The 53,683-nt window shown below is 35.4% G+C and carries 65 protein-coding genes, 6 tRNA genes and 1 pseudogene; 43 read left to right on the top strand and 29 right to left on the bottom strand.

The features are described from left to right. Positions 1 to 147, top strand: a pseudogene (locus tag Q0W04_RS05895) (pyridine nucleotide-disulfide oxidoreductase); the annotation flags it as partial. A 24-nt stretch (positions 148 to 171) separates the two neighbouring features. Continuing rightward, on the top strand, positions 172 to 1,152 hold the full coding sequence (locus Q0W04_RS05890; RefSeq protein WP_298501205.1) for an Mrp/NBP35 family ATP-binding protein: 981 nt from the start codon (positions 172 to 174) through the stop codon (positions 1,150 to 1,152). Here Q0W04_RS05890 and Q0W04_RS05885 read toward each other — a convergent pair. After that, entirely contained in the window at positions 1,139 to 1,534 is a 396-nt protein-coding gene (locus Q0W04_RS05885; protein WP_298501204.1) for a hypothetical protein, read from the bottom strand. The two genes, Q0W04_RS05890 and Q0W04_RS05885, sit on opposite strands and share 14 nt — an antisense overlap. A gap of 5 nt (positions 1,535 to 1,539) precedes the next feature. Further along, positions 1,540 to 2,436, bottom strand: coding sequence for a peptide-methionine (S)-S-oxide reductase MsrA (gene msrA / locus Q0W04_RS05880; RefSeq protein ID WP_298501203.1), 897 nt, complete (start codon positions 2,434 to 2,436; stop codon positions 1,540 to 1,542). 118 nt (positions 2,437 to 2,554) lie between these two features. On the opposite strand from msrA, the gene Q0W04_RS05875 reads away from it, so the two are divergent. Together Q0W04_RS05875 and Q0W04_RS05870 are read left to right on the top strand one after the other, a co-directional pair. Continuing rightward, entirely contained in the window at positions 2,555 to 2,749 is a 195-nt protein-coding gene (locus Q0W04_RS05875) for a hypothetical protein (protein WP_295609994.1), read from the top strand. Positions 2,750 to 2,758: 9 nt separating this feature from the next. Beyond that, on the top strand, positions 2,759 to 3,028 hold the full coding sequence (locus Q0W04_RS05870) for a hypothetical protein (RefSeq protein ID WP_298501202.1): 270 nt from the start codon (positions 2,759 to 2,761) through the stop codon (positions 3,026 to 3,028). Between the two features lie 10 nt (positions 3,029 to 3,038). Here the strand turns inward: Q0W04_RS05870 and Q0W04_RS05865 are convergent, their stop codons facing one another. The 5 genes from Q0W04_RS05865 to Q0W04_RS05845 all read right to left on the bottom strand — a co-directional run bounded on the left by Q0W04_RS05865 (position 3,039) and on the right by Q0W04_RS05845 (position 6,536). After that, the gene (locus Q0W04_RS05865; protein WP_298501201.1) at positions 3,039 to 4,133 is read right to left on the bottom strand and encodes an acyltransferase; all 1,095 of its coding nucleotides are present in this window, start codon (positions 4,131 to 4,133) and stop codon (positions 3,039 to 3,041) included. 45 nt (positions 4,134 to 4,178) lie between these two features. After that, positions 4,179 to 4,454, bottom strand: coding sequence for a hypothetical protein (locus Q0W04_RS05860; protein WP_298501200.1), 276 nt, complete (start codon positions 4,452 to 4,454; stop codon positions 4,179 to 4,181). After that, positions 4,454 to 4,897 carry a hypothetical protein gene (locus tag Q0W04_RS05855; RefSeq protein WP_298501199.1) on the bottom strand — a complete coding sequence of 148 codons (444 nt, stop codon included), beginning with the start codon at positions 4,895 to 4,897 and terminating at the stop codon, positions 4,454 to 4,456. The genes Q0W04_RS05860 and Q0W04_RS05855 overlap by 1 nt, the downstream gene beginning before the upstream one ends. 1 nt (position 4,898) lies before the next feature. Continuing rightward, complete coding sequence (locus Q0W04_RS05850; protein WP_298501198.1) at positions 4,899 to 5,384, bottom strand: hypothetical protein; 486 nt, start codon at positions 5,382 to 5,384, stop codon at positions 4,899 to 4,901. A 201-nt stretch (positions 5,385 to 5,585) separates the two neighbouring features. After that, positions 5,586 to 6,536 carry a ketopantoate reductase family protein gene (locus Q0W04_RS05845; protein ID WP_298501197.1) on the bottom strand — a complete coding sequence of 317 codons (951 nt, stop codon included), beginning with the start codon at positions 6,534 to 6,536 and terminating at the stop codon, positions 5,586 to 5,588. 257 nt (positions 6,537 to 6,793) lie between these two features. Here Q0W04_RS05845 and Q0W04_RS05840 point away from each other — a divergent pair, with 257 nt between their 5' ends. Continuing rightward, positions 6,794 to 8,227 carry a hypothetical protein gene (locus tag Q0W04_RS05840; RefSeq protein ID WP_298501196.1) on the top strand — a complete coding sequence of 478 codons (1,434 nt, stop codon included), beginning with the start codon at positions 6,794 to 6,796 and terminating at the stop codon, positions 8,225 to 8,227. 6 nt (positions 8,228 to 8,233) lie between these two features. Here the strand turns inward: Q0W04_RS05840 and Q0W04_RS05835 are convergent, their stop codons facing one another. After that, positions 8,234 to 8,755 carry a hypothetical protein gene (locus Q0W04_RS05835; protein WP_298501195.1) on the bottom strand — a complete coding sequence of 174 codons (522 nt, stop codon included), beginning with the start codon at positions 8,753 to 8,755 and terminating at the stop codon, positions 8,234 to 8,236. Positions 8,756 to 9,024: 269 nt separating this feature from the next. Here Q0W04_RS05835 and Q0W04_RS05830 point away from each other — a divergent pair, with 269 nt between their 5' ends. Beyond that, a complete protein-coding gene (locus Q0W04_RS05830) occupies positions 9,025 to 10,758 on the top strand; it encodes a Na+/H+ antiporter NhaC family protein (RefSeq protein WP_298501194.1) in 1,734 nt (577 codons plus the stop codon). Between the two features lie 13 nt (positions 10,759 to 10,771). Here Q0W04_RS05830 and Q0W04_RS05825 read toward each other — a convergent pair whose 3' ends face one another. Further along, positions 10,772 to 11,317 carry a ribonuclease H gene (locus Q0W04_RS05825; RefSeq protein WP_298501193.1) on the bottom strand — a complete coding sequence of 182 codons (546 nt, stop codon included), beginning with the start codon at positions 11,315 to 11,317 and terminating at the stop codon, positions 10,772 to 10,774. A gap of 160 nt (positions 11,318 to 11,477) precedes the next feature. Between Q0W04_RS05825 and Q0W04_RS05820 the strand changes: the two genes are divergently transcribed. After that, positions 11,478 to 12,173 (top strand): class I SAM-dependent methyltransferase, encoded by a 696-nt coding sequence (locus Q0W04_RS05820; protein ID WP_298501192.1) that lies wholly within the window; start codon positions 11,478 to 11,480, stop codon positions 12,171 to 12,173. Between the two features lie 66 nt (positions 12,174 to 12,239). Here the strand turns inward: Q0W04_RS05820 and Q0W04_RS05815 are convergent, their stop codons facing one another. Together Q0W04_RS05815 and Q0W04_RS05810 are read right to left on the bottom strand one after the other, a co-directional pair. Then, positions 12,240 to 13,022, bottom strand: a complete 783-nt coding sequence (locus Q0W04_RS05815; RefSeq protein WP_298501191.1) for a class I SAM-dependent methyltransferase — start codon at positions 13,020 to 13,022, stop codon at positions 12,240 to 12,242. Positions 13,023 to 13,134: 112 nt separating this feature from the next. After that, entirely contained in the window at positions 13,135 to 13,857 is a 723-nt protein-coding gene (locus tag Q0W04_RS05810) for a PD-(D/E)XK nuclease family protein (RefSeq protein WP_298501190.1), read from the bottom strand. A gap of 76 nt (positions 13,858 to 13,933) precedes the next feature. Between Q0W04_RS05810 and Q0W04_RS05805 the strand changes: the two genes are divergently transcribed. The 4 genes from Q0W04_RS05805 to Q0W04_RS05790 all read left to right on the top strand — a co-directional run bounded on the left by Q0W04_RS05805 (position 13,934) and on the right by Q0W04_RS05790 (position 16,040). Then, positions 13,934 to 14,476, top strand: coding sequence for a flavodoxin family protein (locus Q0W04_RS05805; RefSeq protein ID WP_298501189.1), 543 nt, complete (start codon positions 13,934 to 13,936; stop codon positions 14,474 to 14,476). 247 nt (positions 14,477 to 14,723) lie between these two features. Continuing rightward, positions 14,724 to 15,047, top strand: coding sequence for a hypothetical protein (locus tag Q0W04_RS05800; RefSeq protein WP_298501188.1), 324 nt, complete (start codon positions 14,724 to 14,726; stop codon positions 15,045 to 15,047). 330 nt (positions 15,048 to 15,377) lie between these two features. Further along, positions 15,378 to 15,743, top strand: a complete 366-nt coding sequence (locus tag Q0W04_RS05795; protein WP_298501187.1) for a hypothetical protein — start codon at positions 15,378 to 15,380, stop codon at positions 15,741 to 15,743. 60 nt (positions 15,744 to 15,803) lie between these two features. Then, positions 15,804 to 16,040, top strand: coding sequence for a 4Fe-4S binding protein (locus Q0W04_RS05790; RefSeq protein ID WP_298501186.1), 237 nt, complete (start codon positions 15,804 to 15,806; stop codon positions 16,038 to 16,040). Here Q0W04_RS05790 and Q0W04_RS05785 read toward each other — a convergent pair. Then, a complete protein-coding gene (locus tag Q0W04_RS05785) occupies positions 16,033 to 16,815 on the bottom strand; it encodes an NAD(+)/NADH kinase (protein ID WP_298501185.1) in 783 nt (260 codons plus the stop codon). The two genes, Q0W04_RS05790 and Q0W04_RS05785, sit on opposite strands and share 8 nt — an antisense overlap. An 84-nt stretch (positions 16,816 to 16,899) precedes the next feature. Further along, on the bottom strand, positions 16,900 to 17,196 hold the full coding sequence (locus Q0W04_RS05780) for a putative quinol monooxygenase (protein ID WP_298501184.1): 297 nt from the start codon (positions 17,194 to 17,196) through the stop codon (positions 16,900 to 16,902). A gap of 131 nt (positions 17,197 to 17,327) precedes the next feature. On the opposite strand from Q0W04_RS05780, the gene Q0W04_RS05775 reads away from it, so the two are divergent. From Q0W04_RS05775 to Q0W04_RS05765, 3 genes are read left to right on the top strand one after another with little or no spacing between them, the layout of a single operon-like run. Next, the gene (locus tag Q0W04_RS05775; protein ID WP_298501183.1) at positions 17,328 to 18,020 is read left to right on the top strand and encodes an iron-sulfur cluster assembly scaffold protein; all 693 of its coding nucleotides are present in this window, start codon (positions 17,328 to 17,330) and stop codon (positions 18,018 to 18,020) included. Positions 18,021 to 18,024: 4 nt separating this feature from the next. Next, positions 18,025 to 19,026, top strand: coding sequence for a GGGtGRT protein (locus tag Q0W04_RS05770; RefSeq protein WP_298501182.1), 1,002 nt, complete (start codon positions 18,025 to 18,027; stop codon positions 19,024 to 19,026). 40 nt (positions 19,027 to 19,066) lie between these two features. Continuing rightward, positions 19,067 to 19,483 carry an NUDIX domain-containing protein gene (locus tag Q0W04_RS05765; RefSeq protein WP_298501181.1) on the top strand — a complete coding sequence of 139 codons (417 nt, stop codon included), beginning with the start codon at positions 19,067 to 19,069 and terminating at the stop codon, positions 19,481 to 19,483. 5 nt (positions 19,484 to 19,488) lie between these two features. On the opposite strand, the gene Q0W04_RS05760 is transcribed toward Q0W04_RS05765, so the two are convergent. Next, positions 19,489 to 20,286 (bottom strand): amidohydrolase family protein, encoded by a 798-nt coding sequence (locus Q0W04_RS05760; RefSeq protein WP_298501180.1) that lies wholly within the window; start codon positions 20,284 to 20,286, stop codon positions 19,489 to 19,491. A 110-nt stretch (positions 20,287 to 20,396) separates the two neighbouring features. On the opposite strand from Q0W04_RS05760, the gene Q0W04_RS05755 reads away from it, so the two are divergent. Beyond that, positions 20,397 to 20,774 (top strand): zinc-ribbon domain-containing protein, encoded by a 378-nt coding sequence (locus tag Q0W04_RS05755; RefSeq protein ID WP_298501179.1) that lies wholly within the window; start codon positions 20,397 to 20,399, stop codon positions 20,772 to 20,774. Between the two features lie 14 nt (positions 20,775 to 20,788). Here Q0W04_RS05755 and Q0W04_RS05750 read toward each other — a convergent pair whose 3' ends face one another. Next, the gene (locus tag Q0W04_RS05750; protein WP_298501178.1) at positions 20,789 to 21,439 is read right to left on the bottom strand and encodes a hypothetical protein; all 651 of its coding nucleotides are present in this window, start codon (positions 21,437 to 21,439) and stop codon (positions 20,789 to 20,791) included. Positions 21,440 to 21,533: 94 nt separating this feature from the next. Here Q0W04_RS05750 and Q0W04_RS05745 point away from each other — a divergent pair, with 94 nt between their 5' ends. The 11 genes from Q0W04_RS05745 to Q0W04_RS05695 all read left to right on the top strand — a co-directional run bounded on the left by Q0W04_RS05745 (position 21,534) and on the right by Q0W04_RS05695 (position 30,726). Next, a complete protein-coding gene (locus Q0W04_RS05745) occupies positions 21,534 to 22,487 on the top strand; it encodes a malate dehydrogenase (RefSeq protein ID WP_298501177.1) in 954 nt (317 codons plus the stop codon). 21 nt (positions 22,488 to 22,508) lie between these two features. Beyond that, positions 22,509 to 23,753, top strand: a complete 1,245-nt coding sequence (gene sstT, locus Q0W04_RS05740; protein WP_298501176.1) for a serine/threonine transporter SstT — start codon at positions 22,509 to 22,511, stop codon at positions 23,751 to 23,753. Positions 23,754 to 23,823: 70 nt separating this feature from the next. Continuing rightward, complete coding sequence (gene dtd, locus Q0W04_RS05735; RefSeq protein WP_298501175.1) at positions 23,824 to 24,267, top strand: D-aminoacyl-tRNA deacylase; 444 nt, start codon at positions 23,824 to 23,826, stop codon at positions 24,265 to 24,267. Positions 24,268 to 24,339: 72 nt separating this feature from the next. After that, a complete protein-coding gene (locus tag Q0W04_RS05730) occupies positions 24,340 to 25,254 on the top strand; it encodes a hypothetical protein (protein ID WP_298501174.1) in 915 nt (304 codons plus the stop codon). Between the two features lie 9 nt (positions 25,255 to 25,263). Next, positions 25,264 to 25,869 carry a zinc ribbon domain-containing protein gene (locus tag Q0W04_RS05725; protein WP_298501173.1) on the top strand — a complete coding sequence of 202 codons (606 nt, stop codon included), beginning with the start codon at positions 25,264 to 25,266 and terminating at the stop codon, positions 25,867 to 25,869. Between the two features lie 9 nt (positions 25,870 to 25,878). Continuing rightward, positions 25,879 to 27,021: a toxic anion resistance protein gene (locus tag Q0W04_RS05720; protein ID WP_298501172.1), complete on the top strand. Its 1,143-nt coding sequence runs from the start codon at positions 25,879 to 25,881 to the stop codon at positions 27,019 to 27,021. Positions 27,022 to 27,023: 2 nt separating this feature from the next. Then, positions 27,024 to 27,458 (top strand): hypothetical protein, encoded by a 435-nt coding sequence (locus Q0W04_RS05715; RefSeq protein WP_298501171.1) that lies wholly within the window; start codon positions 27,024 to 27,026, stop codon positions 27,456 to 27,458. Positions 27,459 to 27,465: 7 nt separating this feature from the next. Then, a complete protein-coding gene (locus Q0W04_RS05710; protein WP_298501170.1) occupies positions 27,466 to 28,173 on the top strand; it encodes an alpha/beta hydrolase in 708 nt (235 codons plus the stop codon). Between the two features lie 31 nt (positions 28,174 to 28,204). After that, a complete protein-coding gene (locus Q0W04_RS05705) occupies positions 28,205 to 28,636 on the top strand; it encodes a tetratricopeptide repeat protein (RefSeq protein WP_298501169.1) in 432 nt (143 codons plus the stop codon). 52 nt (positions 28,637 to 28,688) lie between these two features. Further along, complete coding sequence (locus Q0W04_RS05700) at positions 28,689 to 30,026, top strand: Gfo/Idh/MocA family oxidoreductase (protein ID WP_298501168.1); 1,338 nt, start codon at positions 28,689 to 28,691, stop codon at positions 30,024 to 30,026. Positions 30,027 to 30,066: 40 nt separating this feature from the next. Beyond that, positions 30,067 to 30,726 (top strand): uracil-DNA glycosylase, encoded by a 660-nt coding sequence (locus Q0W04_RS05695; RefSeq protein WP_298501167.1) that lies wholly within the window; start codon positions 30,067 to 30,069, stop codon positions 30,724 to 30,726. Here Q0W04_RS05695 and Q0W04_RS05690 read toward each other — a convergent pair whose 3' ends face one another. From Q0W04_RS05690 to Q0W04_RS05675, 4 genes are read right to left on the bottom strand one after another with little or no spacing between them, the layout of a single operon-like run. Beyond that, on the bottom strand, positions 30,727 to 31,326 hold the full coding sequence (locus tag Q0W04_RS05690; RefSeq protein ID WP_298501166.1) for a hypothetical protein: 600 nt from the start codon (positions 31,324 to 31,326) through the stop codon (positions 30,727 to 30,729). It lies immediately after the preceding gene. Continuing rightward, positions 31,323 to 31,889 carry a hypothetical protein gene (locus Q0W04_RS05685; RefSeq protein ID WP_298501165.1) on the bottom strand — a complete coding sequence of 189 codons (567 nt, stop codon included), beginning with the start codon at positions 31,887 to 31,889 and terminating at the stop codon, positions 31,323 to 31,325. Before Q0W04_RS05685 ends, Q0W04_RS05690 begins: the two co-directional genes overlap by 4 nt. 5 nt (positions 31,890 to 31,894) lie before the next feature. Further along, positions 31,895 to 32,980 (bottom strand): acyltransferase, encoded by a 1,086-nt coding sequence (locus Q0W04_RS05680; RefSeq protein WP_298501164.1) that lies wholly within the window; start codon positions 32,978 to 32,980, stop codon positions 31,895 to 31,897. A 6-nt stretch (positions 32,981 to 32,986) separates the two neighbouring features. Further along, entirely contained in the window at positions 32,987 to 33,463 is a 477-nt protein-coding gene (locus Q0W04_RS05675) for a GNAT family N-acetyltransferase (protein ID WP_298501163.1), read from the bottom strand. A gap of 35 nt (positions 33,464 to 33,498) precedes the next feature. Between Q0W04_RS05675 and Q0W04_RS05670 the strand changes: the two genes are divergently transcribed. The 7 genes from Q0W04_RS05670 (at position 33,499) to Q0W04_RS05640 (ending at position 35,724) form a co-directional block, all read left to right on the top strand. Then, entirely contained in the window at positions 33,499 to 33,969 is a 471-nt protein-coding gene (locus Q0W04_RS05670; RefSeq protein ID WP_298501162.1) for a pyridoxamine 5'-phosphate oxidase family protein, read from the top strand. Positions 33,970 to 34,431: 462 nt separating this feature from the next. Then, positions 34,432 to 34,505, top strand: a tRNA-Phe gene (locus Q0W04_RS05665). 278 nt (positions 34,506 to 34,783) lie between these two features. Further along, a tRNA-Asn gene (locus Q0W04_RS05660) sits at positions 34,784 to 34,855 on the top strand. 107 nt (positions 34,856 to 34,962) lie between these two features. Further along, positions 34,963 to 35,034: transfer RNA gene (locus tag Q0W04_RS05655), tRNA-Ile, on the top strand. 7 nt (positions 35,035 to 35,041) lie between these two features. Further along, positions 35,042 to 35,114: transfer RNA gene (locus Q0W04_RS05650), tRNA-Val, on the top strand. 219 nt (positions 35,115 to 35,333) lie between these two features. Further along, a tRNA-Trp gene (locus Q0W04_RS05645) sits at positions 35,334 to 35,405 on the top strand. Between the two features lie 234 nt (positions 35,406 to 35,639). Then, positions 35,640 to 35,724, top strand: a tRNA-Ser gene (locus Q0W04_RS05640). 303 nt (positions 35,725 to 36,027) lie between these two features. Here the strand turns inward: Q0W04_RS05640 and Q0W04_RS05635 are convergent. The 5 genes from Q0W04_RS05635 to Q0W04_RS05615 all read right to left on the bottom strand — a co-directional run bounded on the left by Q0W04_RS05635 (position 36,028) and on the right by Q0W04_RS05615 (position 40,766). After that, positions 36,028 to 37,419: an MFS transporter gene (locus Q0W04_RS05635; RefSeq protein WP_298501161.1), complete on the bottom strand. Its 1,392-nt coding sequence runs from the start codon at positions 37,417 to 37,419 to the stop codon at positions 36,028 to 36,030. Between the two features lie 15 nt (positions 37,420 to 37,434). Next, the gene (locus tag Q0W04_RS05630; RefSeq protein WP_298501160.1) at positions 37,435 to 38,814 is read right to left on the bottom strand and encodes an MFS transporter; all 1,380 of its coding nucleotides are present in this window, start codon (positions 38,812 to 38,814) and stop codon (positions 37,435 to 37,437) included. A gap of 4 nt (positions 38,815 to 38,818) precedes the next feature. After that, a complete protein-coding gene (locus tag Q0W04_RS05625; RefSeq protein ID WP_298501159.1) occupies positions 38,819 to 39,262 on the bottom strand; it encodes a MarR family winged helix-turn-helix transcriptional regulator in 444 nt (147 codons plus the stop codon). Between the two features lie 108 nt (positions 39,263 to 39,370). After that, on the bottom strand, positions 39,371 to 40,027 hold the full coding sequence (locus Q0W04_RS05620; RefSeq protein ID WP_298501158.1) for a vWA domain-containing protein: 657 nt from the start codon (positions 40,025 to 40,027) through the stop codon (positions 39,371 to 39,373). A gap of 118 nt (positions 40,028 to 40,145) precedes the next feature. Beyond that, positions 40,146 to 40,766, bottom strand: coding sequence for a CatB-related O-acetyltransferase (locus Q0W04_RS05615; protein ID WP_298501157.1), 621 nt, complete (start codon positions 40,764 to 40,766; stop codon positions 40,146 to 40,148). 217 nt (positions 40,767 to 40,983) lie between these two features. Between Q0W04_RS05615 and Q0W04_RS05610 the strand changes: the two genes are divergently transcribed. Further along, a complete protein-coding gene (locus Q0W04_RS05610) occupies positions 40,984 to 44,094 on the top strand; it encodes a hypothetical protein (protein WP_298501156.1) in 3,111 nt (1,036 codons plus the stop codon). A gap of 143 nt (positions 44,095 to 44,237) precedes the next feature. Here Q0W04_RS05610 and Q0W04_RS05605 read toward each other — a convergent pair whose 3' ends face one another. Further along, positions 44,238 to 44,420, bottom strand: coding sequence for a MarR family transcriptional regulator (locus tag Q0W04_RS05605; RefSeq protein ID WP_298501155.1), 183 nt, complete (start codon positions 44,418 to 44,420; stop codon positions 44,238 to 44,240). 57 nt (positions 44,421 to 44,477) lie between these two features. On the opposite strand from Q0W04_RS05605, the gene Q0W04_RS05600 reads away from it, so the two are divergent. Further along, entirely contained in the window at positions 44,478 to 44,744 is a 267-nt protein-coding gene (locus Q0W04_RS05600) for a hypothetical protein (protein WP_298501154.1), read from the top strand. A 25-nt stretch (positions 44,745 to 44,769) separates the two neighbouring features. Here the strand turns inward: Q0W04_RS05600 and Q0W04_RS05595 are convergent, their stop codons facing one another. Continuing rightward, on the bottom strand, positions 44,770 to 45,273 hold the full coding sequence (locus Q0W04_RS05595; protein ID WP_298501153.1) for a hypothetical protein: 504 nt from the start codon (positions 45,271 to 45,273) through the stop codon (positions 44,770 to 44,772). A 226-nt stretch (positions 45,274 to 45,499) separates the two neighbouring features. Here Q0W04_RS05595 and Q0W04_RS05590 point away from each other — a divergent pair, with 226 nt between their 5' ends. From Q0W04_RS05590 to Q0W04_RS05570, 5 genes are all read left to right on the top strand, one after another. Beyond that, positions 45,500 to 46,219, top strand: a complete 720-nt coding sequence (locus tag Q0W04_RS05590; RefSeq protein ID WP_298501152.1) for a hypothetical protein — start codon at positions 45,500 to 45,502, stop codon at positions 46,217 to 46,219. Positions 46,220 to 46,388: 169 nt separating this feature from the next. Then, positions 46,389 to 46,841, top strand: coding sequence for a hypothetical protein (locus Q0W04_RS05585; protein WP_298501151.1), 453 nt, complete (start codon positions 46,389 to 46,391; stop codon positions 46,839 to 46,841). Position 46,842: 1 nt separating this feature from the next. Next, positions 46,843 to 47,664, top strand: coding sequence for a toll/interleukin-1 receptor domain-containing protein (locus Q0W04_RS05580; protein ID WP_298501150.1), 822 nt, complete (start codon positions 46,843 to 46,845; stop codon positions 47,662 to 47,664). An 11-nt stretch (positions 47,665 to 47,675) separates the two neighbouring features. After that, a complete protein-coding gene (locus tag Q0W04_RS05575; protein ID WP_298501149.1) occupies positions 47,676 to 48,347 on the top strand; it encodes a toll/interleukin-1 receptor domain-containing protein in 672 nt (223 codons plus the stop codon). Beyond that, the gene (locus Q0W04_RS05570; protein ID WP_298501148.1) at positions 48,337 to 49,026 is read left to right on the top strand and encodes a toll/interleukin-1 receptor domain-containing protein; all 690 of its coding nucleotides are present in this window, start codon (positions 48,337 to 48,339) and stop codon (positions 49,024 to 49,026) included. The genes Q0W04_RS05575 and Q0W04_RS05570 overlap by 11 nt, the downstream gene beginning before the upstream one ends. A gap of 31 nt (positions 49,027 to 49,057) precedes the next feature. Here the strand turns inward: Q0W04_RS05570 and Q0W04_RS05565 are convergent, their stop codons facing one another. Beyond that, a complete protein-coding gene (locus Q0W04_RS05565) occupies positions 49,058 to 49,543 on the bottom strand; it encodes a hypothetical protein (protein WP_298501147.1) in 486 nt (161 codons plus the stop codon). A gap of 150 nt (positions 49,544 to 49,693) precedes the next feature. On the opposite strand from Q0W04_RS05565, the gene Q0W04_RS05560 reads away from it, so the two are divergent. The 3 genes from Q0W04_RS05560 to Q0W04_RS05550 are packed head-to-tail and all read left to right on the top strand — an operon-like array spanning position 49,694 to position 51,817. Then, positions 49,694 to 51,142: an NAD(P)/FAD-dependent oxidoreductase gene (locus Q0W04_RS05560; protein ID WP_298501146.1), complete on the top strand. Its 1,449-nt coding sequence runs from the start codon at positions 49,694 to 49,696 to the stop codon at positions 51,140 to 51,142. Between the two features lie 56 nt (positions 51,143 to 51,198). Beyond that, positions 51,199 to 51,531, top strand: coding sequence for a hypothetical protein (locus Q0W04_RS05555; protein WP_298501145.1), 333 nt, complete (start codon positions 51,199 to 51,201; stop codon positions 51,529 to 51,531). A 10-nt stretch (positions 51,532 to 51,541) separates the two neighbouring features. After that, the gene (locus tag Q0W04_RS05550) at positions 51,542 to 51,817 is read left to right on the top strand and encodes a zinc ribbon domain-containing protein (protein ID WP_298501144.1); all 276 of its coding nucleotides are present in this window, start codon (positions 51,542 to 51,544) and stop codon (positions 51,815 to 51,817) included. Here the strand turns inward: Q0W04_RS05550 and Q0W04_RS05545 are convergent. Both Q0W04_RS05545 and Q0W04_RS05540 read right to left on the bottom strand, forming a co-directional pair. Continuing rightward, entirely contained in the window at positions 51,814 to 52,596 is a 783-nt protein-coding gene (locus Q0W04_RS05545) for a TlyA family RNA methyltransferase (protein WP_298501143.1), read from the bottom strand. The genes Q0W04_RS05550 and Q0W04_RS05545 overlap by 4 nt on opposite strands. Beyond that, positions 52,596 to 53,555, bottom strand: a complete 960-nt coding sequence (locus tag Q0W04_RS05540; protein ID WP_298501142.1) for a PLP-dependent cysteine synthase family protein — start codon at positions 53,553 to 53,555, stop codon at positions 52,596 to 52,598. The genes Q0W04_RS05545 and Q0W04_RS05540 overlap by 1 nt, the downstream gene beginning before the upstream one ends. Positions 53,556 to 53,683 lie beyond the last annotated feature (128 nt).

Here is a 53,683-nt window from a genome sequence, read left to right as displayed (position 1 = left end):
AGAATTGATACAATGACATTGGCCATTACCGAAGGTTTGACCTGCTTTGATTTAAGCAATATGGAATTTGCATATGCTCCTCCTGTATCAATGGTTACAGATCCGCTAATCCTTGCTGTAGAGGAAGTAAGTAAAAAGTTCAATTAATTACATTATTTTGGAGATGATAAAATGGCAGAACATGGACACGGTCATCATGGTCACGGAGGCCAAATGACCCCTGAACAACAAAGGCAAATGATAGAACAAGAAATCAGACTCGCTAAAAACCTTGGACAAATCAAACACAAAATTGTGGTCATGAGCGGAAAAGGCGGAGTAGGTAAATCTACCGTAGCGGCAAATCTTGCTGAAACATTACAGAAACTTGGTTTCAAAACCGGTATTTTGGATGCTGATATTCACGGACCGAATATTCCTAAAATGTTGGGTTTGGAGTTATATGGTGAAAACTTCAGCAATTACCAGTTTGAAGTATTTAAAGAACTTACCGAAGGAGCTATGGCAAAAGAAACATTCGAAAACGATGAAGAGAAAGCTGAATTCATCAAAGCAAAACAGGAAGAATACAAACACTCAATGTTTCCGGTAACCATTGAAAGCGGCCTTAAGGTAATGTCAATGGCATTTTTACTGGACAGTATCGATACACCAATCATTTGGAGAGGACCTCAAAAAACAGGAGCTATCAAACAGCTGATTTCAGATGCCCATTGGGGAGAACTTGATTATCTAATCATCGACAATCCGCCGGGCACAGGAGATGAACCTCTGACTGTACTGCAAACAATTCCTGATGCTGATGCTGTGATTATGGTAACTACACCAAATGTAGTGTCTCAGGAGGATGTTTTGAAATGTGTCAAGATGGTTGGAATGATGAATATAGATAAGATTGGTCTTATTGAAAACATGGCCTATTATATCTGTCCTCATTGTGATGAGAAACTCTACATATTCGGTGAAGGCAATGGAAAGGCTTTTGCTGATGAAATGGAAATCACATATTTGGGTGACCTTCCAATCGAAGAGCAGGTGGCACAATCCCCTAATAGGGAAGGTGTTATCTCAACACTTGACCCAAGCGATGAGGTTTCAAAAAGATTTGTGGAAATCGTTTCACAAATCCAAAAAGAGTTTATAAAAGAGTAGGGTTAATTATATAACTTACTCTTGCTATATTAACGATGTATCCTAAGAAATTAGGATCTTCTTTTAATTTTTTAAAGTAATCCAGTTTTTCAATTATATATTCCTTGTTTTCATCCATTACGTTAAGTGAAAAGTACTGCATTCCATTGATGTATTCGGCTTCATCGGTAAAGATGGGCACCAGATATTCACCATCATTGGCATATGGAATTTTAACCGGTTTCTCATCTTCGATTGATATGATGAAATCCTGGTCTTTGATGTATTCCCTTATTTCACTTTCAGTTTTCTCAATGGCTTTTTGGTTTTCGTTTTCACCGTGCATATAAATCATGTTGATATGATTTTTAAGCTCCGGATGTTTAATCTCTTCCAGTTTCATTGTATCTACTTTTTGTTTTTCTTGTTAATATATTCTTCAATTTCATCCTTTGGTATGAATTTCAATGCTGCGGAATTGATGCAGTATCTTTGAGAGCCTCCCTGTCCGTCATGAAACAGGTGGCCAAGGTGTGAGTTTGACTTTGCGCTTCTAACTTCGATGCGTGTTGTTCCATAGGAAAAATCCCTGTTTTTTGTAATCACATCCTCTGAAACGGGCCTTGAAAATGCAGGCCATCCGCATCCTGAGTCAAACTTGTCATCGGAACTGAATAGAATTTCACCATCTACTACGTCTACATATATACCCTCCTCAAAAAAGTCATCATATTTTCCGCTAAAGGGAGGTTCTGTTAAAGACAGCTGTGTTATTTTATACTCTTCATCATTTAAATGTTCGAATCCTTTCACGTCTATTGAATTTAAATCAACATGACAATAGCCCTGCGGGTTTTTCTCAAGATACTTCTGATGATATTCTTCAGCGGGATAGAAATTGAGTATGGCTCTTGCTTCAACAACTATCTTTTTAGGAGCTTCAAGACGCTTTTTTGAAAGGAATTTCAAAACAGTCTCTGCCTGTGATTCCTCCTGCCAGTAAATTCCTGTCCTGTACTGTGTTCCAATGTCATTTGCCTGACGGTTTTTGGTGTATGGATCGATAATCTTAAAGAATTCCTCTAAAATTTCTTCCAGAGAAATGAATCTGGGATTATATGTGACCTTGACTGTTTCGGCATGTCCGGTCTTTCCTGTGCAAACCTTTTCATATGTGGGTGCAAGGTCTCGGCCATTGGCGTATCCCACTTCCGTCTGATTGACACCGAATAGCCTTGAAATATAGGCTTCAACACCCCAGAAGCAGCCTCCCGCCAAATAGATTACCTGCAATTTTTCAAACATAATTAAATATTCCTCCTCAAGATTAATTAACTTAGCTATTGGAAAACATCATTTTGTCAAAAACATTTTTTAATATGAAATTCATATTATATATTAAGTTTATCAGGAGACAGTTAGGATGTTTTACAGTACTATAATGAAAATTGATTCAATTGATAGATTGAGAGATATCAGAGATGCTTTGCTTGTTGAACAGGGTATTAACCCTACCCGTCAAGGAGAACAAGCTATCAAAGTTGTAGTTGAAAGGATTGATGAAATCCAGGCCACATTAGATAAATCTGCAACCAAAAACAAAAACAGAAACAGATAAGTGATTTTTGTGATTAGACGTGTTACTAGTAAAAGGCGGCTTTTAAGAAAAAGGATGTATAAGGCACCTCATACTAGACATAAGAATTCCACATACTACCGTGAAAACAAAAATCTGGCCAAACCGTTTCAGGATTCTTTTAAAGATATGAACGGTCCAAACATCAAACGTAAAAGAAGACCTAAAAGGGAAGTTGATGCAGGATTTAAAATGGCTTACAGATACAGGTATTATGGGGATGATGATATTATTGAAGAAGACGAAGAAGAATTGGAGTAGTTCTTCAATATCATACTCTTTTTTTAATTTTTAAATTTTTAATGCTGATTGTTTTTCCCGCTTTTTTTGATGAAAAGATTCTAAGTACTGGAATCATGTTCATAATATCAATGACTGCTGCGCTGACGATAATAACCAAAACGGTTGAAATGATGATGCTCAGCAGTGTGAAACTATCAAGATTTATGATATGAATCTTTTCCAAAACCTTGATTACCAGAATGTTGGCGAGATATATTCCATAGCTTGACTCGCTTAATTTCATGACAATGTTATTTATTCTGCTGTTGAAATTATCGAAATTGGTGTTGAATATGACTATGAACAGTCCTATTCCCTGCAGACATGCTCCTGGAGTGATGTCTCCAAGTTTAATGAAAAACAGGGACTGGTCAAAACTTACCATGGAAAATGATATTGTTCCGAAAAACGTTATTGCAGTTCCCACTAAAAACAGCATCATACCGAAGGTTCTGTTCCGGTATAAATCATCATCCTTGACTGTCAGATAATATCCGAAAATGAAATATCCTATAGCACCTGTAAAATATCTGGAATAGTCAAGAATGAGTGAATTCACGTTGAAAAATTGCAATATGCTTACGATAATCCAAATCCATAAGGCGTATTCTATTTCCTTGATTGGTGCATTCTGAATCCATCTGCTGAGGATTGGTGAAAAGATGTATAATCCCAAAATCATGTAAACGAACCAGAACTGAATGGAAATGACTGTAGGGTCCAGAAATCCTCTGTAAATGAAACCCAAAAGGTCGCCTAAATTCCAGGTTGGACCCAATACATTTTGAAAAACAACTTTAATGATGCAGTATAATATTAGCCAGAATGCAAACGGCACAAAAATTCTTTTGAAACGTTTGGGAATTTCATAAATCGTCTGCTGTCTTCTTAATGTCAGATATCCTGAAGCCATAATGAACAGTATCACACCGAAACGGAATGCCGATGCTGCAAAAACCCCCTGATACCATTTAAGGGAAAATAAAAAGTCAGGATTAAGCAGTTGGGATGAAACATGAATGCCGATTATGCCGAAAATGGCTACAGTCTTCATCCAGTCTATCCACAACAGCCTTTTGTCCATGATAATAAGTATATGATTTCTTGGTATAAAAATGTTAATAGAATATTATAATTTTTCCAAAATTTCATTTTTGGAAATGAATCTGTTTTCACTGGCCAAATTTAAAATGATGCCTGCAAATTCATCATCCTTTTTTGACAGTTCCTCAAACAGTTCCATTGAGACTTCACAAGGCTTATAATCAGTTACTTCCAGATGTCTTATGCCCTTTTCATATTCATCCATACTTGAAAAGACAATAATTTTAAAGTCATCCAATGTGCCTGTAACCAGAAAGTCCCTTTCCTCGTCTTCACCGATTGTCGGACAAATGAGTTTCATCAAAAATCACCGTTCCTGTCCATATTGAAGTTCTGTGAGTGGGGATTTATTACAAAACCCTGAAACAGCTCATCCTCTTCGGCTATTTTTGAAATGTCCTCTGGAGTTATTTCCTTCATTTCGAGCTTGTCCAAAAATAATTTGGAGATTTTGGCACTTCCAAGGGCATATTCCCTGATGTCTGTAAAGACTGGGATGATATACTGTTTAGTGGTTTCTGTCAGTGTTAACTTGACGAAATCCTCCTTCTCGTCAACCAAAGTGAAATAAATCTCTTCAGGGTATGCCTTTCTGATGTTGTCCTTTACGGCTTCAAGTTCAATTGCATCTTCGCTTTTAAGCTTTTTGGCCATTTCAGCATATACCTGAATGTATTCCTTAATTTGACTTTTTGAAGCTTTTACATTATTTTTCTGGTAGTCTTCATAATCTTTAGGATTCATACTATTCACAGCAGTCATGAACGTCTTCGGTTGCAATAACGAAGTCCAGTTGTGGTGCATTGATTGCAAGACCAATGAAGTCTTCATCGTCATGGTGGTCTGCTACGATTTCGTTTCCGGTTTTTTTATCGCAGATAAATTCAATGTCTCCGAACTGTTGTTTGAACTCTTCAATTGCAGTTTCAGCTTCTTTTTCATCAGTAAATACTGGAATGACAAACTCTTCCTCTTCATCGTTTTCATCGCTGATGATTAGTGCAACAACCTCTTTTTCATCGCTTGAGTTGTTGGAGACGATTATGAACTCCTCATGAAATACCATGTGTTCGATTTCGTGGTAGGTTTCATTCAATTCATTGATCTGGTCAATATGTTCTGCTTCAAATTGTTCGAAGGCCTCTTCAGTTTGGTCCAGTTGTTCTGCTTTTTCATTTAAACTGTCATCAAGTTCTATAAATTTTTCTATTAATTGTTTAAGTTCACTCATGATATCACTATAATAATTATGTAAAAATAAGCTTTTTAAAAACAAATGAACATTCTCTTCCTAAACACCACTAAAGGAATACAAACGAATGCTCATTTCAACCATCACCATTGTTCATATTATAAAAAAATAGTATATAACAATATGAACAATACTATATAGATTTTCAACATATATAAAGTTTTAGTATCCATTGGGTTATCAAAAGTTACTTTCGATAGCTTTTATCAGTTTGTAGATAATTTTATTGGTGCTGACATCAACATCATAGGCCTCACCCAAACTAATTACCTTGCCGTTAAGTGAATCTATTTCAGTTCTTATTTTTCTTTTAATGTCCTGATGGGTTGAGGAAAAGTGTTCATAAGTGTCGGGAACCAGTTTTGAGTAGAATAGCTTTTTATATTCCTCTGATGAATCCCAAAGAGTTTCATATTCGCTGGCATTGATGACTTCAAATATTTCATCTATGATGCTGTCCATCAAATCTTTTGTATATTGGTTTTCGGTTAGCTTTCCATAGTTGACATCAAGTATTGCTCCCAAAGGATTAAGTGCACAGTTGTAAAGCATTTTTGCCCACAGATATTTGTCGACTTCATCTGTAAGTTCGCACTTGATTCCTGATGATGTTATCATGTCTGCTATGATTTGCAGAGGTGCGGGATCCTGATTTTGTAGTGATCCTATCAGTATTGGTTCTGTGTAGACGGTAATTTCGCTGATGTGTCTTTCGGGGCGTGCAAATCCTGTAATCACCCGTGCTGAGAATACCTCCTTGGGTGAAAAGAACCTCAGGAACGGCTCATCATTGCCGAAACCGTTTTGGAAAATAATTATCTTGAAGTTATCCTTCAGGATGTCTCTTGATTCATTCAGCCTTTTGGATATGTCGTCATTGGCTGTTGTCTTTGATGTGATGAATACATAGTCGAATGAATCTTTTGGCATTTCCGCGTAGCTTTCATATACATCCAATTCATCATTTCTAAATGAATAATGTGTAAACAGTCCTGTCCTTTCAATTCCGTTTTGTTTTATGGCTTTTGCAGTTTCGCCTCTTGCATATATGGAAACGTTTGCATTTTGACTTAAAAGGGAACTTGCAAGTCCGATTCCGACCGCTCCGGCACCTATAACTAAAATATTCATGATAAATCCTCATTTTAATTATGTTTTTGTTTGTTAATATTTGTTTTCTTCCCTTAACTATATAAGTGATGAAATTTTAAATAAGTATAGTAAAATTTAGGTATGTCTAAATTTTTAATTTATTTGTTATTTCTCGATTTTTGATTTAACTAAATATTATTATTAGTTTTACCTAAAAAATAATTTAAACCAATTGGTTTAAATATTAAAAAAGTATTATATTAATTTAATCAATTTTTTAAATTCAGAGGCAGAATATGGATTATTTGATAAGGGACGGTAACACTCAAAAGGTTTTCCTAACCGAATCCACATTGGACGTATGCGATATCTTAAAAACCCATTATAGGTATATATACGATGCAATAAGAGATGAAGGAATCCTATTGAAGGCAAATGAATGCAATCTATTCAAGGAACTTGTTTTTGAAAATAAGGTTGTGGGATTCTGCTCATATGACTTTTCACGTGAATTCATTACTGCTGCCCTGAACAATATCTATGTTCTTCCCGAGTTTAGGGGAAACAATCTCTTTTTTGAGGAACTTGAAAGGACAATGGTTGAATACAACAAGCCAAGCATAGTCGAGCCGACAAGACTTGTGGTTGAACTTCTCATTAAACATGGTCTTGCAGAAAGGATAACCGATAATCTGGTTGCAAGTTCACTGGAATTTATCGTACCCGGCGATCATGTAATGTCAAACAGACAGTATGAAACCTCCGAAGAGCTTTCTACTCATTTCTATGATTTGAACATGGCTGCAAGCATTCATTTTCTCGATGTCGATGAGGGTATAATTGCCTACAGCAGTCCTCTCAACTATGATATAATCCATTACGGATGCATGGAGAATCGAGACAAACTTGATGAGAATTACTTTGATGAGCTGAAAGAATATTTCATTGAACATGATGTTGAAATAATGAATGTCCTTATGGATTTGGAGGAAAAGCTTCCGGTAAAATCATACACTCTTGAGGAAGTCGTAGGTGGTGAAAATGAATTTTCACACTACATAGAATCTTTAATTGACGATGCCCATGTAACGTATGACAGGGCGTTTCAGATTAAACAGCAGATGATTGAAGAGTATGAAGCCGGAATGATAGTCAACGAATCACTTTTGATAAGACTTGCATATCTTTTTGATGAAAACAAGTCTGTTTCAATAAAATCGCATGCAGATACATGCCCATACTGTAGCATGCCGACAGATGACCATGACAGGTTCTGCCATTTCTGCGGCATCAATCTTGAATACAATCCTGACGAGACATTAAATAATCTGATGGATTCCATCAATGTCTGTGATGGGAATCTTAATGAGGATATAAGATATGTTGCATATAAGTTTTTAAAGCTAATCAAAGAAGGAATCGAAATTGAATATTCGATTTTCACCATAGAAAATACATATGATATTGATTGGGAGATTCTTAAGGAGTATCTTGAGGATAGTGGCTATTTTGTCAATGGTGAAATAACACAAAAGGGCAATGTTTTCTTCAAAAGTCATCCTCTCTATTATTTTGAAAAATATCATCTGGATTTGTTTAACTACACTAATTTTGAGCAATACTTCTATTTGAATCGTGATTTAAAACCTAAAGAAATAGTTTTGAATTATATCAGCCAGTTTGAAGGCGATGACATTGAAGAATTAAAAAAAGAAATAGAGGATAATTAGATTATCCTACCATCTGCTTAAGCCATTTGAATCATTACCGGAGTTTAAACTGTCAATAATGCCTTTACAGTTATTGATGAAATAATCACTGTTTGCATAATCGATTCCATCTCCGCTGATTTTATAATTCTGATTGTTTTTGTTGAAGTAGATGTCCGCACCATATGACTCAGGGCCTTCATTGTAGAGGAAGTATGTTGTTACACCGTTTTGATCAATAGTTTGATTTGAAGTGTAATTTCCTGAGGAATATGCGCCGGATGCAATATCTCCAATCTTTTGACCATTGTCAAGCTTTTCAACAAGAATGGTCATATTATAATTGGAATCAAATAAACTTATTGCAGTTTCGTTAGTTTTATTCTCGGTAAAGTTATCCAGTGAAAAATTTGTTTCACCTAATGTGACGTTACCTGAATCATCGGCAACAGGAGCATCCGAACCTGTCAGATTCAGATTGTTCGCACCAACATTGATGCCGATGTATAGAATAATTAAAATTACCAGTAATGCATAAAGTCTTTTCATTATGTATTCACCTATTAATAAGATTACTATTTTAAACTATATAATAATTGGTTTTTTTGACTATTAAATAGTATTTAATGTTGAATTAAATAATTATAATATTTATACTAAAAAAGACAAATAATACTTTATAATTCAATTATTTAAGATTTTAGCAAGGCTTTATTTAATCAAGTGTTTAAAAAAATTAATGCTTTTCTAAATGATTGTTAATAAAAATCAAGAATTATTTTTACGAATTATGAATATATAGGAAAAATGGTGTGATTATGGAAATAAATGACAATATGAAATTAGGTTTGATAGCAGCTATTGCAATAATAGGTCTTTTCGTATTATCTTTATGGATTTCCCAAGCACCTGCCGGAGACGATAATGCAATTCGTTTCGGAATTCTAACCCTGTTACCACCTCTTGTGGCAATCGGTTTGGCATTAATAACAAAAGAAACAATTGTATCCTTGTTCATCGGTGTGTTTGTTGGGGAATTTATGTTGTGTGTTAATGACTTGAACATTATCACCACAGCAATAAACGCTTTTTTACAAATGGGTTCACATATTATTGGCTGTATGGCTGATCCTTGGAATGCAGGTATTATCCTCCAATGTTTACTTATTGGTGGTATCATCCAATTGGTAACCAAAATGGGTGGGGCAAAGGCTCTTGCAGATGCATTTGCAAAAAGGGCTGACACTCCAAGAAAAGCTCAGTTATTTACCTGGCTTTTGGGATTATGTGTATTCTTCGACGATTATGCAAACTCATTAATTGTAGGTCCGATTATGAGACCTGTTATGGACAAACTTAAAGTATCAAGAGAAAAATTAGCATTTGTAGTGGACGCAACTGCAGCTCCTGTTGCTGGTATTGCAATTATTTCAACCTGGATTGGTTTGGAAATAAGTTTAATTGCTGCTGGTTTTGAGTCTGTAGGTGTAACTAACGTAACCGGTTTTGGAATATTTTTACAAACAATTCCATACAGGTTCTATAACATATTTATCTTAATTTTCATTGTGATTTCAGCAATTACATTATATGAATTCGGTCCAATGAAAAAAGCAGAACAAGCTGCTCGTGCTAGAAAAGAAGACGAAGAAGTTAAAGCATTAGAAGCTCCTGGTTTTGATGAAGTAAAACCTGTTGAAGGAATCAAATTATCTGTCTGGAATGCAATCATTCCTATCGGAACACTTATTATCGGTGCACTTATCGCATTCTATTGGAGTGGATACACTACCATTTTAGGTGGGGAAGATCAAGCTTTAATTACATTGATGAAAACATCTCCGTTATCATTCAATGGTATTTTTGAAGCATTGTCACAATCCGATGCATCTGTAGCGTTATTCCAAGCAGCACTTTTAGCTTCCATCGTTGCAATAATAATGGCAGTAGGTCAAAAAATCCTCAAACTCGAAGATGCAATATCCGAATGGGTTGGAGGTATGAAAACCATTGTTATTACTGGTGTAATCCTGCTTCTTGCATGGTCACTTGGAACCGTAATTGGTGAAGTCGGTACCGCTGATTACCTTGTAGGTGTTTTAAGCAGTACGATTCCTGCATTCATTGTACCTACACTGATTTTTATTTTAGGTGCATTGATTTCATTTGCTACAGGTACTTCCTACGGTACAATGAGTATCCTGATGCCTCTTACTATTCCTCTTGCATGGGCAATCAGTTCAGGAGACATGTCCTTTACAATCGTCTGTACAAGTGGTGTATTGACCGGAGCTATTTTCGGAGACCACTGTTCACCGATTTCAGATACAACAATCCTTTCATCCATGGGAACAAGCTGTAACCATATCGATCACGTAAGTACTCAGATGTACTATGCTATATTTGTAGCTGCGATTACAATCCTTGTTGGTTACATCCCGGCTGGTTTAGGAGTTCCATTCTACTTCTCACTTCCAGTAGGTATTGTTCTTTTATACATTGGACTTAAGGTTCTTGGTGAAAAAGTCGATTTTGATGAAGTCGAGGCATAGATCCTCACTTCCTTTATTTTTCTTTTTTTGTTCCCAAAAGGGAATCTGGCTTATTGTTATATCCTGTTGTTTTTTGAGTTTTTTTAGCATTTATTTTAGCTGAAACTGCAAGCTGGTCAGCTTCACGGTTAAGTTTGTTTGATGAATGGCCTTTGACTTTTGTGAATGTTACGTTTTCCTTGCCTATCTGTGCAATCAAATCGCAGGTTGCTTTAATGATTTCCAAATTCTTGATAGGTTTTCCGTCAGATTTTTTCCATCCACGTCTTTTCCAGTTTTTAGCCCATTTGGTGAATATGTCAATGCAATATCCTGAATCTGAACAGATTTCTATCATGTCGTCTGAAGATGAATTGTCAATGAAATCCCTTAGGGATGCATATATTGCGTATAATTCCATTTCGTTGTTTGTTGTGAGAGGACATCCCCCTGATTGTTTTGATACGATTTCATTATCTTTAAGTGTTATGAATGCCCATCCTCCTGCTTCTCTAAGATACTGGCCATTTTCCTTAATCATAGTTGCAGCGCCATCAGTGTAATATTTATAGTTAGTCATTTTTTAACCTCAATTAATTTTATGATTTAATATGATATATAATTAAATTTAGGTATGCCTAAAATATTTATAATTTTAAAATCAATTATCTATTAAGAGCAAATCTAATCGCAGATTAGTTATTTTGAAGAAAATCTTCATTTGCTATTAAGGATATGATATGATGGGATTTTTTGACAATATGAGAAAACCGAAAGGAAAACTGGGTAAAATTCAGCTGAAATCAATGAACAAGGAACACACCCCTGTTTCATTATGGGGGCTGAAGCATCTGGACATCTCACAGGAAGATATTGTTTTGGATATTGGATGTGGGGGCGGCATTAATGTCAATAGGATGGCTCAAAAAGCAAAAAAGGTCTATGGAATTGATTACAGCATCGAAAGTGTAAACCTTTCACGTGAAGTTAATGATGATTTGATTAAAAGGGGAATTGTGGAAATCCATAACGGTAATGTTAAAGATTTGCCTTATGATGACAATGCCTTTGATATTGTAACTGCATTTGAAACAGTATATTTCTGGCCTGACATTGAAAAGTGCTTTGGTGAAGTTAAAAGAGTTCTAAAACCCGGTGGAATATTTCTAATTGGAATGGAATCTAACGGATCAGACAACCTGATGATGAAATTATCTGAAAAATTAATAGATATGAATGTATATGATGATGTTGAAATAACAAAATTTTTAACCAACAATCAATTTAGTGATATAACCGTCTACTTAAGAGACGGAAAAAACAAACAGGAGATAATTAAATCAAACGGAAATGTAATTAAAAAGGATGATGATTATGGTCATGTTTCCATATCAGATAAGTTTCTTGAATGGATGACGGTTGTTGCGGTAAAATAATGTTTGACTTTTTTAAAATTTTTGTGAAAGCTTGAAAAATGCCAAGCAATTCACATTAAATTAAAATTATTTTTCCAGAACTGCAATATAGTCCATTCTATTTCTAATCATCGGAATCCAAGTAAACAATCTTGTTATAGGTTTATACTTGTTTACTCCGTCAAACAGGTTAACGTCCCGTACCCATCTGAAGTTGGGATTTATTTTTAACAGCTCTTGGCCTTTCTGAACTCCCCAAGTAAATTCGGATTCGGTTTCCTCAACGGATATCTCTTTTGTTTTTTCAACAGAACTTGGCGGCATCACTTCCATGAATATTGTACAGCGAGCGAAGTGATCATTGATGATTTTCATAATGTCTGAAACGTCACTTTCCTGAAGATACATTGTAAGGCCTTCAATTATGAATAATACATTGCCGCTTTCTATTTTGATTTCATCAGTCCATTTTTCATCCATTGCTGAGTATGCCAAAGTTTTGACCCTGTCGTTGTCCTTGATATATTTAAGTCTGAAATTTGCAGAGTTTTCCAAATCGACATTATACCATCTTATAAGTCCGTTGTCAAGTCTGTTGAATCTTGTATCCATTCCGGATGCGATATTGACTATTGTACAATGGGGATGTTTTTTAATGTAATCTGACACCATTTCATCTAAAACAATTGTCCTTCCGATTACTCCCATTTTCATTTTCATGTCCTTGTCAGCTAGTGTGAAATCATAATCTATTTTAGATATGACTTCTATTGCCTTTTTATCATAGAATTTGTGGTTTTTTTCCTGTGAATGCTGTGCTTTAGCAAATAATGTTAAAAGCATTGTCTTTTCTACGCCTTCTAAATTCATAAGTATTCCTCCATTAGTTAATTAGGATTATATAATAGTTGAGTTGAATACTATATAAATTTTTAGGTATGCCTAAATTTTTATATATTTCAAAAAATAATAATTTTTACAATTATCTAAAAAAGTAAAACTCATCTTCACAAAGCTTTTTGTAGGTACAGTACCTGCATAAATACTGTTTTTTTGCTGGAAACTCTTTTCTGTTGATTTTATCGCGAACATCATACATTGTGTCAATGGCTTCATCAATCTCACAATAGCTTAAGTATTTGCGTTTGTTTTCTTCATCACAAACGTCCAAAAGTCTTAAACGCCCATTTTTTGTAAAGAAAACGCCGACTGCAGAAACCCGTTTATGATATACGTTTTCAACAAGCAATTTGTAGTAGCACAATTCAAGGCGATATTTGGAAAATGAATTTGAATTGCTTGTTTTATAGTCAATTACAACCAAATGGCCATTTTCATCTTCAAGGATGATGTCGCATATTCCAGAAAAGCGATGCTTTTTGTCAATCAGGTATTCCTCGTTTGAATACAGTTTATAGTCATTGTCCACAAACACTTCCTTAAAGAATTTGCCTAAATTGTCAATATGTTCGTCCAGTCCATATCCGATGTCCAAATCGCTTGCAACCTTTATCAGTTCATTGTGGATGTCAATATCATCAAGATTATCTTCAAATTTGTCTGTGAATTTCTCAGCAATCAGATGAACATCACTTCCCAGGGACATGTACTTGTTTGGTTTTGATGGAATTTCATCAATATACTGAAATTTAAATTCCTTTGGACATTTAAGATATGTATTAACTTTTGATTTGGACAATTTCATAGTACTATTTTTGTAAAATAGATTTATATATTTAATCAATTAAAATATTAATAATTAAACATTGGAGAGTAGTTAAATGAAAATTATAGCATTACAAGCAAGTCCTAGAAAAGGCGGAAACTGTGACGTATTGATGGATGAAATGATAAAAGGTATTGAAGAAAACGGTGGTGAAGTAGTAAAATACTTCCTTGAAGGCTGTGAAATCGCTCCATGTAAGGCATGCATGTACTGTGCTGAACATCCGGAATGTGTAAGGGCAGACGACGGTAACAAAATCCTTGATGATCTTGTTGCAGCTGACGGAGTAATCTTTGCAACACCAATCTATTACGGTCAGATGTCAGCACAAGGAAAATTAATAATTGACAGATTCTATTCAATTGGTCAAAACCCTGATAAAAGCTTATCCGGAAAAGCCGCATTGATATTTACTGAAAACCAGCCTGAAGGAACCTATGCAGACTATATTGAACTTACCAAATTCTCACCGTTCACATTCATGGGCTATGATGTGATTGGCCATATTGATGCAGGTTCAGCAGGTCCGGCAGGTATTGTGGCTGAAGAGCAGGAAGATAAGCTTAAAGAAGCTTATGAATTAGGTTTAAAATTTTAAACCTTTAACATTTTGTGCAAGAATTCTCCTGTTTCTTTATCAGGAGAGATTCTATTTTCCTATTTTTAAAACTTTTAAATGATTATATATTTCTTTCCATTAATCAATATTGATTTATTATTGGCAAATTGTTGTAGGTTTGTTCATTTTTTATTTAAAATATTTTCTATTTAATTATAAAAAAATAATTTTATATATTTATTATTACAAAATATTAATTGATAATTAAAAATTGATATTTTGAGGGATGGAAATCGATTATGATATTGATGATGCTTTGAATGTTTTATATAATATCAAAAACAATCCATATGGTATAAAAAATACCAATCATTCGATATTTCGAACAAGAGATAGATCTATAAATCAAGATTTAATATTTAAAAAAATAAATGAAGATAAACCTGTTGGTATAGAAAAAGATGCGAGTTCCTCGAGCAGATTTCTATTAATATATGAGTATACAAAATTTCGAGATTTGGCAATCGCTATAGATATATTAAATGAAATTCAACTACCACGACCTGTAGAGGTCGTGGATTGTGAGTTATTTTCACAATCCACTAGTTGAATAGCCTCAGACTTATTATTAATAAGTCTACGTTATTGAGAAATATTATAGTTACCTATAGATGTTTAAGCCTAGTCTGTAGCTCTAAGGTGGGCGATTAAACAGTTCTGAGATGGTAAGAACAGTGTTGCTCACATATAAAACTCTCAAATAACATTGGCGAAGGCTAAACTTACCCAGGAATAGGGGGTAAACTTTATATTAGTTTACAAACTAAACAAAACGGCAATTCCTCCTCGACCTAAAAGAGGTCGAGGTATCCTTGCCAAATATAGATGAAATAATAATATTAACTGTTATCGATAAATCAATTAAGAGGAGGAAACATTAATGGAAATAAAACAATTAGATGCTGAATATACCTATGATTATGATTTAGATATTGTAAATATAAAAGTTAAACAAGATTATAATTATAATGAATCAATAGATTTTGAAATTGGTGTTTTTCTTGATTTTGATGATAATTATTTTCCAGTAAATTTAGAAATTCTTTCTGCTTCAAAAAGATTAAACATTGAAAAAGAATTTTTAATCAAACCTGATGGAAATGTAAATATACTAATTAATTCTGACTTGATAAAACTAGATATCTATTTCAAAAATGATTTAGAAGAACATGTTTTACATTATATTAACAAACATACTGATAATTTAAAAATTGATGATATGGAAACTAAATTTGCAATAGTTTAATGTATATCATTTAATATTTTTTTAGATAATTTTAATTACTATTTTAAATAAACTATTTGTATGGGTTTAGGTTCACTTTTTAAAAGAAATAAAAAAGACAAAAAAGAGGAAATCGTCGAATCTCACATTGACATTAACACAGATGATTGCGATGCGTGTGAGAAATGCACAATTGCATGTCCGAACAATGTACTGATTATTGTTGATAATGTTTCATCAGTTCGTGACCCTCAGGTTTGCAAAAGCTGTAAGGTATGTATGGCAATTTGTCCGAACGATTGCATTACAATTAACTAATATTTTCACGAATATTGTCGATAAAGCTTCTGTTTTCTAATTTAATGATTTTAGTAATCTTTTCTGATTTTCTAATTTTGATTACATCACCATCAAATACTTCAATGGGTTTTCCGTCGTATAATACATATGAATTGGTGTTTTCTCTGATTTCAGTGATTTTGATTTCTACAGTGGAGTCATCTGATAATATTATGCTTCTGTTAATTACAGTATGTGGTGCTATAGGAGTCAATGTAATTATATGTGCAGTCGGATCGACAATTGGTCCTCCGCAGGATAGATTATAGGCAGTTGAACCTGTTGGAGTACATACAAGAATGCCGTCTGCAGTATATGAATTTATCAGTTTTCCATTGACTGTTGCATCAAATCTTACAACGCCAAATGTATTTTTGGAGATGGCAATTTCATTTAGGCTTTCCGGAATTTTAACAGTTTCTCCGTTGGATTTGGTTATTTCGCCTTCCACCATCATTCTCTCTTCTATATGGTAGTTTCCATCTTTAATATCTTCTAAGGACTGTTTAATTTTTTTAGGTGAAATTTCAGTAAGATAACCTAATGTTCCGGTGTTGATTCCGACAATTGGTTTTCCAGAAGATAATCTTGCTGATTTAAGAAATGTTCCATCGCCTCCAATGGAAATAATAATGTCTGCTTTTTCGATATCATCCACAACATCAATATCTAAGCTTTTAGAAATTTCTATTGTAGAATCATAGACTTGGGTTGTTATATTTCTAATTGGGTCTTTATTGATGAATATTTTCATAATAATGCTATGTATTTCAGAAATATTATATTTTTTTAATCTAAAAAAGAATTAATTTTAAATGATTTTAATAAAAAAATAGAATTATAGGCTGATTTTATCAGCACCTATAACTTGAATAGTCATATTTTCAACAAATTCTTCAGTTTCTTCATTAAAGTTTAAAAAGTGTGGTGAAGCCATATGTCTTTTAAGAGCATCTAAAGACTCCCATTTTTCAACAAATGTTAAACTGTCACCTTCTAAAGGTTTTAACAATTGATAATCAATATTACCTTCTTCTTGCAAAGTTTCAAAAATCAAATCATCTGCAACTTCAATAATACTGTCTTGACAACCTTCTTTAGGTTCGATTTTTGCTAGAACTAAAATGAAATCCATAACTACTCACCTAGTATTTGATATGATTAATTATATTTTCATATTATTAAAGCTATTCTATTATTTTTTCAAAAACTACATTAATAAAAAAACAGATATATTAAATCAGCAAAAAATTTTGGAGAAAAATAATGATATATTCAACTGAGATAGAAAATATGTGTCCAGTTCGCAAAGGTGCTAATCATGACCCTGCTCCAATTCCTGAAGAGGGAAAATGGGTTAAAGCAAAACAGATTACAGACATTTCCGGTTTTACTCATGGAATCGGATGGTGTGCACCGCAACAGGGATGCTGTAAATTAACATTGAATGTTAAGGATGGTATTATTGAAGAGGCATTGGTTGAAACTTTGGGATGTTCAGGTATGACTCACTCTGCGGCCATGGCTGGAGAGATTCTGGTCGGAAAGACAATCCTTGAGGCATTGAACACAGATTTGGTTTGTGATGCAATCAACACTGCAATGCGTGAATTATTCTTACAGATTGTTTACGGAAGAACTCAGTCTGCATTTTCAGAAGGAGGTCTTCAGATTGGTGCCGGACTTGAAGATTTGGGAAAAGGTCACAGGAGCCAAGTAGGAACAATTTATTCAACAAAAGAGAAAGGTCCAAGGTATCTGGAGTTGACTGAAGGTTACATTACCGAAATAGGCCTTGACGAAGACAGTGAAATTATAGGTTACAAATACATCAACCTGGGTGTAATGCTTGACTTCATCAAAGATGGTGTTGACCCTCTGGAAGCTATTGAAAAGGCAACAGGTCAATATGGAAGATTTGATGACGCCGCTAAAAAAATAGACCCTAGAAAGGAGTGATATTATGAGTTTATTTGAAAGTTATGAAAGAAGAATCGATCAAATCATTCCTGTTTTAGAAAAATATGGTATCAAAGACCTTGAAGAGGCCAAACAGATTTGTCTTGATAAAGGTTTTGACCCATATGAAATCGTTAAGGGAGTTCAACCAATCTGTTTTGAAAATGCATGCTGGGCTTACACTTTAGGTGCTGCAATAGCCGTTAAAACAGGTTGTGAAAAGGCATCCGATGCTGCAAAGGCTATCGGTGAAGGACTTCAGGCATTCTGTATTCCTGGAAGTGTAGCCGATGACAGAAAAGTAGGTCTTGGTCACGGTAACCTTGCTTCAATGCTTTTAAGTGATGAAAGTGAATGCTTTGCATTCCTTGCAGGTCATGAAAGTTTTGCGGCAGCTGAAGGGGCAATCGGTATTGCTAACTCTGCAAATGAGGTAAGAGCTAAACCTTTAAGGGTTATTTTAAACGGTCTTGGAAAGGATGCTGCATTAATTATCTCAAGAATCAACGGATTCACCCATGTTGAAACTGAATTTGATTACTTTACAGGAGAAGTGAAAGTCGTAAAAGAAAAAGCATACTCCGATGGAGAACGTGCAAAAGTCAGATGCTACGGTGCAGATGACGTGCGTGAAGGAGTTGCAATCATGCATTTGGAAGGTGTTGATGTATCTATTACAGGCAATTCAACAAACCCTACACGTTTCCAACATCCTGTTGCAGGAACATATAAGAAGGAATGTCTCGAACAGGGCAAAAAATACTTCTCAGTAGCATCCGGAGGTGGAACCGGAAGAACATTACACCCTGATAACATGGCAGCAGGACCAGCTTCATATGGTATGACAGATACAATGGGAAGAATGCACTCAGACGCTCAATTTGCCGGTTCATCATCAGTACCTGCTCACGTTGAGATGATGGGACTTATCGGTATGGGTAATAACCCTATGGTTGGAGCTTCTGTAGCTGTTGCAGTAGCTGTTGAAAAAGCTATGAAAAAATAAGGGATTAAATCCCTTTTTAATTCTTTTTTTGGTTGATAATATGTCAAATATGTGGGGATTGGCTGCAAAGGGCATTTGCAGACACAATGGAAAAATACTTCTTTTAAAAATAAGATCAAAATCTTCTCATGATGCAGGACTTTGGGAAATTCCGGGCGGTAAAGTCAAAAAGGGAGAATTCTTTGATGCCGCACTGAAGCGCGAATACAAAGAGGAAACAGGTCTCGACGTTGAAGTCGAATCTCTATACAATGTTATTCAGAGAAACTATACTGCATGTAAAACCAATGAGGAAATCAGATCAATCCAGCTAATCATGAATGTTTCATGCACTACAGATGAAGTCACTATAAGCGAAGAACATGATGATTACGGATGGTTTACAAAAGAAGAGGTTTTAGAGATGATTGATGATGGTCTTCTTGCAGTTGCTGCAGTCAGGGCATTTGAAAAATGAAAGAATTAATCAAGACCTAAAATCCTGGATGCATTTTTATACATTATAAGTTCTCTTTCCTCATCGCTCAGGTCTATTTTTTTAAAGTATTCCATTTCACTTTCAGAGTCCCACATCGGATAGTCTGTTCCCCATAAAACACGATCAGCACCATATTTATGAATTAAATCAAGAGCGGTTTCGGGACTTAAATCATATAGGCTGGAACTTAAGTCAACATATAAATTAGGTGTTCCGGCAAGCTTTTCGGTTGCTTCCTGCCACATGCTCCATCCTGCAAAATGTGCGCCGATGAATGTGATGTCCGGAAATTTTTCCAAAAATGGTTTTATCTGTTCCGGATTGGAGTAGTTGTATCTGAAATCTCCACAGTGGACAAGCATTGGAACTCCTCCTGCACTAACCACTTCACCAATCTTAAATGCACGTTCTTCGTTCATTGCAAATTGCTGGAAATCGGGATGCAGCTTAACACCTTTAAGACCAAGTTCAATCAAATAATCAAAATCTCCCTGAATGTCATCGCTGTCAGGATGCAGGGTTCCAAAACCAGTAAAAAGGTCAGGATGTGTATTAACGGATTCGGCAATGAATTCATTGATTGATTTTACCTGTTTTGGGGTTGTTGCCACTGAGTGTACAAGATAGTGTGTCACTCCCACCTGATTTCCGTCACGAATCAAATCATCCAATTTGCCGTTTAAGGACATATCCAAATCATAAAAGTCTCTAATTCCCAATACTGCTTTATCAGCTATTTTTTCCGGATAGATATGACAATGTGCATTTACAAGTTTTTGCATAATTATTAAACCACCTTTAATCTAGTTAATTGTTTTGATTTCTAAATTAATAAACTTTTAATTGGAAATATGCAACACATATATAACATTTTAATAACAAATATTTTAACATGAAAATTTGTCCAAGCTGCGGATATGAAAATATCGATGAAGCACAGTTTTGCCGTGATTGCGGTTCGAAATTAGATCAAATCATTGAAAAGCCAGAAGATTCAGTTCAGTCAAATACTTTGGCAGGCAGTGAACAGTCAATCATTACAAAACTTTTTTTCAAAACAGACAAGTATACCAATGAATTGAGATTTGCTAAGGCAAAATCAATAAGTGTTGGTGTGTTTGTGTTTTTCTTTTTGTTTACGATGGCTGTAGGAACCGCTTCAATATATGTTGATTTGATTGTAGGCATAGTAATAGGTTTTATTTTTGCCGTTCCTGTATATGTGATCGGTTATGTGGTTGGTTTGATTATCGATAAAATTAGAAATTAAAAGAAATGGTGAAATCAATATAATTTTTCACCACTGTATTCATTTTCTTCAGTATATATTCTGATTAGTCTGTCTATCAAATCATCATACATCAATCTGTGACCTATTGCACCACCATTGGAGGTTTTTACATTATTAAGACTTAAATCGGAAAATTCACCGCTGTTGTTTATAATGTACCACATTCCATGAGGAGTATATATGAACAGTTCTCCTTCACCATTTTGAAATCCGTTTTTAAAGCTGTCCTGCGGGTCATACATTTTTGTGGAGTGTATTGCTAATCTGGAGAGATCCTGCTTTGGTCTTGTACCTGTCTGTTGGAAAAGCATTGTCAGCCATTCATAGGATTTGTCCTTGAGGTTTGCCTTTTTGACAGGGTCCGTGAATGCTTCCTTTACTTTATTTTGCCTTTTTTCGAGAGTGTTTGTAATGCCCAATATTTCCTCTACCTTTGCAACATCCTTTTCCAGACATCTCCATCCTTCAGGTCTTCCGGTTACCTGAACATTACCTTCAACAAAGTCCATTCTTTTGAATTTTCTGAAATATGGCTTTACCTTTTCGAATTCCTCATCAGGAATCATTTGATTCAATCCATAGAGATATCCGTATTCGTTAGCGTCATAACATTTTGTTTCCATTTTCAATTCTTCATCAGCCATGCTATCACCAGTCTGATATATAATTAAATCGTTCGCCCCATATAAAACTATTGGAATAGCAAGTTATTTTTAATTTAAAGTTCTATTATTAAATATGGTAAAAGTAAGTATAATGGGATCAACCGGAACTATTGGAAAAAATGTTGCATTCAAACTTGCAAGGGCTGATACTGTTGATGAAATTGTGCTCTTTGCAAGACCTGAAAGCGTTGAAAAGGCACGAGGTGAGTCATTTGATATGTATGATGCACTTGCTGCAGAGGATATTGATTGTAAATTGACACCAACTTCAGATTATATTGATTTAAAAGATTCTGCTATTGTTTTGATTACTGCTGGAATTCATCGTGAAGAAGGGATGAACCGTCGTGACTTGGCCATTCCCAATGCGGAAATTGTCCAGGAATATGCCAGTCAGATTGCAATCCATGCTCCGGACAGCATAATTTTAGTAGCCACAAATCCTGTTGACGTAATGACTACAGTTGCCCTTAAGGCATCAGGATTTAAAAAATCTAAGGTAATCGGTGTTGGAAATCACTTGGATTCCTTAAGACTTAAAGCTTATTTCTCAAAACAGATTAACATTAACAGTTCGGAAGTCCATACTCGTGTTATAGGTGAACATGGAGATCATATGGTTCCTCTTTTAAGTTCAACCACTATCGGTGGTATTCCATTGAAATATTTCGTAAAATCTGTTGATATGGAAGTTCCACGGCTTGTAAAAAGGCTTAAAAAAGCAGGAAATACAATCATTTCCAAAAAGGGTGCCACTGAATATGGTCCTGCATATGCTATTTCAAACCTGATTTCAACGGTCATTACTGATTCACATAAAATTCTAACAGTTTCATCATATTTGGATGGTGAAATCGGTGAGGTATATGGAGTTTCCCTGGGAGTTCCTGTAGTGCTCTCCAAAAATGGTGTTGCAATGATTGTTCCAATTCATATGAATGATTTTGAGCTTCATGAATTCAGGGAAGCCGCTGATGTTGTACGCAAAACTACTGATGAAGTCCTAATGCATCTTGACTACAAATGATAACTTTTTTTAGGAAATATCATGATGAACATAGTAAAGAAGTGGACAGAATCAAGTCTTATCTTAAAGATTATAATCGGTTTGATTATAGGTGCGATGTTGGGTGTTTTTGCTCCTGAATTGTCAATCATAAGCCTTCCTGGACAATTATTTGTAAGCGCCCTTAAAGCAATTGCACCGATATTGGTATTCGTTTTGGTCATATCAGCAATTTCCAAGGCAAGAAGCGGAATAGGCTCCAGGTTTAAAAATGTAATTATATTATATCTGTTCAGTACATTTCTGGCAGCAATGGTGGCTGTTGCAGGTAGCTACATATATCCTGTAAGCATGCACCTTTCATCGGCCAGTACAGCAACTGCACCTGGAGGTCTTGGAGAAGTGATGACCAATATGCTCATGACCATTTTTTCAAATCCTTTGAAATGTTTGGTTGAAGGTGAATATTTGGGAATTCTCTTCTGGTCTATAGTATTGGGCATTGCTTTCAAGATGATTGGAAGCGATTCAACCAAGGATGTTCTCACAGATTGTGCCGATGCAATTACTATGGTTGTAAGGGCCATAATCCAGTTTGCGCCGATTGGTATAATGGGTTTGGTTTTCACATCAGTATCAGAAAGTGGTCTGGGGATATTTACTCAGTACGGTCAGCTGATTTTACTTCTCGTAGTATGTATTGCTACCGTTGCATTCATTACCGATCCGCTTATTGCAGCATTTGCATTAAGGCGTAATCCTTACCCATTGGTATTGACCTGCCTTAGGGAAAGTGGTATTACCGCATTTTTCTCAAGAAGTTCTGCCGCAAACATTCCGGTCAATATGGAACTCTGTGACAGGTTAGGCCTTGACAAGGACTTCTATTCAATCAGTATACCATTAGGCGCTACAATCAATATGGAAGGTGCTGCAGTAACCATTACTGTAATGACTCTTGCCGTGTGCCATACCCTTGGAATATATGCGCCTCTTCCTATGACAATTGCAATGTGTATCATTTCCACATTGGGAGCCTGCGGTTCTTCAGGTGTTGAAGGAGGATCACTATTGCTTATTCCGATGGCATGTTCCCTCTTTGGAATAGGTGCTGATGTATCCATGCAGGCGGTGGGTGTCGGATTTATAATAGGTGTTATTCAGGATTCCTGTGAAACTGCATTGAACTCCTCTGGAGATGCACTTTTTTCAGCAACTGCAGAATACTATGAAAGAGCCAAAAAGGGTCTTGAAGTTAATTTCTTAGGCGAATTCGCCAAAAAATAGTAGGATTATATCTTACTAACTTTTTTTTCTTTTAATTAATTTTTAATATTTAAAAGTTCATATTTTAATCATGAAACTTGTAGTTCAAAGAGTTGCAAATGCCAGTGTGGAAGTTGACGGAAAAATCACCTGCAAGATTGATGAAGGTCTGATGGTTTTGGTGGGCTTTGGTGAAAACGACACTACACAGGAAGCCGATTATTTGACCAGAAAACTTGTAAAATTAAGGGTATTTGCTGATGAAGACGGTAAAATGAACCGTTCAGTAATGGATATTGGAGGCAAACTGCTTCTGGTTCCTCAATTTACTTTATACGGCAAAGTTAAAAAATACAGACCCTCTTTTCACAGGGCTCTGGCTCCCGATAAAGCCACAGAATTGTTTGATTACTTTGTAGACAAATGCAGTGAACATGTTGATGTTGAAACAGGTGTTTTCGGAGCATTCATGAAGGTTAGTCTATTGAATGACGGACCTGTAACAATCCTGCTTGAAAAGGAATTCTCACAGTAGTAACAATTTTAAAACAAAAGTTTTAAAAGAGAACAATATAAATATATATTTGAAAATATTGGAGTGAGGCAAATGTCAAATTTAAAATCACAGGAAATTAAAAGGTTGACAACTCCCTTAAAATTTATAAATTCCAAGGCTTATGACAGTGAAGGAAACCTTGTCAGCTGCGTTGAAACGTTATCTGAAGTCAAGTTCATTATTGAGCCGAAGGAAGGCATTTTAACCGAAGATGAGATTTTGCAATATGCTCCTGATTCAAAAGCTGCTGCCAAAATTAGGCTTAACAGAGGATTAGGAGACATGGAAGATGTATTGCTGGTTCATGAATCACTCCCATGGATATTTGGTTTGTACTATGTAATTTTAGTAGGATTTGCTCTTCCGGTAATATATACAAAAAACACTATTTTAATGATAGTGCTTCTGATTCTGTTTATAATACCATTGGTCTATTCATATTACATATTTAACCTTAAAAACTATGAATACAAGCCAAAAAAACTTCACACATTACCTAAAAAAGACATCCCAGAAGCTAAAAAAGTTACAAAAACAGAAACCCCAACTCCTGTTGCAAACACCAGTGAAGTCGAATCATTAAAGAGTTATGAAAGGGAAGCCAACAATTTAAAGGTTTTATTCGATGTTAAGGAGGGTGTAGTTAAGGAATTGATAGCCAAACGTTTCGAACCTCCGCAAATCACATATGACAAGTTCATTACAATGGTGGACAGCTGTCATAAATTATTCTACAACCAGTTCGATTCTGCAATGAACATTATTAAATTGGCAACCGAAGAGTCCCCGAGAATTAGGGAAGAACTTGACAACAAAATTTCTAACATGAAAACAATCATAGACCAAATTGAAGATTTAACAAACGAATTGGTTATTAATATCAGCTCTGAAGATCAATCAGACAGTGATGTTCAGGTTTTATTGGATGATATGGAAAACTTAATTGAATCTGTAAAGGAATATTAGGTGTTTAAAATGACTAAAAATTGCCCGGTATGCGGAAAGGAACTGCCCGATGATGCACATTTCTGTGTTGATTGCGGACATGACTTTTTCAAAAAGGATTCCTCTAGCCCAATTTCAAAAATCGGCGGAAATTCAGACAGCATATTCTCCAATGGGAAAATATTTCTGGTTTTGATAGCAGCTGTTGTTATTGTCGGTGCGGCAATTATACTCAGTTTTGGAATGGGGGACAACAACGGTACTGCTGATGTTGATGATGGCATTGAACATGTATCCTTGACCATTAAGGATGTTAGCGGTCATGACAGTTCAAGTGACGGCAAACATTACTATAACATCTGGACAAATGTTTTATTTACAAGCGTTCCATCAAATCAGAAGGGATATCTGATTAAGACAATATATTATGATGACAATGACACCCAAATAGGTCAGGAAACCGAAAGCCTGTCAAATGTATACTATGATACGGATTATGACATCATGGTGGGGTACTATACAACCTATAAAAAACCTGATTTGGATCATGTTAAAGTTGAAATCATATACAATGACAAGACAATAGACACATTTACACATGACGTTGATAAAAATAAGATAAGTTTTTTAACATAAGGTGATACGATGGCAGAATTTTCACTAGATATTGATGAAATTAAAAATGATGTAGAAACAAGCTTGAAAGAGGAAGAAAAAAAGTTGGAAAATACCAACATTAAATCACAGGCTGATAATAATGCAACTGCAATATTTGAAGCTGATTTTAACAATCCTCAGGAAAGGGAAAGTATCCTCAAACCATTGGATAACTTCGGAATGACAGACATGTCAAGGTCCGCTTCCAGAAATGAGATGTTGGCTACCAGAGTTGTTGATTTATCCAAAGGAAGCAAAGAATCTGAAAACATTGGTGATAAATTGTCAGAATTGGAAAGGCAAATGAAGGATTTGGACCCAAGCAAGGTTGATTTTGCCAAAAAAGGTGTTTTGGGAAACCTGCTCAATCCGGTGAGAAAATACTTCGAGAAATATGAAAAGGCTGAAGTTGCCATTTCAAACATTATCAAATCACTTGACAACAGCAGTAAAGTACTTCAAAACGACAACACAACCCTTTTGAATGAAGAAACTTATTTAAGGGAAATCACCAATAAACTGATTGCCGACATTGAACTGGGAAAAGAAATGGACGCATCCATAGATGCACAAATCCGGGAAGCTGAAATCAACGGTGTTGATGAGGATAAAATAGCTTTCGTTAAAGAGGAAATCTTGTTCCCTCTCAGACAAAGAATCATGGATATGCAACAGATGATTGTTGTTAACCAACAGGGTATCATATCATTGAACGTTATCAGGAGAAACAACAAGGAGCTAATCCGTGGTGTTAACAGAGCTAAAAACGTAACCGTTTCAGCTTTAAGAACCGGTGTAATGGTTGCAAGCGCATTGTATGATCAAAAGCTTGTAATGGATAAGCTTAATATTTTAAATGAAACCACTGAAAACCTTATTGAGACAACTTCCCATATGCTTAAGGAACAAGGAAGTGAAATTCAAAAGCACAGTGCAGAAGCAATGATTTCACCTGATGTTTTAAGAGCATCATTTGCGGAAGCACTTCAGGCCATAGAAGATGTAAGTACATATAAACAGCAAGCCCTACCAAAAATGAAAGAAACTATCGACATGTTCTCTAATATGGCTGAAGATGGTCAAAAAGTAGTTGAAAAAATAGAAACAACAAATAATAGTTTAATTGAATAAATATGAACGCTATAGAAAAAATCAAAAAATCATGGTGGGTAATCCTATCATTTCTGATGTATCTGAACGGATTCGGATTCATTTATATCGGAGCAAAACACAACAATAAAAATTGGATTTTGGAAGGTATAATGTATGAAGTGCCATGGTTTTTATATTTATTAATCAGCTTTATATATGGATTGCCTGTTAATTTGAATTTAACAGGCACAGCAGTACTTATTTCATTATTATTGATGTTTGTAAGTATTGTCAGATCAATTTGGGTTGCAGTTAAACTCTGTGATGTATATGACAACCAGGAAAAATATCAAATTCAGACAACAGTCTTAAAAAACCACAATATCGCCAAGGACAATAACAATACTAAAAGCAATTTCGGCTGCTGCCTTTGCCTGATTATAATATTTATAGTGTTTATGATCATAGTATTGTAGGGATATAATGGGTAAAAAACTAAAAATTGGAATCATAGTTTTTATAATTTTATTTGTCGGCGGTTTTTTTGTGTATGCCAGTGATTATTATCATGCTCAAAAAACTGCAACTGATTATCTGAATGGAACAGAAAACGTTAGTGTTGTCCCCGTATCGAATGGACTTCTCCTTGACGGATATGGAAATGATACGGCAATAATATTTTATCCAGGAGCCAAGGTGGAATACACATCTTATCTTCCGCTTTTCACGGATTTGGCAAGCCAGGGCATAGATTGCTATATGGTTCAAATGCCGTTTAATCTGGCATTTCTTGGAAAAGACAGTGCTGATGATGTAATCAAAAATTCAAGCTACAAACATTATTTCATGGCAGGTCATTCCCTGGGAGGAGCTATGGCAACTGTCTATGTCAATAACCATGAAAACATTGATGGATTAATATTTTTGGCATCACATTCAACTGACGAAATCAATGTACCGGTATTGTCTATTTACGGTACAAATGACGGAGTCATGAATTTTGAAAGCTACAATGAATCCAAACCGTTATGGAAAGATAATGTGACAGAATTGGTTATTCCAGGTGGAAACCATGCCCAATTCGGTTATTATGGAAACCAATCAGGTGATGGCATAGCCAATATTACAGCCGAAGAACAGCAAAATTTAAGTGTTGATGCAATCATAGAATTCATCCAACACTATACTTAACTTTTTTTATATAAAAAATCATAATATTATCATGGGATTAACTGATAAAATTTTCAAAAAGGAAGAGGAAAAATCCTCTCGTGAAGTAGGATCTAATTTTGACAAATCAGATGCCGAAAAAATTTTCGATGCACTTTACAGGGTTGAAGCAAAGGAAAAAAGACAGGTGTCTGAAAACATGCAAAAAGGGTTGAATCAGGTTAAGGATATTTCCGATTTGATGAATAAAGGCCAGTCACTGATGATGTCAGATAAATTGGATGATGCAATACCTGTTTTCAAACAGATTTTAGCCATTAATCCGGACAATGGTGAAGCCTACACATGTCTTGCGGATATCTATAATTTACAAGATGACAGGCAAAATGAGATAAGCATTCTAAAGTCTGCCATTCAAAACATTAAAAGTGATGGCAAAACAAAAAACGAATTGATGAAACGCCTTAAGGAATTGAATAATTAATTATATAATGTATTGTCAAGATATATCCTATTATAGATAAAGTTGGGAAACTATGAAAGTAATAACATATGGAACATTTGATTTATTTCATAAAGGACACTATAACATTTTAAAAAGAGCAAAGGAATTGGGAGATTACCTGATTGTAGGAGTCACTTCCGAAAGCTATGACAAGGCTCGAGGTAAATTGAATGTTACCCAGTCACTCGTTGAGAGAATAGAAAACGTTAAAAACTCCGGTCTGGTAGATGAAATAATCGTTGAGGAATATACCGGTCAAAAGATTGAAGACATTAAGAAGTATGATATAGATTTGTTTGTCATAGGATCTGATTGGCTTGGCAAATTCGATTATTTGAAAGAGTACTGCGATGTCGTTTATCTTGACAGGACAAAAGGTGTTTCAAGCACTCAGCTTAGAAATCAGGAACATGGAATTCTTAATATAGGATGTATCGGTGCAGGCAGAATCGCAAAAAGGATGATTCGTGAATCCAAATATGTCAGTGGAATAAACTTTGATGTTGTATATGGCAGAAATGAAGATAAAATCAAAGAATTTGCCACACAAAACGAATTGAACATCTATACAACTGATTTTGACGAACTGCTGGACAATTGTGATGCGGTATATATTGCAACGCCACATACAACCCATTATGAATTTGCAAAAAAGGCATTGCTTGCAAAAAAACATGTCCTTTGTGAAAAACCGATGACACTCAGTGAATCCCAAACAAGAGAACTGTTTGAAATAGCCAGGCAAAATGATGTGGTTTTATTTGAAGCCATTAAAACCGCTTATGCTCCGGCTTTCCAGAGACTGATTATCCTTGCAAAAAGCGGTGTTATTGGAAACATCAAGGATGTGGATGCCACTTTCACCAAACTTGTAACAGACAAATCGCTTAGGGAATATGACAAAAGCATTGGTGGAGGAAGCCTAAACGAACTTATTACATATCCTCTTATAGCAATATTCAAATTGTTAGGTACTGATTATAGAAATATTGATTTTAACTCATTTTTTGATGAAGAAACAGGTATTGACATATATACTAAAGTTTCAATACAATACGATGACGCCATAGCTTCAGGAAATGTGGGTTTAGGTGTCAAAAAGGAAGGGGAACTGATTGTTGCAGGTACCCATGGCTACATTTACGTTCCTGCCCCTTGGTGGAAAACCGAATATTTTGAAGTGAGATTTGAAAACCAAAACCTCAATGAAAAGTATTTCTTCAAATTCGATGAGGACGGTTTGAGATATGAACTTGTTGAATTCTATAATTCAATCGTTAAAAATACAAATAACATTTTCATTAAGGATGAGGAAAGCATAGCAATTTCTAAAGTAATTGAAGAGTTTTCTAAAAATCACTACCAGTAATCAGAAACCATAATATATATAAAAGTGCATACTTTAATCCATGATAGGTAATGATTGGGATTTGGTTTTAAAGGACGAATTTGATAAGGACTATTTTTTAAATATAATGGATTTCATCGATGAGGAATATAAAACAAAAACCATCTATCCTCCATATGATGATATTTTCAATGCCTTTAAATTTACACCTCTGGCTAATGTCAAGGTTGTTATTTTAGGCCAGGACCCATATCATGAACCCGGTCAGGCACACGGACTTGCATTTTCAACACCCAAAGGCCATCCCATTCCACGTTCACTTAAAAACATATTTAAGGAAATCAATGAGGAATATTCCTATCCAATTCCTGATTCCGGTTGTCTTGAAAGCTGGGCAAAGGAAGGCGTTTTCTTGCTGAATACGGTTTTGACTGTTGAGAAGGGAAATGCAAATTCACACAGCAAATGCGGATGGCAGACATTTACAGACCAGGTAATTGAAATATTAAACCAGCAAAACCAGCCGATAGTATTTTTGCTTTGGGGAAAGCAGGCTGAAAAGAAAAAGGAATTGATTACAAATCCGAATCATCTTGTTCTGGTTACTTCACATCCTTCACCGTTCTCTGCAAGGCGTGGCTTTTTAGGCTCAAATCATTTCAAACAGGCCAATGAATTTTTAAAAAAGAATAATGTGGAAGAAATCAACTGGAGACTGTAGCTAGAATATAATTCCATAATTGATTCCGTTGGATCCAAGTGATACATATGGATGGCTGCCGCTGTCTGATTTTGGATAATCATATCTTTGGGATTCTATAGCATCAACAATCCTGTAATTTTTGAACTCTTCATCCAATATGGAATAGAACTCCTTATGAGAATATTTTGAAGGAGAAACGCTTGCGACAACTTCCTTTATTTCAGGGGTGATATTTGTACCTCTCCAGGCAATATAATAGAATTCCTCACCTGCTGAAAACCATAATTTAGAATTGTTTGCCTCATCATGTCTGTCATAGCTAGTAAAGTGAACGGCATCATGACCTGAAACGTTAACTTTTTTTGCATGTCCTCTTTCAAGGAAATATCCGTACAGTTCCATCAGATTGGGATTGACGAATCTGATTGTAAAAACATCAATGTCCTCATCGAATTCATACATGTCAAAGTCACTTACATACGGATTTTGGTATTGCGGAGGTATCTTGAACTCCTCATAGCCGACTGTTGCCTTAGTCCAGTTGGATGAATCAATAGCCGCCACACAATTCATCAATATGAATAATGCTAATATAATTACAAGTATTTTCTTAATCATATTACAATCTCATAGTTGGTTTTTCTGTTGTCTCTCATTCTTGAGTCCATATCCACCAGATCATAAACCAAAGGATTTGCCATAAGTGTCATCCAAATTTCATATGTTGTCTTTACGAAATCATCATTCAGTTTGATGTGGTCATGAACTATAGGACATTTGTATGGAAATTCGGACTCGTCAAATATCAGATGAAAATCCCCTTTTTTGTCAAGGTGAGGTATAAGCGGAAATGTCCTGCATTGAATCGGTCTTATTGACCTGTCACATTTCGGAGGATTGATGCATTTTACAAGATAAATCTGGCCTTTCCATGAGTGAGGATATTTTATTTCTGAAGAATCAATATAATAAAGTTCGAATTCATCGGAATCCTCATACATCAGCTCTTCGCCGGGAAGAAGATAGAGTGCAAGTTCCTCGTTGCGGTAATCCTCCGCATCATAAACGCAGCATACTTCTCCACATAATTTTCCGCAGTCAAAATCAACCGGTGTGACCTTATCAAGTCTATCATATATTTTTTCGATTGATTTTTTCATCTCGCTTGCTGAAATTTCCATGTTAATTACTTTACTCCTGCTATTTTATTAATGTATGGGATTTTATTTAAAATGTATAAAATAACCAGACAGATTATCAAAGTGGATATTACAAGTATAGGTATCCAGATAATTGAATTGAGACTTGAAATCGCAATGTATCCGCTGATGAACAATTTTAAGTTAAACAGTATAAGATAGTGGGCAAGATATACTCCATAGGCGTACTTGCTTAATGTGGTGATTGCAGAACCGCAAGTTGTGTTTTCAAGACTGATTAAAAATTGTGTTTTTGAAAGATATTTGAAAAACAGGAATATGACAGCAGACATCACAAGTATCAGAATGTGGAAATATCCGATATAGGTGAAATAACCTTTTGAAAGTGATGTTGGAACTACATAGCATACAATATAGCCTACATATAACATTATTGACAAGCAAAATGTAATCAAAACCAGTTTGTTTGTGCTGACTTTGGATTCAAGATAATTGGTGTTGGCCAAAAAGTAACCTATGATTGCATAGCTTATAAATGATGCATAATAGCTAATCAGCATGCTGTAGTATTCACTTGTGAAGAAATGAAACTGAAACATCAAAATATACGCTACAGCAAGCACAGTCAATACGTTAATGATTGTTTTGCTGTTGTATCTGGTTTGCAAAAGTCTGTTGATTAAAAATACTGCAACGTATACTACTATAATCATCCAAATAAACCAGAAGGCCACACCAAGAGTTCCTCCCTTTCCGATGAATATGTCGACTGCATTTGTAATGTCAATGCCGTGTTTAAGGTTTATAAATGAATATAGCGTGTATATGATATACCAGAATATGAATGGGATTAAAATCCTTGAGAGTCTCTTTTTGAAAAATTTTGTGAGCGAATCCTTTTTTCCAATAAGCAATGCACCGCTAAGCATTACAAAAATCGGGACAGAAAAATCCCTAAGACAGTCATAAAATGATGAAAAATAAAAGTTCATGCTTCCCATATCACCTACAATAAATGAAATGGAAGCGTGGCAAAATACGATTCCGATTATTGCAATTGCTCTTAAAATATCAAAATAAAAAATGCGGTTGGAATTGGTTGAATCTGCCATAATATATTAATCCTCTGCCAATTTCTTTAATTCATCGCCGGTTAGATGGAATACGTTCCAGTCCTTCTGTTTGGCTCCCAAAGACAGGTAAAAGTCAATGCTCGGTTTGTTCCATGAAAGGCATGTCCATTCAAACCTTCCGTAACCCCTATCAACAACAATCCCTGCAAGTTTTTTAAGCAATGCCTTGCCGTAACCTTTTTCACGGTATTCCGGGTCAATGAAAAGGTCTTCAAGATGCAGATTCACATTGCTGATATATGTTGAAAAGCTGAGGAAAAATAGTGCAAAGCCTATTTCCTTGCCGTCTTCAAGGGCAAATATGACTTCTGCCTGTTTTTTATCAAAAATCCATTTTTTCAACTCTTCTTCGGTAGCTATCACTTCATCCAATCTCTTTTCATAGTCTGCGAGTTTGCGAATGAATTCCAAAACCAGACCTACATCATCTTCGGTTGCATTTCTAAAAGTTAATTCTGCCATAAGTATATTTTTATGGTTTCACCAAATATAATACTATGTTTAGAAAAATGAGAAGGCACAGACAGGAACTTTCAGCCGATGAATGTAGGGATATACTGACCAGGGAACCTCGAGGTGTTTTGGCACTTTTGGGAGATGATGACTATCCCTATGCCCTTCCGATGAGTCATGTATTTGTTGACGGCAAAATATATTTCCATGGAGCGAAAAAGGGCCACAAGATTGACGCTGTTAAAAAACATTCCAAAGTGTCCTACTGCGTAATGGATAAGGGAGTTCGCAATGAAAATGAATGGTGGTATACATTCAAAAGCGTCATAGTGTTCGGAAAGATTAAAACATTGACAGACAGGGATGAAAAGATAGCTAAATTGACCCATCTGGGAGATAAGTTCTTCCCAACCCATGATGAAACCGTAGATGAAATCAATCGCCTTTTGGACAAAACTGAAGTGTTTGAAATTACCATTGAACACATGAGCGGAAAGACAGTCACCGAAAAATAACCTCACCAATTCTTTTTTTGGCTAAAGCAAATGCTTTCAGTGATTTAAATATAATCTAAAATAGACTATAGTATAGCTTTCAGTAAGTGGAAATCATATGTAAAGCAAATGCTTTCAGTGATTTATATATATGCTAAATCAGATTATTATTTAGCAGGAAAGCTTAATCACGAACAAACAAATTGCGTGATTTATAACGAATATTAGATTAGATGATTATTATGATGAATAGATGCCCAAGTTGTACAGAGTCTATTAGATATAGGCAGGATATTTCTGTGTGGGAATGCAGTAGGTATTGGTTTAAGTCCAACATTGGGCTTATTGATCAATGATATAATCCAACCGATATTTTACTCATCACCACACTTATTTTGATCAATGCCTTAGTTTTTAGATTATTTACAGTATGTATAGTCTTTAAACCAATTATTTTAATAGATTTTTAGATGACTTTTCAATGCCAGTTTTGCTCAGCCAGGGAGAGCGGGGGACTGAAGATCCCCTTGTCATCGGTTCAAATCCGGTAGCTGGCACTAACAATTTTCTCTGTGTAGCACAATGGCTAGTGCATGGGGCTGTAGACCCTGGGAGGGGAGTTCGATTCTCTTCACAGAGACTTTGAGAATATAGTGATAATTTGGCTAACACCTCTGCTTTGGGAGCAGGAAATTTCGGTTCGAATCCGAATATTCTCACTGTAGTTCTGTTCTATACGTCAGGACTATTGGGGGCTTGCATACTCCAAAAAATGATAAAAAAGTAATAAAATGTTGATAAGTTTGTGGGACGGTTTTTGACTGTCTCACTCTTTGGACCTGTAGTTTAACAGGTAGAATACCAGACTGTTAATCTGGTGATAAGGGTTCAAGTCCTTTCAGGCCCGCTTAAGATTTTAAATCTTAAAAAATCTTTCATAATATGACCTCCGAATTTTGGAGTTTGTATTTCAAACTCCATAATTTCATCGCTTCCATGTGGAAGCATTTAAATAGATCCGTAGCTCAGTGGTAGAGCAATCGGCTGATAACCGGGAGATCGTGGGTTCGAATCCCATCGGATCTACTTATATAGGCTTGTAACTCAGATGGCAGAGTGTCACCTTTACACGGTGAATGTCGGGGGTTCAAATCCCTTCAGGCCTATTTGATTTGTGCGGCAGGCAGATTGTTCATAGTTCTGCCTGCCTGGAATACTGAAATAAAGGTTCAATAGTGTTAATGGCTAACATGGCAGGTGGTCAGCCTGTTGATTCGGGTTCGATTCCCGATTGGGCCGCTTAATTAATTTGGTGGCATGACCGATTGGCAAGGTACTTGGCTGCAACCCAAGTTATTTCGGTTCGATTCCGGATGCCACCTTTGGGGAACATGGTGTAACGGCCAGCATTTTTGACTCCAGACCAAAGGATGACGGTTCAAATCCGTCTGTTCCCATTTAAATTATCTATAGATATGTGGGGGCAGTTTAAGAAATTACACTTCATCTGATGAAGAGATGTTGGTGCAAGGCTAAACCAGTATATGCGAATATGATGACAAAGGTATCATACAACCCTTCCAAGGTTGGTTTCTGGGTTCGAATCCCAGTGTTCGCATTTGGAATGTTGATTCCATAATTAACCTCATTTCCTTGAATTTATTTGCCGGGTTTTACCGGCATTTAAATTTGGTAGGGTATCCTAGCCAGGTATGGAAGCGGTCTGCTAAGCCGTTGATGGTAAAACATCCAAGGGTTCAAATCCCTTCCCTACCGTTAGTGAGTCTGTTAGAGAGACAGAGTTTCTCGCTCAGCAGACTCATTTAGTATATGCTCTTGTGGTGTAATTGAATAGCATGCAAGCCTGCGGAGCTTGAGATTGGGGTTTGAGTCCCTGCCAGAGCATTTGGTATTTCAGTGTCCAAAAATTAAAAATAATTATTTCTTTCACTCCTTGACTTTGGACACTTTAATACTTTTACTGCCATATTAAATCTTCAAAAAATAGAGTTTGGGTACCTTTAAAGGTACCAATATTAAAAAAGTGAGGAATTAAATCCTCACTATTATTTCTTTTTTTCATTCCGGTCTTTCTGTGTTGAACTTGTCACTTGAGCGGATTCCGACAAGTGATGCGAATACTGCAAGGATACATGCTACTGTACAGATTGCACAGATAGTCTGTGATGCCTGAACAATCATTGCAGCATATTCCGGAGCCAGTTTCAAATTGCCCATTATCCATGCAAATATCAGTGTCAAAAGACCTAAACTCATAGTTTGGCCTATAGTTCTCATTGTTGCCTGTGATGCTGATGCTGTTGGCGCATCCTTCGGCGGCACTGAACTCATGATTGCATTCATATTCGGGCTTGAGAAAAGTCCCATTCCGATACCCTGCAGGATCATGGCAATCACTACAAGATAAACCGGTGTGTCTGCATTAAGGAATGTTAATATCAAAAGAGCAACAGTTGCAATTGACATTCCAAGAGCGGCCAGTTTTTGCGGATGAATCTTATCTGAAAGTTTTCCTGAATTAGGTGCCATTATAGCCATGATGATAGGTGTTATTATCAATATCAATCCGGACATTTGGGCATCCCATCCCCTTACATACTGGAAATGATAATTCAGGACTGTAGTAACCACCATCACTGCAATGTAACTGCACAAAGCTGCAATATTTGATGATGTAAACTTTCTGTTTTTAAACAGGTTCATGTTGAATACCGGAGATTTCTGTCTCAGTTCGTATGCTCCAAATATCACCAGCATCACCAATCCCAAAACGGTTAAAATCAATCCGTTTGTTGTTGTTAGAGTTGTAAATCCATAAATAAATGCCAATATGCCAAGTCCGTATATGATAGAACCTATCTTATCGATTTTATCTTTTTCATATGTTTTCCATTCTCCAGGGATTTTGAATACCATTAATAAAATGCATAAAACTAAAAATGGAATCACAAAGTAAAACATTGATCTCCAACCTAAGTTATGAACTAAAAATCCGCAAAGAACCGGAGATAGGGATGTTGCAAGATATACTCCTGTAACTGTAAAACCTAAGGCTTTTCCCCTGTTTTGAGGTTTTACCGCATGAACAACCATGGCCATTGCGGATACATTTAAAAATGCAACGCCTGCACCCTGAAGAATCCTAAAGATTAAAAATGTTTCTGTTGAAAATGAAAGGCATGCACCTATTGATGCAATCAGATAAACTATAACTCCCATTAACAATGATTTTTTAACACCGAATTTTCCTGAAATCTGTCCTGCCGGGACTGTAAAGACAGCCACTACCAAAAAGAATATTGTAGGAACCCAGTTCTGAATAACGTTGTTCATTGCAAATTCCTGTGCAATGGCCGGAACCCCTATGATTATTCCGTTTGATAAAAATACTGCAAAAAATGATGTAATAAATGATACAAATATTACAACCGTTTCCAAATCGAATTTCATAATTTATCCCTCTTTTTATATGTTGAACGAATCTTTTGATTTTATTCCCACCAATGATGCAAATATTGCAACTATGCAAATGACAGTGCATATCAAACAGATAAGCTGTGATGCCTGAACAATCATGGCTGCATATTGTGATGAAAGCTTTAAGCTGCCCATTATCCATGCAAATATGAGTGTTAAAAGCCCCAGGCTCATGGTCTGTCCAATTGTTCTCATTGCAGACTGTGCTGCAGAGGCATTAGGAGTTTCGTTTGGAGGAACAGAACTCATAATGGCATTGGTATTTGGGGTTGTAAACAGTCCCATTCCAATTCCCTGCAATATCATTGCAATGACGATTAGATAAATTGGAGTATTTGCATCCAAAAATATTAAAATTATTAAAGTTATTGTAGCTATTCCCATACCAATGGCCGCCAGCTTTTGCGGATGAATCTTATCTGAAAGTTTACCTGCATTAGGAGCCATTATGGCCATTATTATTGGAGTTATTATTAACATGAGTCCTGAAAGCTGAGCGTTCCAGCCTCTAACATACTGGAAATGATAATTCAGTATTGTTGTTATTGCAGCAATTGCAAGATAACTGCATAATGCCGCAATATTGGATGAGGTGAACTTCATGTTTTTAAATAGATTAATATTAAATGCAGGGCTTTCAGCTTTCAACTCCCAAAAGGTAAAAATAACCAGTAAAATAACTCCCAGAACAACACTAACAATTCCATAAATGTTTATCAAATTGGTAAACCCGTAAATGAAAAGTAAAATGCCGAATCCATATAAGACATATCCGATTTTATCGATTTCATTGTTTTCATAAGTTTTCCATTCGCCGGGAATTTTCCACTTCATAAGTATCAGACACAATATCAGGAATGGAATTACAAAGTAAAACATTGACCTCCATCCGAGATTATATACCAGAAATCCGCATAATACTGGTGAAAGGGATCCTGCCAAATAAATTCCTGTGACTGTAAATCCCAGTGCTTTTCCTCTGTTTTGCGGTTTTACTGCCTGCACCACCATGGCCATTGCAGACACATTTAGAAATGCAATTCCAATTCCCTGCATTACTCTAAATATAAGAAATGTTTCGGTTGAAAAAGATAAGCTAGCTCCAATTGAAGCTATAATAAAAATGATTACGCCGGCGATTAATGATTTTTTAACACCATATTTTCCTGAAATCTGTCCTGCAGGAAGTGTAAATACGGCAATAACAAGCAGAGCTATTGTCGGAATCCAGTTTTGAATGATATTATTCATTCCAAATTCACTGGCTATTGACGGCACTCCCAGAACGATTCCTGCTGATAAAAATACTGCGAAAAATGATGTAATAAATGATACGAATACCACTGAAGTTTCAAGGTCAAATTTCATAATATCACTCAATCAGTTTCATTCCATTGATGGCAATTTCCATTATCCTCTTTCTTAATTCGATATCGTCATCGCTTATTCCAACTTCAGCTTCCCATTCCTTTGAAATCTTTCTGATTTTTGGAACTATTTCACTGCCTTTTTTTGTTGTATTCAGCATGTATTTTCTTCTGTTATCGGGATTTATCTGCCTTTCAATGTATCCGTCGTCCTCGAATTTCCTCAATACCTTGGCTATGTTTCCTTTGCTTTGGCCAAACATGTTTACAATATCTTCCTGAGAGCAGTTCGGATTGTCATATATGAAAATGATATATCGCATATTATGATCAAATTCGAAATCATCTATCTTTGATTTCATGTATTTCTGCTGATTCAGGGATATGTTATGAATCCATGCAATAAATGGGGAATTTTTAACAAGATTTTGGGAAATTTCTTCATCCATCATCATCACCTGAATTAAGATATATTAAAAAAAGAATATAAATGTTTCTAATGAAACAGTTATTTTTGAAACAGTGTAAATTTTAAAAAAAATAAAGATTTAGACAAATCAGTCCAAATCTTCTTTCCAGCCTCTGTCCATTTCTTCCTTGGAGTCGGTATCATATGCATATCTGAACCTTGAAACGGAACTGAACAATGTTCCCAATCCTGCAGATGATTTTTCATAATTTGCAGCACGTTTTCCGGTGATTCCAAGGGATTGTGCCTCTGAATAGGAGTCAATGTCTGCACCGATGAAGAGAAACTCCCAGTCATGGCTTTCGATGAGTTTCTTTACGTCCTTTCTTTTGAATTGAGTGGAGGCATTTTCAAGCCCGTCGGTTGTAATTACAAACATTACCTTTTTGGCCACTTCGCCATCCAAAGACATGATTGTTCTTCCGATTGCATCAAGAAGTGCGGTACAGCCGCTGGCGTAATACTCATCACTTGTAAGCTCACTAACTTCATCAATAGGTTTTCTGGTGTATAAAATATGGTATTCATCATCGAATAATACTAATGTTACACGGGTGTTTTTACCATTTTCCTTTTCCCTTCTAATGAAGGAATTGAATCCACCGATAGTATCCTTTTCAACATCCCACATGGATCCGCTTTTGTCGAGAACAAAGACCAAATCCATGTCAACTTCACTGCTGTCATTTAAACTTTTGAATGATTTAACAGTAGTTACATTTTTCAAATCATTTAAATTACCCATTTGTTTACCTCCTTAAATTATTAATGAAGTGATTTGAACCCTTCAAGTAACTACTCTGTTTCAACTTTAATATAAATAGCTGAAAGAAAAAGCTTTATGGAAAAAGAAAAATTGGAAATTATTTTTTTGAAAAATTATTAATGAAGTCTTGTGGATTTGAAAAATCATCGAGATGGTCTTTAAGTTCCTCTTCTGTTAAATCCCACCAATTGGTTCTGTTTAGTTTTTCTGATGTTTCTTCATCAAAACGCCTTTTCAATAACTTTGCTGGCACTCCTGCCCATATCTCATATGGAGGTACATCCTTGGTTACAACAGAACCCGCTGCAATAACGGCGCCGTTGCCTATTGATTTGCATGATGGTAAGATGGTTACATTGTCGGCTATCCATACGTCATTGCCTATGGTGAGTTTGGAGCGTTTTCTGAAATCCCTGTCGACCCAGCCAAAGGATGGATTGAACCAGCAGGGATGGGTTGTAACGCCATCTGTTGGATGATTTAGGGATATCCTTCTGAAGTTATGGCCTATGCTTACATATTTTCCTATTTTTAAAGGTCCATCTATATATTCACGGGCCCATCCGTAGGATGCGAAACCGGCATCGATTGATTTGTAGGATTTAAAGAGTTGTCTAAGTTTTGGTGATCTCCATTCTCCACCTTCCCTTCGACTTAAATACCATATAACAAATTTACGGCTAAATCGATTCCATTTAAACAGTTTCTCAATAATCATGATAACCCTAAACAATTTTATATATACTAAATTATTTTGTGTTACTGTTTTTTATAGATTTGCACAAATTTTAAAATATAATAAATATGGATTTAAACTTGTAAAATTACAAATTAACATCAATATTGCTTTTAATCATTCAAATGCTTAAATATAATTTGTCAAATAGCATTAAACATGAAATATAATGATTTTTAAAAAACGAGGTGCTATTTAAATGACAAATTTTGACTTTTTAAAAGGCCACAACAACGAGCTGTATGAAATAGGAATGAAGCTTGAGGAGGATGTAATAAGTTCTCCAAGAGCGGTTACTGCAGATGCAACGTTATTTCTGGAAACCCTTGTAAATGACATCTACAGGTTATCAAAAAACAAGCTTGAACGCAATCTGATATCATTTTATAAAAAGATCGATAACCTCTACAGATTGGGAATAATATCCTACATCTATAAAAACAAGCTTCAGGATGCATATAACCTAAGAAACAGAATCCACAAAAACGTAAAAAGCATAGAAGATGAAGGCAAACTTGCTTTTGACCTGCACAAAAGGCTTTATTTTATTGCAAAAAAATACTTCAGGGATTTTTTTGACACAAACATGGACCAGGACATTCCCGATTATAAAAAACCCGAAGATAAGATAATCAGTTTTGATAACTGCATAATATGCGGATGCAAAAACCAAAGCTCCCAGTCAAATATGTGTGAGGAATGCAACAGACAGATTGAAAATGCAAACCTTCTGGTGGGAATCAGGAATTCATTTGAAAAATCAGCCTTTTCCAAAAGGGATTTGATGAATTATGGCTTGTCTGAAAGCGAGGTAATTTCGCTTCTGGTTAGCCTTTCAAGACAGAATATCCTGTTAAAAAAGGGGGATTTCTACTACATTAACGATGATGAGTTTAAAAAATACCTTCGTGAGATTGATGAATACATAGAAATAGGATTGCTTATAACCAAATTCTATAAAAATGAAATGGACACTCAGGAAATAAAAGAAACAATGGCATACTGGAAAGGAGGCATTAACCAAAAGCCATATGTTGAATTCTACAGGCTGGTGCGTCTCAAAATCGAAAGGAATTTTGAAGATAATCTGCTGAAATTTGAAAACATCAAAAAAAGCATAAAACTTTCCTTCATGGATGATTTTAACATGAAGGAATGGTTTGAAAACAAAAAACGGGATTTTCTTGATGGAGAATTGAATGAGGGATTCATACTCTTCAATGAGCTGCTGATTAATGACTATTTCAGATATAGGAAAATAAACATGGATGAGGAAAAAATCAAAAGGAAACTCCATATTTCAGACGAAATATATGATTTTTGGCTCAATAACTTCATGAGTGCGGATTTCATAAACAAAACTACAGAAATCAAAAAGGAATTGTTAATCAAAGAAATAAAAAGGAACAAAACACTAACCGAAGCAATATCACTATCAGGAATGAGCGAAAAGGAATTCAATAAAATTTATTACTTATCTAAAAAGGATGACGATGAGTTCTACAAAAGATTTGATATTGAATACACTCAAAAAAGGCAAAAGACATTTTTAAAACATATCCGAAACAACAACCTCACAAAGGCAATCAGGATAAGCAAAATCACGAAAGGTGATTTCTACAAATGGTACAATCCCGATGAAATGGACTATTTTGAATTCTACATAAGAACCACCGAAATACTCATGAACCAGTATCTCAATTACAGGATAAAAGGTCTCAGCAAAAATCATGTCCTCAAAAAGATGAACATTCCAAAAAAGATGGTTAAATCATGGTTAATGCATGACGAATTTGAAATCGTAAGGGACTTCAAACAGAGAAATGCCGAAATAACATCAAATCTGGTAAAAAGAGGAAAGATCATCAATGCCCTCAAGGACGGCAAAAGCAAACGTGAGGCCATAAGGGCAGCAAATCTTACACCGCAGGAATTTTCAATGATTTACAACAACAGCAAACGTGAAAATAGCAATTTCCACAATAGGTTTGATGAGGAATATGTTGCAAACAGAAAAAAACTCCTTCCAAAGCTTCTTTTAAGCTATGATTTCTACAATGCAATTCAGAAATGTGAAATAACACAAAAGGAATTCCACAAATGGTACATTAAAGACCAGGACAGATACATTTCAAACGAAAATCCAACAGAATTTTACCGAAAGACTACTGAATTGCTTATGGACAAGTATATCAAGTCTAGAAAAAACGGTAAGAACAAACCCGATTCAGCCAAAGAAGTTGGCCTTTCCAATAATTTCATTGATAAATGGCTAAACCACTCAGAGCTTGCGCTGTTCAATGAATTTAAAAAGGCCAACGAGCAGATGGAAATAGAATTGGTTATTGACGGTTTCAGGCAGTTGAAATCCAAAAATGAGGTATCTGAAATCTATGATGTATCCATTAAAACAATCGATGAGTTTATCGATAGGGGTAAAAGCGGATTTGTAAGGTTCGTTGAAATATTTGAGCTATATGAAGATAAGGTAATTCCAGATTTGCTTGATAAGTTTCTTGATGCATTCAAAAACAAACCATTCAATAAAGCAATCAAGGTTTCCAGAATTTCAGAAAATGAATTGCAATACTATTATGAATTGGGCAAATCCGGAGATGGAAAGTTCAAACGGTTTTATGAATCTTTTCTTGACTTAAAGCTTAAGCTCTTCAGCCAGGCAATTTTGGCTCATAAATCAGGTAAGATTGCATTTAAAAATTCATGTCTGAGCAAGGAGGAATATGCAGAAAATGAAAAGAAAATTGAAAAAATTGTTTTTGATGAAAGATTTGAAATCATTATCGGTGAAATAGAAAAAAACAAAACCTCAGGAGAAAAAATTGCCAGAAGGTTGGGCGTTGATGTTGAAGATGTATATGAATGGTATGAAAAGGGTAAAAATGAAGATGAAATTTATGAGGATTTTGCAAGGATTTTTGAAACGGGAGTCATAATACCGAGAGTCATGGCATACAGACATGCAATGTCGATGGGAATTTCAAAAAATTGGCTTCACAAAAAACTTAAAAAGGAATTGGGGTCTAAAGAATACCTGATTTGGGATGAATATGGCTTTATCGACAAGGAGGAGATGAACCATATTAAACTTGATGAGGTTGATAAGGAAGAAATCAAAGGGATTTTGAAGAATTCCGAGTTTATCCAGTGCTGCTTTAAGAAAGATGATGAGGATATATATGAATTCATGAAAAAGGCGGTGAAAAGCAATACCAAATTTGTAAGAAAACCAAACCTTATATCTAAAGCTGAAAGCCCAACTATTTCAAAAAGTGAAATTATCGGCAAGTAGATATAGATATTGAACTTTAATGATGTTGGTATTGTGGTGTTGTTATTTAAAAATAAATGGCCAATGAATTAAAATGATAGTGTTTGTCCCAACTATTGATTTAATTCATTGACTATTAAAGTAAAATTATGGTTTGAGAGATGCTATTTTTCGGCAAGAGTCCAGTAACATCTTTTGGGTGAAACGATAGTTTCGTCCTTTTTCAGTTCCTTCATGATTTTGTCAACTTCCTTTTTTTCAACGCCTGAAATTTCACTAACTTTGGTGGCGTTTAAAGGATCTTCTGAACTTCTGAATGCTTCAATAACTTTTTCTTTGTTATCCATATAATCACCTATATCTAATTATATACTTAATTCATAATATAGTATATAGGTGATTTGATGAGTGAGCTTGAAGAAAAACTGGCCAATCTGGAACACGAACAGTGGTGTGATTGGTCAAAATCAGTTAGCAAGGATATAAAAAAGCTAATAGATTTGATTGACATTGAAAAATTGGACAAATCAGATAAGGATTTTGTTGAAAGCCAAATCAGACGTGTCGATAACTGGAACAGTTATTGGGTTGATTATGATGATTTGGATGATGATGTTAAAGAAAAGGATCGCATATATGCAAGAAAAGTAATAAGAATTATAAAAAAATAAAAATAATGGAGTTTAAGTTACTCCATTAGTCTTTCTTTTTAAATGTATCTACAATAGATTTTAATTGGTTTAAGTCGTCACCGGAGAAGACGTATGCTTTTCCGTCAACTTTGACTAACTCATAGGTATAGCTGTCTTCATCACTATCTTTTACAATAGTCCAACCTTTATATTCACCATCTTTTTGAACATTGTAACCTTGACTTGCTAAATTAGCAATGTAATCATTAGCGGTTGGTACGAGGTTTGAACCGGATCCAACTGCAAGAGTGAATGTAGTATTGGTTGAATTATCAGTTACTAAGTAGAAAGTTGATTGGACACCTTGGTCTTCATTACCAGTTAAGTTAAGAACAGCAGAAGTTTCAGGAAGTTCTAATGTACATCCTTCGAAATCAAAAGTCTTGTTTTCGACTGGTGGCTGTCCCATTAAACTATCTGTTGAGATAATACCTGTTGCAAAAATAGCTACGATTGCAATTATAACAACTATAACAGCAGCTGCAATTGCCATATATTTTTTTTCCATGATATCACTTTTAAATATTCAGCAACCATATCCAAAGAATTTTTTCCAGGATATTGTCAAATTGTTGCTTTATATAATATTTATGTATTTACCATATATAAATTATACAAAGTTTTCACTTTGGTTATAACCATTTTAGGCAATTTCATTATTGCTATACAAAGCTGTAATTTTCAAATTACATATAAAATAAATATCATCAGAAACAGATTTTTAATGGAATAATATGAAAAAAGAATACATTTTAATAGCAATTCTGATTGTTGTTATAATCGCTTTCAGCATACTGATTGTCAATGTAGGCCAAACTTCTCAGGATGAACCTAAAAATATCTCATCACGTGAAATTATTGCCAACAATAGCGATGAGCCGGGAACCGTTGAGGTAATAAGAAACATCGGCAATCCCAACGGCAAAAGAATAGCTTATGTAATAGGTGTCCATCCTCTTGAAAATCAGACACATCAGACCCTGCTGAAACTGCTTCCTACTTTTTCAAATCTGAACAATTCATATGACATCTACATAATTAATGTGACACAGGGCGTTGGCCATTACGGTGACGGATCCTCGGATAACAGCCCCGGAAGGCAGAATGGACAAAACCTGGCATACAGGTACGTCTATCCTGCAATCGTTAACGGATCTTATGATTTGGCAGTTGATATTCACTCAAATGTGGGAGCTTATGAATATAAAACCTTTGTTTTCAGCCCGATTAAGGAGGGTATGGCTAGCCAATATGCAATGGAAGTGTCAAAAAACTCACCAGACATATCCTATTACTCACCAAGCTCAACAACAAGCGGACCTTACCTGACAATACCATTAAATGAAAATGGAATTCCCGCATTTTACTATGAGGAATACAGCTTTTATCCTCAGGATGTTAAAGATGCCCATATGAATGAACTTATTTCAGCTGTTGACAGATTATCATTTTAGTTAAATAGAATGCTTTATGCATAATTAAAGAATATTTAAATAAAATAAAAATTATACTTTAAATATATATAAAAGTGAGAGGGTTTTTATGGATAGGATCGAATTGATAAAATTTATGAGGAAATATCATATTGTAATAATTATTCTGCTCATAATTTTGATTTATTTCATGTTTGTGATGTTCACTGCTCCTCCATTTTCCGATGAAATGAAGGAATTTGATAATTTTAAGGTAACACTGCCTAATGATGCACAAAAAATTGATATTGATGGCGGAATTAAAATAGTCGGACCTGCTACAGAATATCGCTCTGAAATTTATTCAACAGACAATGCTGAAAAATTATATGCTGAAGCAGTAAATGAACTGAATTTAGAAGGGTATGTCCCATATGTTGAATCCTTTAATGATACTCATAATCTGGTAATTGTAGAAATCTATACTGCAATACCTTCAGATACAGAAAACTTTTACACATTTTATGATTTCTTTATTCCAAAAGATGCTTATAATGAAACAACATTTGAGTTAAAGGATACTAATTCAACAATTGGAGTTATTAAAGCTGGAGATCAACCGTTTAATGATTATCTTTTAGATTCTATTAGTTTTGGTGGTTAATATGGCGCATGATATATTTATTAGTTACTCAACAAAAGACAAACAGACTGCTGATGCGATATGTCATGTTCTCGAGCAGAATGGTCTTAAGTGTTGGATTGCTCCTCGTAACATTGCATCAGGTGAAAATTATGCCAAAGAGATTATGGACGGTTTGAAGGCAGCAAAAATTGTTGTTTTAGTATTTTCCAAAAATTCACAGGAATCCGAATTTGTAAACAATGAGATAGATGCTGCATTTAGAAATAACAAATCAATAATTTCATTTAAAATTGATGAAACCCTCCCTGAAAACAAAATGGAATTCTTTTTAAAGAACAAACATTGGCTGGAAGCCTATCCGAATCCTGAAAGCGTATTTGAAAGATTGGTTAAAGATGCATTACGGTTATGTGATGAGGAATACAATAAACAGATAGTCATTGATAATAGTGAAAATTCCAAATCCGTTTCCAATAAACTGCCAACCAGACGTAAGGATTTGGCTTCAATTATCCTGTTATTCACCCCAATCTATTCTTTTGCCTACATTTACATGGGATATGTTGCAAAAGAAAAGGAATGGTTGGCATGGGGAGTTATTTTATTTATACCTTTAATCCTATTATTGTGGGCATTCGGTTTGGATAACGGTGAAACATTTAGACATGCAGGCATAGTTGGCAATTCAATGATTTTATTTTTTATTTTCTGGGCATTGGCATTTATTATAGGAGTTTTCTTTGTAAGAAAAGAGTTTTTAGCCCGCAAAACTGTGCTGTCCATGATGCCTCAAAATGATGAAAGGTATGAAAGTTTGGTTGAGGAGTACATGAGAATTTAAATGGTGAAACAATGGCTCATGAGGTTTATATCTGTTATTCAAGCAAGGACAAGGTGACTGCGGATGCAATCTGTCATACTTTGGAGGAAAACAAGTTCAAGTGCTGGATAAAGCCAAGGGATGTTGGTGTAAGACACATTGCCGAGGAAATCACAGACGCAATACGAGCATCAAAAATAATGGTACTTGTATTTTCCGAAAACGCAAAACAGTCAAACTACGTAAACACCGAAGTAGACATAGCATTCTCATCAAACATACCGATTCTAGTATTCAAAATAGATGATGCAAACCTCGACGGAGGACTCGAATTTTTCTTGGAAAACAAACACTGGCTCGACGCATACCCAAATCCTGGTCCTGAATTCAAAAACCTCGTAATCGATGTGGGAAAACTGCTTGAAAGACCAGTAACAGACCCAATTATTAACAAACAGACTGTAAATAAGATTAATCTAAATCCAATATATGAAAATGCAGATAAAGAAGAATCAAAGAAATTTCTTAAAATATTTGGATATATGTGCCTTGCACCGATCATTATAGTACTAATAGGCTTGATGTTGCACATTGATGATTCAACTGGAAACATGCTTCTTGGAGGCTGTTTCATTATTTTCATTGTATTGCCTATTATATATTTCATAATCAAAAAAATTAGAGGTAAGCGAAATGGTTCATGAGGTTTATATCTGTTATTCAAGCAAGGATAAAGTGACTGCAGATGCAATCTGTCATACTTTGGAGGAAAACAAGTTCAAGTGTTGGATAAAGCCAAGGGATGTTGGCGTAAGACACATTGCCGAGGAAATCACAGACGCAATACGCGCATCAAAAATAATGGTACTTGTATTTTCCGAAAACGCAAAACAGTCAAACTATGTAAACACCGAAGTAGACATAGCATTCTCATCAAACATACCGATTCTAGTATTCAAAATAGATGATGCAAACCTTGACGGAGGACTCGAATTTTTCTTGGAAAACAAACACTGGCTTGATGCATACCCAAATCCCGGACATGAATTCAGAAATCTGGTGATAGATGTTGCAAAACTACTTGAAAAACCAATTGAAGATCCGATTATCAACAAAAAAACTATAAAAACAGTCAATAACATTAAATATGATTATACATCAGGATTAGAAAATAATGCTGAAGCAGACAACAGAACCAAAACATTCATTAAGGCAATTGCCGGTACTTGCATTGTGCCACTAATTTTAGCATTTTTAGGTGCTATGTTTATGGAGGAAAAGATAAATCATGATGTCGGTTATGCCTTGATAGTTATAGGCTTTTTTATTTTTATACTATTCCCAATTTACTTTATCGGTAAATGGCTTTACAATAGAAATTAAAAGTAAAAAAAAGCATGTTTTTTACATGCTTTTATTCAGTTTTGAATGTGTCAGCAACTGCTTTTACATTATCCAGATTATCCCCTTCTATCTGATAGATGTGGGTGTCATCCATTTTTGCCAGCACATATTTTACATGCTCCTGGCCGTTCGGAAGTTTAACATTTTCTATATTTAACACTTCCCAGTCACCATAGGTTCCTTCATATGTTGCTCCAGAAGCAACAGAATTGAATTTGAACTCGTCCATTGATGTGACTATATTGCCGCTCAATATTTCAAGAATGTAATAGTCGTCATTGGTAGTGATGTAATAAGATTTAAGATTTACACCATTATCTTTTGAAGTTTCATTCAATATTGTGGCGGTTACCGGAAGGTCTAATGTGCAACCCTCTTCAAAGACAAATGTTTTGTTATCAACTGCAGATTGTCCTCCGGACCCCATAAGGGCAACAATAGCTATCAGTGCAACTACAATTACAGCTGCAATTATTCCTATATGTAATTTTTTCATTTATATTCCCCTAATTTTCAATTTAATGAGATACTTAAATCTCAATGATGATATATATTAAGCTTAATTAATTTAACAGTTTTGTAGAATTAACCTATTTATATTATTTTAAACAAAGATTTAAATTGATTATTTATTCGAGGTTACCTTATGGACTATGATGTAATTTATATCGGCAGTGGAAATGCCGCATGGCAGGGGGGTCGGTTTTTAAGAAAGGCCGGCCTTAAGATATTGATTGTAGAACAAAGCCTATATGGAGGGGCATGCGCAAACAGGGGCTGCAACTCAAAAGCCCTTCTTGATGCACCATATGAAATCAAAGCATTGACAGACAACTTTGAAGGCGTTGGAAAATCCGGCAATTTTGAAGTTGACTGGTCTGCACTAATGAAATTCAAACAGAAAAGAATTGCGGGCATGTCAATATTTCTGGACAATAAGTTTGATGAATATGACCTTGATGTTGCCCATGGAAAGGGAGTCATACTTGATGAGCATACAGTTCAGGTGGCCGACAGGAAATTCACCACAGATAAAATAGTAATATGTACAGGCCTTAAACCTGTAATACCGGACATTCCCGGCAGCCAGTACCTCCATGACAGCACTGACTTTTTGGATATTGCAGAGCTTCCAGGCCACACAATCATTATAGGTGCGGGATTTGTCGGCATGGAGTTTGCATCAATACTTGCCGAAGCAGGCCTTACTGCTGATGTAATAGTTCGGGGAAACATGGCCTTGAAGTTCTTCCACCAGCCATATGTAGAAAAGGTAATCGATAAATTGAAACAAAAGGGAATCAATTTCCACTTTAACGAGCAGGTAAAAGAGGTCATTGCCAATGTGGACATTCCAAATCCGGATGAAAGGGTTCTCAATACTTCCCAGGGAATGAACTGCGATGAACTTTTAAGAGATCCGGAAGCAAAAATCGACAATATTGCACATGAAAATGGATTCACTGTCAACTGTGAAAGCGGATTGAGCCTAACCGGAGACTATGTCATAGCGGCAATGGGAAGAACCGCCAATGTTGAGGATATCGGTCTTGAGAATGTGGGACTGACATATACAAAAAGCGGAATCAAGGTAAACGGTCACCTGCAGACAGAAGTGCCAAACATATATGCTTCAGGCGATGTTGCAGATACAGGCATTGCCAAACTTGTAACCGTAGCGATACACCACTCCAAATACCTTTCAAAGGAACTTTTGGGCAAAGCCGATGAGATAACCTATCCTGTGGTTCCTGCTGTTGCATATACAATTCCAAGAATAGCCACTGTAGGTGTGCCTGCATATGTGGCCGAAGAAAGTGATGAATATGAAGTGCATCATATAAGATACGGAAATTCATATTCCCTTGAGCTTAAAAACGATTTGACCGCTGAGGCAAAGGTGATTGTTGATAGGGACCTTCAGATTGTAGGGGCTGAAATATATGCTGCCGATGCTGAAAACGTTGCAAACATGTTTGCATTCATAATCAACAAGAAAATCACTCTCGAAGAGCTTGACTATATGATTTACGCATTCCCTTCAAGCAGTTCGGTTTGCCTTTACAAGTTGCATAACATCCATTATGATTTATAGTATAATTTAAATAATGTTAGTGACAATAATTGTTTAAATACGAAAAGGGTGAAATAATGAGTGAAGATAAAATTACATATGATGATGTTCAGCAATATGAAAAGATGTTTTCATTAACACCATCATTTTTACTGGAAAGATTTGCAAAAAAGAATACCAATCTGGTTTTGAAGTTTGAATCAAAGGCCAGAAGCTTTTTATCAAACCTTTCAGATCATCAGAAAAACAAACTGAATATAGTTCTAAACAGCAGTGTTGAAGAACTTCAGGCAGTAATGGCTGATGCTTATTCACGAACCAATAAAAAACAGTACAAAATATTAGCCAATCCTAAATACAGGGAATTTATAGAACTTAATATTAATGAAGTTAGAAAAATGATTGAATGAGGTAATATATATGCAAGATTTTGAAAATATGAAATTCTGCCAATCATGTGCAATGCCAATGGAAAGCGAAGAGATATACGGCACAAATGCTGACGGGTCCAAAAACGAGGACTACTGTATATACTGCTTTAAGGACGGGGAATTCACATCAGACATGTCAATGGAAGAGATGATGGATTTCTGCATTGAAAAGATGGTTGAAATTCACCCGGACATTGACAGGGCTCAGGCAACTGCAATGATGAGTGAAACTTTTCCCAAACTGAAAAGATGGGCCAATGATTAGCTGGCGGATTTGTCAACAATATCATCAACGTTAATATTAACTGATTTTTTGTTTTTTGTAAAATGGGAGAGATATTCAATATTTCCGTTTTTTCCGGGAATTTTGGATATGTCCAAACCTATCATATTATATTCTTTTGTTTTAAAATAGCTTGTTATATCCAAAATGACATCTTTGTGGACTTGCCTGTCCCTGATGATTCCCTTATACTTTTTGGCTATTTCCTTACCACATTCAAATTGAGGTTTTATAAGAAATATCAGTTCAAAATCAGAATTTTCATGTGATATCCTGTCGATGATATGTTTCAGGGATATGAATGAAACATCGGATACTATAATGTCAATGTCATCGAAAAGCTCACTTGGCGCATCCTTGAAATTCATTTGCTCATGCAAATCGATTCTGTCGTCATCTCTAAGGCTATCTGCCATAAGGTCGGTTCCAACATCAATGGCAACCACTCTTTTTGCACCGTGTTTAAGTGCACAGTCTGTAAATCCTCCGGTCGATGAGCCTATATCCATAACGCTCTTGTTTTTAAAATCAATGTTGAATGAATCTATCGCACCATCCAGTTTCAATCCTGCACGGGATACATATTTCAGATAGTCATTGTCGATTATTTCTATCCGGTCGTTAGTTTTGACGTTGTAGCTGCATTTTGTAAGTACTCTGCCGTTTACCTTGACGTTACCTGATTTGATCAGTTCCTTTGATTTGGTTCTAGATGAGATAAAATCATTGTTTACCAGATATTTGTCCAGTCTTTCGTTCATTAAATCACTTCAAAGCCTATGAGCTTTATGTTATTTGAAATCAGTTTTGGATCATCATCAATATCATCGGATAGTTTTGTGGTAATGTATTTTTTATTGTCGTCTGCAAAAACAGTAGCTATATTCAAATCATCATTATCCATCAAAACGCTTGCAAGGAAGTTTGCTCCGCTTGAAATGCCTATTCCCAATCCGAATTCTTTGGCTATTCTTTTTGACATGTTGATTGCATCGCAGTCATGAATCAGAACAATGTCATCAATGATGTCCTGTTCTATGATTTTGGGGATAAAGTCATCACCTATTCCTTCAATCAGGTGACTTCCCTCTTCCATTCCCATTTTGAGGATTGATAATGTTGACGGTTCAAGTGCAAATATTTTTGAATCCGGATTGTTGTCTTTAAGTCTTTTTCCTATTCCCATCAATGTTCCTCCGGTTCCGATACCTGAAACGAATGCATTCACATCAGGCACTGCGTCAATTATTTCCTGACCGGTTTTTGTATATTGGGCTTCAACGTTTAATGGATTGTCAAATTGGAGTGGTCTGTATGCGCCTGTTTTTTGTGCGAATTCCTCTGCAAGTTCCAATGCTTTTTTAAATCCACCTTCCTCTTTTGATACGAGATGGACATGTGCACCATACATTTCTATTAGGTTTCTTCGCTCAATTGATACCCAGTCAGGCATGAAAATGTGGACGTCATGGCCAAACAGAGCACCGATTGCACTGAAAGCTATTCCTGTATTTCCGCTTGTAACTTCTACAATGGCCTGTCCTTCAGTCAAATTGCCGTTTTCTCTTTCTTTTTGGATAATATGTAAAGCAATCCTGTCCTTGATACTTCCTGAGTAATTGTAGTACTCAAGTTTGGCATATATGCTGCCTGTCTTTCCTTCATACTCATAATCAATCTTTATCATTGGCGTATTGCCCACTAACTTATCAACATTCATAATTTCCAATCCAATTAAATGATATAACATTATTAATTATGGTTTTCTATAATAATATACTTTTTTAATATCGGGCTATGTTGAAATCCTTTGTGAAATTTTGTTGAATTGAACGATATTGTAAACTA

Origin of the sequence: uncultured Methanobrevibacter sp. (assembly GCF_947170395.1) — an archaeon.
Classification (GTDB): Archaea; Methanobacteriota; Methanobacteria; order Methanobacteriales; family Methanobacteriaceae; genus Methanocatella.
The sequence above is the reverse complement of the archived record's forward strand: the minus strand, read 5'-3'. Positions and strand labels throughout refer to the sequence as shown.

Bases quoted from the DNA above. Each gene is read 5' to 3' on its own strand.
- Q0W04_RS05790 (WP_298501186.1), top strand. From the start codon at position 15,804: ATGGGTTTAGGTTCACTTTTTAAAAGAAATAAAAAAGACAAAAAAGAG.
- Q0W04_RS05885 (WP_298501204.1), bottom strand. From the start codon at position 1,534: ATGAAACTGGAAGAGATTAAACATCCGGAGCTTAAAAATCATATCAAC.
- Q0W04_RS05595 (WP_298501153.1), bottom strand. From the start codon at position 45,273: ATGGAAAAAAAATATATGGCAATTGCAGCTGCTGTTATAGTTGTTATA.
- Q0W04_RS05755 (WP_298501179.1), top strand. From the start codon at position 20,397: ATGAAAATTTGTCCAAGCTGCGGATATGAAAATATCGATGAAGCACAG.
- Q0W04_RS05855 (WP_298501199.1), bottom strand. From the start codon at position 4,897: ATGAATCCTAAAGATTATGAAGACTACCAGAAAAATAATGTAAAAGCT.
- Q0W04_RS05730 (WP_298501174.1), top strand. From the start codon at position 24,340: ATGTCAAATTTAAAATCACAGGAAATTAAAAGGTTGACAACTCCCTTA.
- Q0W04_RS05565 (WP_298501147.1), bottom strand. From the start codon at position 49,543: ATGAAAAAATTACATATAGGAATAATTGCAGCTGTAATTGTAGTTGCA.
- Q0W04_RS05605 (WP_298501155.1), bottom strand. From the start codon at position 44,420: ATGGATAACAAAGAAAAAGTTATTGAAGCATTCAGAAGTTCAGAAGAT.
- Q0W04_RS05555 (WP_298501145.1), top strand. From the start codon at position 51,199: ATGAGTGAAGATAAAATTACATATGATGATGTTCAGCAATATGAAAAG.
- Q0W04_RS05850 (WP_298501198.1), bottom strand. From the start codon at position 5,384: ATGAGTGAACTTAAACAATTAATAGAAAAATTTATAGAACTTGATGAC.
- Q0W04_RS05540 (WP_298501142.1), bottom strand. From the start codon at position 53,555: ATGAATGTTGATAAGTTAGTGGGCAATACGCCAATGATAAAGATTGAT.
- sstT (WP_298501176.1), top strand. From the start codon at position 22,509: ATGATGAACATAGTAAAGAAGTGGACAGAATCAAGTCTTATCTTAAAG.
- Q0W04_RS05750 (WP_298501178.1), bottom strand. From the start codon at position 21,439: ATGGCTGATGAAGAATTGAAAATGGAAACAAAATGTTATGACGCTAAC.
- Q0W04_RS05725 (WP_298501173.1), top strand. From the start codon at position 25,264: ATGACTAAAAATTGCCCGGTATGCGGAAAGGAACTGCCCGATGATGCA.
- Q0W04_RS05675 (WP_298501163.1), bottom strand. From the start codon at position 33,463: ATGGCAGAATTAACTTTTAGAAATGCAACCGAAGATGATGTAGGTCTG.
- Q0W04_RS05820 (WP_298501192.1), top strand. From the start codon at position 11,478: ATGATGGGATTTTTTGACAATATGAGAAAACCGAAAGGAAAACTGGGT.
- Q0W04_RS05825 (WP_298501193.1), bottom strand. From the start codon at position 11,317: ATGACTAACTATAAATATTACACTGATGGCGCTGCAACTATGATTAAG.
- Q0W04_RS05890 (WP_298501205.1), top strand. From the start codon at position 172: ATGGCAGAACATGGACACGGTCATCATGGTCACGGAGGCCAAATGACC.
- Q0W04_RS05690 (WP_298501166.1), bottom strand. From the start codon at position 31,326: ATGATTAAGAAAATACTTGTAATTATATTAGCATTATTCATATTGATG.
- Q0W04_RS05715 (WP_298501171.1), top strand. From the start codon at position 27,024: ATGAACGCTATAGAAAAAATCAAAAAATCATGGTGGGTAATCCTATCA.
- Q0W04_RS05765 (WP_298501181.1), top strand. From the start codon at position 19,067: ATGTCAAATATGTGGGGATTGGCTGCAAAGGGCATTTGCAGACACAAT.
- Q0W04_RS05780 (WP_298501184.1), bottom strand. From the start codon at position 17,196: ATGGATTTCATTTTAGTTCTAGCAAAAATCGAACCTAAAGAAGGTTGT.
- Q0W04_RS05710 (WP_298501170.1), top strand. From the start codon at position 27,466: ATGGGTAAAAAACTAAAAATTGGAATCATAGTTTTTATAATTTTATTT.
- Q0W04_RS05845 (WP_298501197.1), bottom strand. From the start codon at position 6,536: ATGAATATTTTAGTTATAGGTGCCGGAGCGGTCGGAATCGGACTTGCA.
- msrA (WP_298501203.1), bottom strand. From the start codon at position 2,436: ATGTTTGAAAAATTGCAGGTAATCTATTTGGCGGGAGGCTGCTTCTGG.
- Q0W04_RS05830 (WP_298501194.1), top strand. From the start codon at position 9,025: ATGGAAATAAATGACAATATGAAATTAGGTTTGATAGCAGCTATTGCA.
- Q0W04_RS05805 (WP_298501189.1), top strand. From the start codon at position 13,934: ATGAAAATTATAGCATTACAAGCAAGTCCTAGAAAAGGCGGAAACTGT.
- Q0W04_RS05615 (WP_298501157.1), bottom strand. From the start codon at position 40,766: ATGATTATTGAGAAACTGTTTAAATGGAATCGATTTAGCCGTAAATTT.
- Q0W04_RS05685 (WP_298501165.1), bottom strand. From the start codon at position 31,889: ATGGAAATTTCAGCAAGCGAGATGAAAAAATCAATCGAAAAAATATAT.
- Q0W04_RS05720 (WP_298501172.1), top strand. From the start codon at position 25,879: ATGGCAGAATTTTCACTAGATATTGATGAAATTAAAAATGATGTAGAA.
- Q0W04_RS05840 (WP_298501196.1), top strand. From the start codon at position 6,794: ATGGATTATTTGATAAGGGACGGTAACACTCAAAAGGTTTTCCTAACC.
- Q0W04_RS05590 (WP_298501152.1), top strand. From the start codon at position 45,500: ATGAAAAAAGAATACATTTTAATAGCAATTCTGATTGTTGTTATAATC.
- Q0W04_RS05800 (WP_298501188.1), top strand. From the start codon at position 14,724: ATGGAAATCGATTATGATATTGATGATGCTTTGAATGTTTTATATAAT.
- Q0W04_RS05810 (WP_298501190.1), bottom strand. From the start codon at position 13,857: ATGAAATTGTCCAAATCAAAAGTTAATACATATCTTAAATGTCCAAAG.
- Q0W04_RS05550 (WP_298501144.1), top strand. From the start codon at position 51,542: ATGCAAGATTTTGAAAATATGAAATTCTGCCAATCATGTGCAATGCCA.
- Q0W04_RS05705 (WP_298501169.1), top strand. From the start codon at position 28,205: ATGGGATTAACTGATAAAATTTTCAAAAAGGAAGAGGAAAAATCCTCT.
- Q0W04_RS05635 (WP_298501161.1), bottom strand. From the start codon at position 37,419: ATGAAATTCGATTTGGAAACGGTTGTAATATTTGTATCATTTATTACA.
- Q0W04_RS05875 (WP_295609994.1), top strand. From the start codon at position 2,555: ATGTTTTACAGTACTATAATGAAAATTGATTCAATTGATAGATTGAGA.
- Q0W04_RS05620 (WP_298501158.1), bottom strand. From the start codon at position 40,027: ATGGGTAATTTAAATGATTTGAAAAATGTAACTACTGTTAAATCATTC.
- Q0W04_RS05815 (WP_298501191.1), bottom strand. From the start codon at position 13,022: ATGAATTTAGAAGGCGTAGAAAAGACAATGCTTTTAACATTATTTGCT.
- Q0W04_RS05865 (WP_298501201.1), bottom strand. From the start codon at position 4,133: ATGGACAAAAGGCTGTTGTGGATAGACTGGATGAAGACTGTAGCCATT.
- Q0W04_RS05700 (WP_298501168.1), top strand. From the start codon at position 28,689: ATGAAAGTAATAACATATGGAACATTTGATTTATTTCATAAAGGACAC.
- Q0W04_RS05580 (WP_298501150.1), top strand. From the start codon at position 46,843: ATGGCGCATGATATATTTATTAGTTACTCAACAAAAGACAAACAGACT.
- Q0W04_RS05695 (WP_298501167.1), top strand. From the start codon at position 30,067: ATGATAGGTAATGATTGGGATTTGGTTTTAAAGGACGAATTTGATAAG.
- Q0W04_RS05630 (WP_298501160.1), bottom strand. From the start codon at position 38,814: ATGAAATTTGACCTTGAAACTTCAGTGGTATTCGTATCATTTATTACA.
- Q0W04_RS05575 (WP_298501149.1), top strand. From the start codon at position 47,676: ATGGCTCATGAGGTTTATATCTGTTATTCAAGCAAGGACAAGGTGACT.
- Q0W04_RS05775 (WP_298501183.1), top strand. From the start codon at position 17,328: ATGATATATTCAACTGAGATAGAAAATATGTGTCCAGTTCGCAAAGGT.
- Q0W04_RS05785 (WP_298501185.1), bottom strand. From the start codon at position 16,815: ATGAAAATATTCATCAATAAAGACCCAATTAGAAATATAACAACCCAA.
- Q0W04_RS05680 (WP_298501164.1), bottom strand. From the start codon at position 32,980: ATGGCAGATTCAACCAATTCCAACCGCATTTTTTATTTTGATATTTTA.
- Q0W04_RS05760 (WP_298501180.1), bottom strand. From the start codon at position 20,286: ATGCAAAAACTTGTAAATGCACATTGTCATATCTATCCGGAAAAAATA.
- Q0W04_RS05770 (WP_298501182.1), top strand. From the start codon at position 18,025: ATGAGTTTATTTGAAAGTTATGAAAGAAGAATCGATCAAATCATTCCT.
- Q0W04_RS05600 (WP_298501154.1), top strand. From the start codon at position 44,478: ATGAGTGAGCTTGAAGAAAAACTGGCCAATCTGGAACACGAACAGTGG.
- Q0W04_RS05835 (WP_298501195.1), bottom strand. From the start codon at position 8,755: ATGAAAAGACTTTATGCATTACTGGTAATTTTAATTATTCTATACATC.
- Q0W04_RS05795 (WP_298501187.1), top strand. From the start codon at position 15,378: ATGGAAATAAAACAATTAGATGCTGAATATACCTATGATTATGATTTA.
- dtd (WP_298501175.1), top strand. From the start codon at position 23,824: ATGAAACTTGTAGTTCAAAGAGTTGCAAATGCCAGTGTGGAAGTTGAC.
- Q0W04_RS05585 (WP_298501151.1), top strand. From the start codon at position 46,389: ATGTTTGTGATGTTCACTGCTCCTCCATTTTCCGATGAAATGAAGGAA.
- Q0W04_RS05745 (WP_298501177.1), top strand. From the start codon at position 21,534: ATGGTAAAAGTAAGTATAATGGGATCAACCGGAACTATTGGAAAAAAT.
- Q0W04_RS05560 (WP_298501146.1), top strand. From the start codon at position 49,694: ATGGACTATGATGTAATTTATATCGGCAGTGGAAATGCCGCATGGCAG.
- Q0W04_RS05860 (WP_298501200.1), bottom strand. From the start codon at position 4,454: ATGAAACTCATTTGTCCGACAATCGGTGAAGACGAGGAAAGGGACTTT.
- Q0W04_RS05670 (WP_298501162.1), top strand. From the start codon at position 33,499: ATGTTTAGAAAAATGAGAAGGCACAGACAGGAACTTTCAGCCGATGAA.
- Q0W04_RS05625 (WP_298501159.1), bottom strand. From the start codon at position 39,262: ATGGATGAAGAAATTTCCCAAAATCTTGTTAAAAATTCCCCATTTATT.
- Q0W04_RS05545 (WP_298501143.1), bottom strand. From the start codon at position 52,596: ATGAACGAAAGACTGGACAAATATCTGGTAAACAATGATTTTATCTCA.
- Q0W04_RS05610 (WP_298501156.1), top strand. From the start codon at position 40,984: ATGACAAATTTTGACTTTTTAAAAGGCCACAACAACGAGCTGTATGAA.
- Q0W04_RS05570 (WP_298501148.1), top strand. From the start codon at position 48,337: ATGGTTCATGAGGTTTATATCTGTTATTCAAGCAAGGATAAAGTGACT.